Annotated in this window: 40 protein-coding genes (2 of these 40 only partly in view); 20 read left to right on the top strand and 20 right to left on the bottom strand. The window is 58.2% G+C overall.

Features of this window, described 5'->3' with window-relative positions:
* The 4 genes from BLS30_RS04500 to BLS30_RS04485 all read right to left on the bottom strand — a co-directional run.
* Positions 1 to 970, bottom strand: the 5' portion of a protein-coding gene (locus BLS30_RS04500) for a lipase family protein (RefSeq protein WP_090226863.1). It extends 368 nt beyond the left edge of the window; 970 of the gene's 1,338 nt are visible here — the first part of the coding sequence; its start codon is at positions 968 to 970; the stop codon falls past the left edge of the window.
* A gap of 121 nt (positions 971 to 1,091) precedes the next feature.
* Positions 1,092 to 1,619 carry a hypothetical protein gene (locus BLS30_RS04495; protein WP_090226860.1) on the bottom strand — a complete coding sequence of 176 codons (528 nt, stop codon included), beginning with the start codon at positions 1,617 to 1,619 and terminating at the stop codon, positions 1,092 to 1,094.
* A 142-nt stretch (positions 1,620 to 1,761) separates the two neighbouring features.
* Positions 1,762 to 3,012: a chromate efflux transporter gene (gene chrA / locus BLS30_RS04490; protein WP_090226859.1), complete on the bottom strand. Its 1,251-nt coding sequence runs from the start codon at positions 3,010 to 3,012 to the stop codon at positions 1,762 to 1,764.
* 136 nt (positions 3,013 to 3,148) lie between these two features.
* Positions 3,149 to 4,141, bottom strand: coding sequence for an aldo/keto reductase (locus BLS30_RS04485; protein WP_090226856.1), 993 nt, complete (start codon positions 4,139 to 4,141; stop codon positions 3,149 to 3,151).
* A 189-nt stretch (positions 4,142 to 4,330) separates the two neighbouring features.
* Here BLS30_RS04485 and BLS30_RS04480 point away from each other — a divergent pair, with 189 nt between their 5' ends.
* Positions 4,331 to 5,686, top strand: coding sequence for an NAD(P)H-dependent oxidoreductase (locus tag BLS30_RS04480; RefSeq protein WP_090226854.1), 1,356 nt, complete (start codon positions 4,331 to 4,333; stop codon positions 5,684 to 5,686).
* 128 nt (positions 5,687 to 5,814) lie between these two features.
* Positions 5,815 to 6,363, top strand: coding sequence for a formaldehyde-activating enzyme (locus BLS30_RS04475; RefSeq protein WP_046477347.1), 549 nt, complete (start codon positions 5,815 to 5,817; stop codon positions 6,361 to 6,363).
* Between the two features lie 184 nt (positions 6,364 to 6,547).
* Here the strand turns inward: BLS30_RS04475 and BLS30_RS04470 are convergent, their stop codons facing one another.
* Entirely contained in the window at positions 6,548 to 6,937 is a 390-nt protein-coding gene (locus BLS30_RS04470) for a bactofilin family protein (protein WP_046477348.1), read from the bottom strand.
* A 52-nt stretch (positions 6,938 to 6,989) separates the two neighbouring features.
* Positions 6,990 to 7,379 carry a bactofilin family protein gene (locus BLS30_RS04465; RefSeq protein ID WP_170832405.1) on the bottom strand — a complete coding sequence of 130 codons (390 nt, stop codon included), beginning with the start codon at positions 7,377 to 7,379 and terminating at the stop codon, positions 6,990 to 6,992.
* A gap of 308 nt (positions 7,380 to 7,687) precedes the next feature.
* On the opposite strand from BLS30_RS04465, the gene BLS30_RS04460 reads away from it, so the two are divergent.
* From BLS30_RS04460 to BLS30_RS04450, 3 genes are all read left to right on the top strand, one after another.
* Positions 7,688 to 8,062 carry a DUF2946 family protein gene (locus BLS30_RS04460; RefSeq protein WP_090226848.1) on the top strand — a complete coding sequence of 125 codons (375 nt, stop codon included), beginning with the start codon at positions 7,688 to 7,690 and terminating at the stop codon, positions 8,060 to 8,062.
* A 76-nt stretch (positions 8,063 to 8,138) separates the two neighbouring features.
* Positions 8,139 to 10,370 (top strand): TonB-dependent receptor family protein, encoded by a 2,232-nt coding sequence (locus tag BLS30_RS04455; RefSeq protein WP_090226846.1) that lies wholly within the window; start codon positions 8,139 to 8,141, stop codon positions 10,368 to 10,370.
* The gene (locus BLS30_RS04450) at positions 10,364 to 11,395 is read left to right on the top strand and encodes a DUF1775 domain-containing protein (protein ID WP_090226843.1); all 1,032 of its coding nucleotides are present in this window, start codon (positions 10,364 to 10,366) and stop codon (positions 11,393 to 11,395) included. Before BLS30_RS04455 ends, BLS30_RS04450 begins: the two co-directional genes overlap by 7 nt.
* Positions 11,396 to 11,447: 52 nt before the next feature.
* On the opposite strand, the gene BLS30_RS04445 is transcribed toward BLS30_RS04450, so the two are convergent.
* Positions 11,448 to 12,710 (bottom strand): DUF2254 domain-containing protein, encoded by a 1,263-nt coding sequence (locus BLS30_RS04445; RefSeq protein ID WP_170832404.1) that lies wholly within the window; start codon positions 12,708 to 12,710, stop codon positions 11,448 to 11,450.
* Between the two features lie 305 nt (positions 12,711 to 13,015).
* Here BLS30_RS04445 and BLS30_RS04440 point away from each other — a divergent pair, with 305 nt between their 5' ends.
* Positions 13,016 to 13,939 (top strand): DUF2189 domain-containing protein, encoded by a 924-nt coding sequence (locus tag BLS30_RS04440; protein ID WP_076605288.1) that lies wholly within the window; start codon positions 13,016 to 13,018, stop codon positions 13,937 to 13,939.
* A 50-nt stretch (positions 13,940 to 13,989) separates the two neighbouring features.
* On the opposite strand, the gene ubiB is transcribed toward BLS30_RS04440, so the two are convergent.
* The 3 genes from ubiB to ubiE all read right to left on the bottom strand — a co-directional run bounded on the left by ubiB (position 13,990) and on the right by ubiE (position 17,364).
* The gene (gene ubiB, locus BLS30_RS04435; RefSeq protein ID WP_090226840.1) at positions 13,990 to 15,582 is read right to left on the bottom strand and encodes a 2-polyprenylphenol 6-hydroxylase; all 1,593 of its coding nucleotides are present in this window, start codon (positions 15,580 to 15,582) and stop codon (positions 13,990 to 13,992) included.
* 227 nt (positions 15,583 to 15,809) lie between these two features.
* Positions 15,810 to 16,355, bottom strand: coding sequence for a hypothetical protein (locus BLS30_RS04430; RefSeq protein WP_046477352.1), 546 nt, complete (start codon positions 16,353 to 16,355; stop codon positions 15,810 to 15,812).
* 229 nt (positions 16,356 to 16,584) lie between these two features.
* Positions 16,585 to 17,364, bottom strand: a complete 780-nt coding sequence (gene ubiE / locus BLS30_RS04425; RefSeq protein ID WP_046477354.1) for a bifunctional demethylmenaquinone methyltransferase/2-methoxy-6-polyprenyl-1,4-benzoquinol methylase UbiE — start codon at positions 17,362 to 17,364, stop codon at positions 16,585 to 16,587.
* A gap of 125 nt (positions 17,365 to 17,489) precedes the next feature.
* Between ubiE and mutM the strand changes: the two genes are divergently transcribed.
* A complete protein-coding gene (gene mutM, locus BLS30_RS04420; RefSeq protein ID WP_046477355.1) occupies positions 17,490 to 18,380 on the top strand; it encodes a bifunctional DNA-formamidopyrimidine glycosylase/DNA-(apurinic or apyrimidinic site) lyase in 891 nt (296 codons plus the stop codon).
* A 41-nt stretch (positions 18,381 to 18,421) separates the two neighbouring features.
* Positions 18,422 to 19,195, top strand: coding sequence for an enoyl-CoA hydratase (locus BLS30_RS04415; protein WP_046477356.1), 774 nt, complete (start codon positions 18,422 to 18,424; stop codon positions 19,193 to 19,195).
* A gap of 24 nt (positions 19,196 to 19,219) precedes the next feature.
* Here BLS30_RS04415 and BLS30_RS04410 read toward each other — a convergent pair whose 3' ends face one another.
* From BLS30_RS04410 to BLS30_RS04400, 3 genes are all read right to left on the bottom strand, one after another.
* On the bottom strand, positions 19,220 to 19,942 hold the full coding sequence (locus BLS30_RS04410) for a hypothetical protein (RefSeq protein ID WP_052743737.1): 723 nt from the start codon (positions 19,940 to 19,942) through the stop codon (positions 19,220 to 19,222).
* Position 19,943: 1 nt separating this feature from the next.
* A complete protein-coding gene (locus tag BLS30_RS04405) occupies positions 19,944 to 20,564 on the bottom strand; it encodes a hypothetical protein (RefSeq protein WP_090226838.1) in 621 nt (206 codons plus the stop codon).
* A gap of 97 nt (positions 20,565 to 20,661) precedes the next feature.
* Positions 20,662 to 22,044, bottom strand: a complete 1,383-nt coding sequence (locus BLS30_RS04400; protein ID WP_090226835.1) for an MBOAT family O-acyltransferase — start codon at positions 22,042 to 22,044, stop codon at positions 20,662 to 20,664.
* Between the two features lie 313 nt (positions 22,045 to 22,357).
* Between BLS30_RS04400 and rpsT the strand changes: the two genes are divergently transcribed.
* The 6 genes from rpsT (at position 22,358) to gyrB (ending at position 30,781) form a co-directional block, all read left to right on the top strand.
* The gene (gene rpsT, locus BLS30_RS04395) at positions 22,358 to 22,630 is read left to right on the top strand and encodes a 30S ribosomal protein S20 (protein ID WP_046477359.1); all 273 of its coding nucleotides are present in this window, start codon (positions 22,358 to 22,360) and stop codon (positions 22,628 to 22,630) included.
* 678 nt (positions 22,631 to 23,308) lie between these two features.
* Positions 23,309 to 23,752: a rhodanese-like domain-containing protein gene (locus BLS30_RS04390; RefSeq protein WP_090226833.1), complete on the top strand. Its 444-nt coding sequence runs from the start codon at positions 23,309 to 23,311 to the stop codon at positions 23,750 to 23,752.
* A 137-nt stretch (positions 23,753 to 23,889) separates the two neighbouring features.
* Positions 23,890 to 25,434: a chromosomal replication initiator protein DnaA gene (gene dnaA / locus BLS30_RS04385; RefSeq protein ID WP_046477361.1), complete on the top strand. Its 1,545-nt coding sequence runs from the start codon at positions 23,890 to 23,892 to the stop codon at positions 25,432 to 25,434.
* A 368-nt stretch (positions 25,435 to 25,802) separates the two neighbouring features.
* Positions 25,803 to 26,921 (top strand): DNA polymerase III subunit beta, encoded by a 1,119-nt coding sequence (dnaN, locus tag BLS30_RS04380; RefSeq protein ID WP_046477362.1) that lies wholly within the window; start codon positions 25,803 to 25,805, stop codon positions 26,919 to 26,921.
* Positions 26,922 to 27,005: 84 nt separating this feature from the next.
* Complete coding sequence (recF, locus tag BLS30_RS04375; protein ID WP_090226830.1) at positions 27,006 to 28,169, top strand: DNA replication/repair protein RecF; 1,164 nt, start codon at positions 27,006 to 27,008, stop codon at positions 28,167 to 28,169.
* A 167-nt stretch (positions 28,170 to 28,336) separates the two neighbouring features.
* Positions 28,337 to 30,781, top strand: a complete 2,445-nt coding sequence (gene gyrB, locus BLS30_RS04370) for a DNA topoisomerase (ATP-hydrolyzing) subunit B (RefSeq protein WP_046477364.1) — start codon at positions 28,337 to 28,339, stop codon at positions 30,779 to 30,781.
* A gap of 62 nt (positions 30,782 to 30,843) precedes the next feature.
* Here gyrB and BLS30_RS04365 read toward each other — a convergent pair whose 3' ends face one another.
* Positions 30,844 to 31,203, bottom strand: coding sequence for a GFA family protein (locus BLS30_RS04365; protein ID WP_046477365.1), 360 nt, complete (start codon positions 31,201 to 31,203; stop codon positions 30,844 to 30,846).
* Between the two features lie 122 nt (positions 31,204 to 31,325).
* On the opposite strand from BLS30_RS04365, the gene BLS30_RS04360 reads away from it, so the two are divergent.
* Complete coding sequence (locus BLS30_RS04360; RefSeq protein WP_046477366.1) at positions 31,326 to 31,799, top strand: tellurite resistance TerB family protein; 474 nt, start codon at positions 31,326 to 31,328, stop codon at positions 31,797 to 31,799.
* Positions 31,800 to 31,828: 29 nt separating this feature from the next.
* Here BLS30_RS04360 and BLS30_RS04355 read toward each other — a convergent pair whose 3' ends face one another.
* Together BLS30_RS04355 and BLS30_RS04350 are read right to left on the bottom strand one after the other, a co-directional pair.
* Positions 31,829 to 32,308 (bottom strand): GyrI-like domain-containing protein, encoded by a 480-nt coding sequence (locus tag BLS30_RS04355; protein ID WP_090226827.1) that lies wholly within the window; start codon positions 32,306 to 32,308, stop codon positions 31,829 to 31,831.
* Between the two features lie 192 nt (positions 32,309 to 32,500).
* Positions 32,501 to 34,351, bottom strand: coding sequence for a PAS domain S-box protein (locus BLS30_RS04350; RefSeq protein WP_090226825.1), 1,851 nt, complete (start codon positions 34,349 to 34,351; stop codon positions 32,501 to 32,503).
* Positions 34,352 to 34,642: 291 nt separating this feature from the next.
* Here BLS30_RS04350 and mbfA point away from each other — a divergent pair, with 291 nt between their 5' ends.
* On the top strand, positions 34,643 to 35,623 hold the full coding sequence (gene mbfA / locus BLS30_RS04345; RefSeq protein WP_090226823.1) for an iron exporter MbfA: 981 nt from the start codon (positions 34,643 to 34,645) through the stop codon (positions 35,621 to 35,623).
* A 16-nt stretch (positions 35,624 to 35,639) separates the two neighbouring features.
* Here mbfA and BLS30_RS04340 read toward each other — a convergent pair whose 3' ends face one another.
* Positions 35,640 to 36,401 carry a M48 family metallopeptidase gene (locus tag BLS30_RS04340; RefSeq protein ID WP_052743739.1) on the bottom strand — a complete coding sequence of 254 codons (762 nt, stop codon included), beginning with the start codon at positions 36,399 to 36,401 and terminating at the stop codon, positions 35,640 to 35,642.
* A 292-nt stretch (positions 36,402 to 36,693) separates the two neighbouring features.
* Positions 36,694 to 38,289 carry a polyhydroxyalkanoate depolymerase gene (locus BLS30_RS04335; RefSeq protein ID WP_076605289.1) on the bottom strand — a complete coding sequence of 532 codons (1,596 nt, stop codon included), beginning with the start codon at positions 38,287 to 38,289 and terminating at the stop codon, positions 36,694 to 36,696.
* 471 nt (positions 38,290 to 38,760) lie between these two features.
* On the opposite strand from BLS30_RS04335, the gene BLS30_RS04330 reads away from it, so the two are divergent.
* Together BLS30_RS04330 and BLS30_RS04325 are read left to right on the top strand one after the other, a co-directional pair.
* On the top strand, positions 38,761 to 40,131 hold the full coding sequence (locus BLS30_RS04330; protein ID WP_244512360.1) for an ActS/PrrB/RegB family redox-sensitive histidine kinase: 1,371 nt from the start codon (positions 38,761 to 38,763) through the stop codon (positions 40,129 to 40,131).
* A 132-nt stretch (positions 40,132 to 40,263) separates the two neighbouring features.
* Complete coding sequence (locus tag BLS30_RS04325) at positions 40,264 to 40,833, top strand: ActR/PrrA/RegA family redox response regulator transcription factor (RefSeq protein WP_046477370.1); 570 nt, start codon at positions 40,264 to 40,266, stop codon at positions 40,831 to 40,833.
* A 10-nt stretch (positions 40,834 to 40,843) separates the two neighbouring features.
* Here the strand turns inward: BLS30_RS04325 and BLS30_RS04320 are convergent, their stop codons facing one another.
* Positions 40,844 to 41,353 carry an MmcB family DNA repair protein gene (locus BLS30_RS04320; protein WP_046477371.1) on the bottom strand — a complete coding sequence of 170 codons (510 nt, stop codon included), beginning with the start codon at positions 41,351 to 41,353 and terminating at the stop codon, positions 40,844 to 40,846.
* 171 nt (positions 41,354 to 41,524) lie between these two features.
* Here BLS30_RS04320 and BLS30_RS04315 point away from each other — a divergent pair, with 171 nt between their 5' ends.
* Both BLS30_RS04315 and BLS30_RS04310 read left to right on the top strand, forming a co-directional pair.
* Entirely contained in the window at positions 41,525 to 44,002 is a 2,478-nt protein-coding gene (locus tag BLS30_RS04315) for an AAA family ATPase (protein WP_090226820.1), read from the top strand.
* Positions 43,999 to 44,862 (top strand): hypothetical protein, encoded by an 864-nt coding sequence (locus BLS30_RS04310; RefSeq protein ID WP_090226817.1) that lies wholly within the window; start codon positions 43,999 to 44,001, stop codon positions 44,860 to 44,862. The genes BLS30_RS04315 and BLS30_RS04310 overlap by 4 nt, the downstream gene beginning before the upstream one ends.
* Here the strand turns inward: BLS30_RS04310 and ppk2 are convergent.
* Positions 44,855 to 45,227 carry the final stretch of a polyphosphate kinase 2 gene (gene ppk2 / locus BLS30_RS04305; protein ID WP_090227408.1) on the bottom strand. 506 nt of this gene lie beyond the right edge of the window, so the window shows 373 of its 879 coding nt (coding positions 507-879); its start codon lies off the right edge, out of view; the stop codon is at positions 44,855 to 44,857. The genes BLS30_RS04310 and ppk2 overlap by 8 nt on opposite strands.

Here is a 45,227-nt window from a genome sequence, read left to right as displayed (position 1 = left end):
CCAGTCGGGCAACCAGGCGGATGACGAAAACGATCACACTGAAAATTACGGGTACGATGAGCAAGAACGTCAGATCTGCGGCCATCCCGATTCCGAATTCGCCTGCGTTGGCCTTGGTGATGATGGGTTCGAGAAAATAACTCCAAGTGGCACCGAAAAAAATGATGACGGCTGCCACCCCTACGACCGTGGACAAGCGCGAAATAGAGCGAATCGCTGAGGCTACGGTGACGTAGTCGGGAGATATGTCCGCGGCCGCTTCAAGTAGCCGCATCGCTTCGTCACGAGGGCTATGAACGACGAGCCAATTTTGGGGATGGATCGCGTGCGCCGAATGTCGTCGGGTCCATCCGGCGCGGCTGAGTTCAAGAAACCCACGACGCAAACTCCACAGCGAAAAGATGATCAGCCCTCCAAACAAAATGACGGCCTCGACAATCTTGTTCGTGCCGGAGGTGAAAGAGCTCGCAAGAAACCACGCCATGACAGGCGCAACCACAAGACCGAGCAGCACCTGAAAGATGGCGATCAAACCTGCTATAGGCTTGAGTCGTCTTACAAAAAACGGTGTTCCAAAGGTGATGACGCTACTGAGGGGTTGGCGACGTCGGCGCAATGCGAGCGCTTCCATGACGACATTGCCACCGTGGCTGTGGCCAATCACCGCGTGCGGGCGACCCGAGCGTTCAAGGCTTGTGAGAACGCGAGACAATTCCTCTGCGGCGATGAGGCGATCGTGGTCGGAATTCGCGCCGGACCAATGCACTGGGAGAATATGTGCACCGGAAAAGCCCAGCTCCCCGAGCTTCTCCACAAGACGAGTTGTGAAACGCGACCCTTGCTGCCACCAGCGCATACCGTCGTCGCGAACATCGGCATCGTTGGTTCCATGCACCGTTATGACAATGGGGCCATCGGCTGGAAGGTTGTCTAATGCCTCCGAACGCTGACGAAACAATCTCTTAAACATAATCCCCTCCGTCCCCAGCTGGCTAAAGTCTAGCCGACTGAACAGGAATTGGGAGAGGCTTGTCAGCGAGCCCGAACGATCGAACGATAGCGGAGCGGATCAACGAGAAATTTCTTTGATATCAAATGGTTGTCGTGGGCGACAGTTCGTCTTCCTCGTCTTCAGAAGTGTCCGCAACATCGGCATACGCCCGCGGCGTCAGGCTGTCGATATTCCACGCGTCATCCTCATGCCCTGTACGTTCGGTTTTTGAACCTTCCTGCGCGCGGTCCTGCATATCGAGGACACCCTCGAGCTTGGCGTGAACCTTCGCGTTCTCGATGGCTTGTTGATCTTCGGCCATTGTCTCCGGGTCGACCTCATCGATGGGTGACGTATTCAATGCGTCCGCGATAGCAGCTTCAACCGTCTGAGGACCTTGTTCCGCACGCTCCAGTCGCTGTGAGACCTTGCTGCCTTCCATGCCGGCCAGACCGTCGGCCAGTGCATTCTCGATTTTCTCCGCAAGCTTACTGTCGGGTTCGACGACGGCGCGTAACAGATCCAAAACGGAAATCCCGTTTAATCTGAAGCCGATCATGTCTTCGAGTTCCTTTTTCAACTCGCTGTGCGTGTCGAGAAAGTCCTCGTTGAACATGTTTAGGATCATTCGCGCGACTTGCCGGAACGTGGCATCGTCCGGTTGAGGGATTGATAGCTCTCCCCTTGCGGCCACGTCGCGATGGGCGACGCGATCCTAGGGTTTGTAGGGTTAATGGGGCATTAACTTTATCGGTACACCCCATAACGCCTTATGGAATCTGCGCAAAAACGACAGCTCCGAGAGCGGTGCCAACGACCACCATCCAAGCGGGCGCTTTCCATGCCATCAGTAGGACAAAAGCGATGACGGCAAGCGTGAAGTCCTTGAGGTTGAGGATGGCGCTGGTCCAGACGGGATCATAAAGCGCAGCCCCGAGGACGCCGACGACAGCTGCGTTGATCCCGGCCATGGCAGCCCGCGCCGACTTGAAGCGCCGCAAAGTGTCCCAATAGGGAAGCGCACCCATCATGAGCAATAAACCCGGAAGAAACACCGCAGCGAGCGCGATCGCTGCGCCCGACCAGCCGTGAGGCTCCGGACCAGAAACAAACCCGAGGTAAGCCGCGAAGGTGAAGAGAGGGCCGGGAACAGCCTGGGTTGCACCATATCCCGCCATAAAAGCATCCGGTGTGACCCAACCGGCATCAACAACAGAGTCTTGGAGGAGCGGTAATACAACGTGACCACCACCAAACACTAAAGCGCCTGCGCGGTAGAAAGCGTCGAACAGGGCAATCTCCTGCCCACCGATATTGAGATGATGCAGCAGCGGCAGCGCGCCGAGAAGAGCAATAGCCGTAAGCAAGAGGGCCGCGCCGGCACCTCTCGAGAGAGGCATGGCCAAGTGCGTATGGGAAGAGGCTGCGCTCGTAGCTGACGTCGCGTCGGGCAACCGGTTCGCAATCAAAAGGCCAATCAGCCCCCCAAGAACGATTGCGGAGATTTGTCCAAGCGACCCGCCAACAAACGCGATGATCAGAACGGCGAGAACGGCGATTGTAGCGCGTTCTCGGTCAGGACAAAGCGAACGGGTCATGCCCCAAACAGCCTGAGCAACGACCGCGACCGCAACAATCTTCAGCCCGTGCAGCACGCTGGCTGCGAGCGGACTGTCAAAGCCAGCGGTGCCATAAGCGAACGCGATGAGCAGGAAAACCGACGGCAGTGTGAAACCCGCCCACGCGGCAAGTCCCCCAAGAAAGCCGCCCCGCAAGACGCCAATTGCAAAGCCAACCTGACTGGACGCCGGACCCGGCAGAAACTGCGCCAGAGCCACCATGTCGGCGTACTCGGCTTCGCTCATCCAGCGCCGGCGGGCAATGAACTCCTCGCGGAAATATCCCAAATGCGCGATAGGACCTCCGAAAGAGGTCAGTCCAAGCCGGGTGAAAATCAGGAAAATGACCCACACGGATGAGCGTCGTTTGCTGTCTTCAGCTCCCTCGGTCGCTAGCGTCATTATTCTTATGCCTTTTTCGCTAAGCTCGGCGGTTGTCCACCGCTGCAAGAGCGCTTTGATAGCCGATGGTGGATGTCGCTTACAATGTCAGAAGAGTAAAACGCCTGCGTGAAGGTTTGCGGCGCTGAGCGAGTGGCTAATCGTAGCTTTCGACGCCTAACGATTGCTGAGGTGCATAGCGTTCGCCCCAAGGGAAACCTTCCGGGAAAGCGGCTTCGATGTCGCGCAGCTGAGCTTCCGTTAGCCGCAGTTGGCCACCCGCGACCAAGCCCTCGAGATGACGTTCGTAGCGTGTGCCCGGAATGGTAATAACATTATCACCCTGTGCCAGAACCCAGGCGATTGCGAGTTCTGCCGGCGTCCGATCCATAGCGTCCGCTGCAGCCTTAAACTTTGCGATCGCGGCGGCGTTTTTCTCGTAGTTCCCGGGGGCAAATCTGGGGTTCTTGTTGCGGATGTCGCGCGGGCTGAACGAGGAAGGATCCGGCAGATTTCCGGTCAGCATCCCGCGCCCAAGAGGGCTAAAGGCTACGAACGAAATGCCCAGCTCCCGGCAGGTCTCGAGCATCCCGCGTTCGGGCAAACGGGTCCATAAAGAATATTCGCTTTGAACCGCAGCGATGGGGTGAACCTCGTGCGCGCGCCGCAACGTGCTTGGTGAGACTTCGGAAAGACCAATCGCCCCGATCTTTCCCTCCCGTTTAAGCTGTGCCATCGCCTCGATCGCCTCCTCAATCGGACGATTTTCCTCGCGGCGATGCACGTAATAGAGCTCAATGTGATCGCGCCCGAGACGCATCAGCGAATTATCAATAGCTTGGCGCAGATAGGCGGGGCTGTTGTCGATAAATCGTTCGCCCGTCGCGCGCACGTAGCGCACACCGCCTTTGCTGGCCAGCGCAATACGTGGCCGTTCCCGCTTGAGGAACTTGCCGATCATTTCTTCGGATGTGCCCATTCCGTAGATATCGGCTGTGTCGAAGTGATTGATCCCGAGATCGACCGCACGCCCGAACAGACGCATGGTTTCGGTTTCATCAGCAGCGCCGTAGCTGCCACCGATGTTCATGCACCCCAGCCCGACCGCCGAAACGCGCGATCCCAACCTGCCGAGCCGACGTTGCTCCATACTTCTCTCCTTCCGCCCCCACGGCGCACGATCGTTTTTTGAATGTTATTCCCGGTAGGCTAGCCACAGCAAAACGGTTCGCGCAACAAGCAGCATTTGTCCTGTCGTCATCAATCATCAATGATATCTAAGAGATGACGAGGTCCATCGCCCGCGCGTATCGCGCGACAAGAAGGAGGAAGGGGACACATGAACCTTTCGGCAATGTTGCGGGCCCGCGCGGATGAAGGCCGACCCATTCGTGTCGCGCTCATCGGTGCAGGCAAGTTCGGCACGATGTATCTGGCGCAGGCGCGTCTGACTCCGGGCGTGCATATATTGGGAATTGCTGACCTTTCTGTCACACGTGCACGCCAGAGATATGCGGCCGCGGGATATCCCGGAGAGCGCCTTACAACCACAAGTATTGATGACGCCCTAGCCTCTGGCCAGACTTACCTGACCGACAATCCCGACGAACTCATCGAGCATCCCGCCTTTGACGTGATCGTTGAGGCGACGGGAGATCCAGCCGTTGGGATCGCAACAGCGACGAAAGCCGTTACGCAGGGCAAAGATCTCGTCATGGTCAATGTCGAGGCCGACGCCCTCGCAGGACCGCTCTTGGCTGATCGCGCCCGTCGTGCTGGCTTGATTTATTCTCTGGCGTGGGGAGATCAGCCCGCCCTGATCTGCGAACAGGTAGATTGGGCGAGAACCTGCGGGTTCGAAGTCGTCGCCGCCGGCAAAGGCACGCGCTATCTTCCGAGTTATCACAGCCTGACGCCGGATACGGTCTGGGATGTTCTGATCCAATACCTACCGATCGAAGACCGCAGCCATATCAATGCGCAGATGTTCAACTCTTTCCTGGATGGGACGAAGTCGGCCGTAGAGATGACCGCGGTCTGCAACGCTTGCGATTTGCTCCCTCAGTCGGGCGGATTGCGCTTCCCGCCGGCGTCACGGTTTGAGTTGGCCGAAGTTTTGAAGCCCAGGGCGCAAGGCGGCTCACTGGAACGTATCGGCGTGACGGAAGTCACATCCTCTTTGAACCGCGACGGCAGCGACGTCCCGCACCATCTCGCCATGGGCACCTTCGTGGTGATCACGTCAGATAGCGCTTATTCCCGTCAATGCCTGCGCGAATACAACTGTCTCGTTGATAGCAGCGGCGACTTCGCGTCTCTGTACCGACCAACACATATGATCGGCCTCGAACTCGGCATTTCCGTCGCGAACGTCGTTCTTCGCAAAGAGCCCACAGGCACCCCCATCGTATTCAATTCGGACGTGGTCGCCGTCGCAAAACGCGATTTGGCCGCTGGCGAGATTCTCGATGGCGAAGGCGGATTCACGGTCTGGGGACGTCAAACGCCCGCTGACGTGAGCTTGAGCGAAGGGTTTTTCCCTCTTGGCTTAGCCAAGGGCGCGAAGTTGGCGGTTCCGGTCTCCGAAGGCAAAGCCCTCCGTTGGCAGGACGTCGAAGTCGATGAAACCGACGCGGCCGTCCGGACCAGGCGAGAGATGGAACGCGTGTTCGCTCCGAACGCGACGGTATCCTAGCTCCAGCTCCGACGCTGCGGATTTGCCTATCTCCGCTCTCCCGGTCATATAGAGCGCGGCTATTGTTCGGCCGATCGCTGAGGCGACCCCGTGCGCCTCGACCGAAAAATCAATAAGGGAAAATCTACATGAGTGACCGCATTGTCTTGCGCGTGGGCGAAAGCTTGGTCGCAGGCGGCCCTCCTGGCACAGCCGCTGAACCTGAAGTTGCCATTGGCGAAATGGACGGCCCCTTCGGGACGGCGTTCGCGAACCTTCTGGGTGATCAGGTCGTTGGCCACTCCCGCGTTCTGGCGCTTCTCAATACCGATGTCATGGTCCGGCCACCGACGATCTGCGTATCGAAGGTCACCGTCGACAACGAGCGCTATACCAACATCCTGATGGGTACGGTCCAATACGCGACGGCGATGGGCGTGCTCGATAGCGTCCGGTCTGGGGATATCCCGAAAGAAAAGGCCAACGATCTCGGTATTATCGTTTCGGTCTGGCTCAACCCCTCGGTCATAGAGATCGACGATCTCGACCACAAAATCCTGTTCGATATTCATCGCAAGGCGACCGCACAGGCCATTCACAAGGCCATGACGTTCGGTCCCTCGATCGACTGGCTCCTCGAGAACCAGGACAAGATCATCCACAAATACTTCGAGAAGGGTCTCAAGGGAGAGATCTAGAGTGCTCCGGAAAAGTGGGAACCGGTTTTCCAATAAGAAGCACGACTAAACAAAGGGCTGGTGCTTCCGGAAAAGTGAAGCAGTTTTTCGATAAGAACAAACGGCCCGGTCGCAGCATTCAAAAATGCGGCCGGGCTGTTTCTTTTCCCATCGGCAGCCGTGTTCCGACGGCGATCACGAGAGATTAGCGCGGGTCGTCTTCAAAGTCGGCGAGACTTTTCGGGTCTTCATGGCGCCGGGACTTGCCCTCGAAGTACGCATCGTTTTCTAAGATGAGCTGTTGGTGGTAGGCCTCCCCTTCCACCGTGCACCCACCTTTCAACGTGATCGTGTTGGCGTAGATCTGCCCGATCACAGTTCCGAAAATGACGATACTGTCGCAAACGGCGAAGCCCTGCAGTTCTCCATCAGGTTCAACGACGAGCGCACGACAACGCAGCGAGCCGGCAATGCGGCCCGTCAACGTGACGTCTCCTGCGATTTCGACATCCCCGTCGATACTGACGTGACTGCCGAGAGGTGTGACGCTGCCATGCATTTTGTTAGCAACGCCGGAAGAATTGGACTTGAACATAGGGGCTCATGTACGTCGCCAGCTTTGCGCGCACGCGCCCACCGCCGGCCAATCAGATCGTTTGAGTTTCTTGTACGGGGTTTTGCCGATCTTTTGCGGCCTGTTCAAGGTTGAGTAGAAGATTGGTGTGTTCGTCGTAACTGCGCGAACTTCCCTCGAATTCCGCGCCCAACTCCAATTTGAGCCGATGATGGTGAATATCTGCGTCGACCCGTGCGCTCGGCTGCAGGAGGACGTTAACGCCCTGGATCGTGCCCGTCACACGGCCATGCACGACGACCGTGCCGCCATGGATTAGGCCCTTCACCTCGGCATGTTCACCTATGATTACATTGGCCCCCATGACATCACCCTCGACGACGCCGTCTACGGTAAGGTTCCCCTGTGAAATGATACGCAGCTCACCGCCCAGAATGGCGAGATCACTTCCAATCACGGACATGGGCCCGGAAATATTCGAAGCATCAAAACCAGAGCGCTTCGAGGTGTTCATTGTCGGCAACAAAGGTGCAGTCTGAGGTGGTTCCTGCGAATGTGACGATTGATGCGACGCTAACATGGGTTCTCCTCCAAACCCTCCCGACCGGGACGTTAGCGTAAGGCACTTTGGATGTCACGATTGATACGAGCGAGCGGATCGGTCGCAGTTCGGCGGGTCGGCTGGTGTTGCGTCTCCAGCATAAAGAACGGATATATTGGGTAGTCGGATGAGTGGGGCCCGCTTCCGTGACACGTAGGAGACATCGCAAGATGGTATCTGCCGTCGCATTATTTGCGATGGCGCTCCGTCTTGTTGTCGCCTTCCTTTTCGTCCCAACGACCGTCATTTCCGGTGTCCCTGCCGAAGCGGGCTACGAGGTTGTGCTCTGCACCGAGCACGGCCCCATGCAGATCGCCATTAATGAGAATGATGGCCAATCTTCTCACGACGATCAGCGTAAGCCGCGCATTTGCCCGTTCTGTTACGCGGGCGCGGGTATCCCGTTTGCGCTCGCGGCCGAGCTCCCACCGCCACCGCCCAGCGTCGGCTTTGCACCTCGCGAGCCGCGCACCGTAGCCGTCTTCCCCCGCCATCCGCGCATCTATGCGCCGATGGCCCGCGGTCCACCTCAGCAAATTGCCTGAAGACCTGCCAAGTCCTAGAGCTCGGGCGCCCTACCGTGCCCGGACCATTCAGCGATTTCTCTGAGGTATGTAACCCATGCGATGTTCCGTGCACGCAGCCGCGACGGCTGCGGTATTCCTTGGCTTGTCGACGGCCGAGACCAACGCACAATCCACGACGAAACCCGACAATATCGATCTACCGCCCATCGTTGTAGAGCAGGTGGAGCCTAAACCAGCATCCCTGGCTACGAAGCCGGCACAATCAAACCAAGCGGTATCTGCTGCGTCACCAGCGTCAGAGCCTGCGGACATCAGTTTGTCCAATATGCCGCTGGCGCTGACTGTTGGACAGCGCTCCGGCAGTCTGACCGTACCGAACACGGTAGAAGCCACTGCGGAGATTCAGCGGACGCCCGGCGCTGTGGAGGTCGTCTCTGACAAGGCCTACAAGGCCTCGACGCCGTCCGCCACGATCAAGGATGCGCTCGACTACGTGCCCGGCGTGTTCGTGCAACCGAAGTGGGGTGACGACACACGCCTCTCCATCCGCGGTTCTGGCCTCTCACGAAATTTCCACCTGCGCGGCGTGCAGCTGTACATGGATGGAATTCCTATCAACACCGCCGACGGCTACGGTGATTTTCAAGAAATCGACCCGACAGCCTACCGCTATATCGAGGTCTTCAAGGGGGCTAACGCGCTGCGTTTCGGTGCCAACTCGCTCGGCGGCGCAATCAATTTTGTGATGCCGACGGGATATGACGCAGACCGGTTCGGTGCGCGGGTCGATGTCGGCAGCTTCGGTTTCCGCAAATTCGCGACCGGTTCCGGCGGCGTCTATGGGGCAGCCGACTATTTCATCACAGGCACTTGGCAGGAGCAGGACGGCTACCGAGAGCATAGCGACGGAGAGAGTGTCAGGGGCTCCGCCAATGTTGGGTATCGCCTGTCGAGCAACGTTGAAACGCGCTTCTATTTAAATGCCAACGACGTCGAGCAGCGTATTCCGGGCAGTGTCACGCGAACTGCCGCGCTGAGCGATCCGAAGGCAGCCGCAGCCAACAACATCTTGCAGGACTATCAGCGCAACATTGAAACGGTTCGCCTTGCCAATAAGACGTCGGTACGGCTCGACGACAACACCACGGTGGAGTTCGGCGCCTTTTACGTCGATCGCAAACTCGATCATCCGATCTATCAGTGGCTCGACTATGCATATCAGGACGCAGGTGGCTTCGTGCGAGCTGTTGATGCGCGCGAGATTGGTGGTCATGCCAACCGCTTCATTTTTGGTGTGAACATTCACGGCGGCGAGCTGGACAACAAGCAATTCGCGAATATCGGCGGACAAAAGGGCGCCCTGCTGTCGAGTTCGCTGGATGAAAGCTTCAACGTCTCAACCTACGTGGAGAATACCTTCTACGCCCTGCCGGACGTTGGTCTGGTCACGGGGCTGCAATATCTCCATGCCAAGCGCGAGCGTCGCGATCGCTTCTTCTCTGATCCTCCGTCTTGGGGCGTCCCAGACGCAAATCCGGATGACTCAGGTGTGCGAACCTATGATCTTCTCAGCCCCAAGGTCGGAATCCTTTGGGATGTCGATCCTGGCTGGCAATTTTTTGCCAACGTCTCGCGGAGCGCCGAGGCACCATCCTTCGGAGAAAATAGCTTCACGTCAGCCGCGGCCTCAAACATCGAAGCCCAACGCGCGACGACCTTCGAGATCGGGACGCGCGGGAGGCGCGAAAACTACAGGTGGGACTTCGCGATCTACCGCATGAACATCGACAACGAGTTTCAATGTCTTGAGACGGGAAATACCGGATCATGCACCCAGGTCAATCTCGATAAGACGATCCATCAGGGTGTCGAATTGGGCGGCGGTGCAGCGCTACTCAAGAGTGCATTCGTGCACCGTGACAGGTTGTGGCTGAACGCCGCCTACACCTTCAACGACTTCCGCTTCGATGACGATCCCGTCTTCGGAAACAACGAGCTTCCCGGCGCGCCCCGTCACTTCGTGCGTGCCGAACTGCTCTACCAGCACCCCAGCGGGTTCTACGTCGGACCCAACGTCGAATGGGTCCCGGAAGCCTACTATGCCGACAGCGCAAACTCGTTGGAAACGAAGGCTTACGCGCTCTTAGGGGCCAAGATCGGTTTCGACGGTGGCGGCCCGATCTCGGCCTACATCGAAGGCCGCAATCTCACAGACGAAACGTACATCGCCAGCACCAGTATCGCGACGCGTGCTGATGCATCGAGCGCGCTTTTCGAGCCTGGCAACGGTCGCGCCATCTACGCCGGTGTGCAGGTGAAATGGTGATCGGTCAGTTGAGACAACCAAGGAGAATGCAGAAGATGACAATACGAATGACTTTGGCTGCCGCGGGGATGATCATCGCGACGATCGCTCCCGCCACGGTATCCGCCCACGTTGGTCTCGAGCAGAAGCAAGCAACCGTCGGCGCGTCGTATAAGGCGGTATTCAAGGTGCCGCACGGATGCTCCGGCTCCCCCACCCAAAAGGTCATCGTCCAAATTCCCGAGGGAGTGATCGGCGTCAAGCCGATGCCCAAACCGGGTTGGACCCTTACCATCGAGCGCGGTCCCTACGAGAAGTCCTACAAGTTCTACCACGGCAGTATGCTGTCGGAGGGCGTACGCACCGTGACATGGACCGGCGGCCCTCTGGCCGACGAGCACTATGACGAGTTCATCCTTTCATCGTTCGTTGCTGGAGAATTGCCAGCGGATACGGCGATCTATTTCCCGGTGACGCAGGAATGTGAAAAAGGCGAATTGAAATGGGCGGAAATTCCAGCATCAGGCCAGGATCCTCATGATCTCAAGGCACCGGCGCCCGCGCTCAATCTCGTTGCTCACGAAGGCGGTCACGGCAGCCATGCCCATGGCCAAGCCGCCGATGCCTCCGAAATCAAAGTGGGTGATCTGATCATAGAGAAACCGTGGTCGCGCACCACGCCTCCCGGCGCTTCCGTCGGTGTTGGTTATCTTAAAATCCGCAACATGGGCGGCACGCCGGACACCTTATTGGGGGCGAACGCCGCTTCCGCCGAACGTGTGGAGGTCCACGAGTCCAGCGAAAAGGACGGTATCGCTAGAATGCGTAAACTGGCGAATGGCCTGGATCTGCCCGCGAAGGAGGCGGTGGAACTTAAACCTGGGAGCTTTCACCTGATGCTCATGGGATTGAGCGAGCCGATTACCTCTGACAAGAAGCTGCCGATCGAACTGCACTTCAAGAACGCAGGGAAGGTCACGGTCGAATTCGACGTATCTCCTATCGGCGAGGCGAAATCCGGCTCCGGCCACGCCCACCATCATTGATGGAAGCGTCCGGAGCGACATTTGCGACACCGTCGCTCCGGATCGCACGGCTCTAAGCGCCGACCTCGGCGGCCAACTTCTGCAGAAGATCTTTTTCGTAATCCATGTGAAGAGCAGCTTCTGCGCGTGTGAGCGCGTAACGGGAATGACGCTGTGCCGACGACCTGAATGCCTCATCACCCAGGGCAGCGAGCGCGGCGAACGCTTTTTGAAGCCGCACTTGCACCTCGACATTCCCGGCACCGTCCCGTGCGATCGGGGTGAAGACATCGTCGAACATTTCGGCTGTCTGGATTGGCGGGACCCACACACCGGGGCAAGGAGCGTCGGTCTCAGCATCGTCCGCTTCTCCAGGGGCCCATGCGTTCAATACGCGGACGCAACGGCCAATGACATCGATCGCGGTGCCGGGGTCGTTCAAAGCGGGAGATAGGGCCCTTGATGCGATCTCCGAGAGAACACAAAGTCCGAATCTGGGATCCTGGTCAAACGAACGCTCGTCATCGATCGTGAATGCGATGCGGATCGATTCAAGCGCGTCTTCATCGTCGATGCCGACGGAACGAAAGAGCGGACGGACAGGGTCGGCAAAGGCGCCGGGAAGCGCTGTGATGTAGACCTTCCCCTCATGTTTCTGGGCACAGTCGGAAATCGCGCGAATGTCGACATGCTGTATGTATCCGATCCGCTCTGCAAACGTTGGTCTGGCCTCCTTCGGAATCTCGTTCTCGGGATCGCGAAGTGCATGGCCGCCGAGAAAGGGATGCGCAATCCGTAACTTCACGGCGTCGAGAGTTGCGCGCTCGACGCGATCCGTCGTTTCGCCCACGCGACCCAGCCGCGCCAGATAGTCGATCCACCGGAGTAGCGTGATGATGATCAACGCGATGACGCCAATCGTCACGAGGAACAGGATCAGCCGCCCCCGATCGCCGTAGGCGTCGGCGCTCAGGGCGATAATCCCAACGAGGCTATACAGGAAAGAGCCGATGAACGTTCCCAGGGCATTTTGCGTGGTCGGATCATCGATAAGGAGTTTCGTCGCGCGCGGAGTCGCATTACTTGTCGCAGCGGCGTAAGCCGACACCATTGTCGTAAGCGAAAACGTGGTCACAGCGAGCATGCTTGATGCAAGGATCGTCAAGATGCTGTCGATCGACTTGGAACCGAACTCGAAGGCGCCGTCCTCAGGAAGGTAGCTTTCGAAAACAACACCAGCCATGGCTGTTAGGAGCGCCGCGATGCAGAATAGGCTGACACGGACCCAGAGCTTGCGCTTGAGCTGCAGAAGGAGCCATTGCCAGCGGGCGATCATTCAAGAAGTCCTCCTGGGGTGAGTTAAGGGTCTTGAAGCCGACTCTCTGCATCAAGACTATTGAGTGGTGTTAGGCGAACCATTCATTTCGCCCCATGGTTCCCTGAAACAAGTGCACTCAATCGGTTAACCGCATTTTCCGAGCGCTCGAATTCGTGAGCCAAAGGGGACTTGGCTAAACTCAGAGAAAGGGTCAGACTAGGACCAGTAACTTGATCGCGGCTTGTTTTGGCCGCCGCCAATTCGGATGCCAGCGCGCGTGAGAGCCGTGATCCCTTGAACGATGAAGTTCAGGAGGAGAAATTATGGCTCAAAGTCATTCCGGACATTACGACATCATCACAACCGCCGAGCCACGTGGGGCAGCACCGGTCGTCCGCTCCATTTCGCCGTCGGATCTAAGCTATGCGATATCCAAGGGCATAGACGATTTCTGGGCGATGCCCACGCATGTCGTGTTTCTGTGTCTCATCTATCCAATTGTCGGTCTTGTCCTAGGGCGGGCCGTGTTCGCATACGAAATGATACCGCTTCTCTACCCTATTGCGGCCGGCGTCGCGTTCATCGGCCCCTTCGCGGCCATAGGCTTATACGAGCTCAGCCGTCGCCGTGAGATGGGTCGCGATACGTCTTGGCGGCACGTCATGGACTTTGCGCACTCCCCATCGTTCCCAGCAATCGTCGGTCTCGGACTGCTCATGTTGGCACTGGTGGTTGTTTGGATTTCCTTGGCGGGCGCGGTCTTTGTTGCGAGCTTTGGTTACGTCGAGCCCGTTTCATTCTCTGCTTTCCTGCGAGATCTCCTAACGACCAAGGAAGGGCATAACGTCATCATTGTCGGCAATGCGATCGGTCTTGTGTTTGCGGTTCTGGCCCTGATGCTGAGCGTCGTTTCTTTTCCTTTGCTGCTCGACCGCCATGTCGGGTTGCCGACGGCACTCGCGACTTCCATGAAGGCGGTCCTCAAAAATCCATTCACGATGGCGCTGTGGGGATTGATCGTCATCGCAGCACTGATCCTAGGCGCGATCCCATTTTTCATGGGATTGGCGATTGTCGTGCCGGTGCTGGGGCATTCAACCTGGCACTTGTATCGTAGGGTCGTGGAGCCGGATCATAGCCGTCGGCCGGAATATCATCCGCGTCCGAAGTGGCGCCGCTATGCGGCGGAGTTCCCAGCGTCACTCTTTGTGCCTTCATCCGATAGGGATGAAGACACGAAGGTGTAAGTCAAGGATAGAGCTTGGGTAGGTCTGAAACTGATTTTTTCAGTTCGCGATCAGCCCCACAAGTGAAGGGCCGCAATCGCGGCGAGGCTCAGTGCACCGATCCAAAGCGCGGCGCGTCCCGACCAGGACGCACGCGCTTCCTCGCGCGCAAGGCGGCGGATTGTCGTTTCGTCGAGCCGCAATCCATCACGCGTCATTTGATCGAGCGATTTCAGCGTACCCTGCGCGCGGAGCATGAACTGCGGCGCATCCGCTAACACTTTGCCAAGTGTCGAAGCGCCTTCCCCCACGTCCTTGATCTGACCAATGACACCGAGATTGCTCTGCATCCAATCGCGTGCCACAGGTTCGGCTGCCGTCCACATGTTGAGCCCAGGGTCGAGCGACCGCGCAACGCCCTCAACAATCACCATGCTTTTTTGCAGCAGGATGAGTTCCGGTCGGGTCTCCATGTCGAACACTTCCGTGTAGGCAAAGAGCTGACCCAACAAATCGGCCATGGAAATCTCTTCCGCCGTCCGACCGTGAATGGGTTCTCCTATTGCGCGCATGGCTTGGGCGAAAACTTCCACCGAATGATGCTGTGGAACATAACCGGCTTCAAAGTGAATGGCTGCGACGCGGCGATAGTCGCGCGTAATCAGCCCGTGCAGAATCTCGGCGAGGAACCGTCGCTCCATGGCGCCAAGACGTCCCATGATGCCGAAGTCCACCGCAACAACATCGCCGCTCTTGTCGACGAGCAGATTGCCCTGATGCATGTCGGCATGGAAAAAGCCGTCGCGCATGGCGTGGCGCAGGAACGATCGCAGGGTAATAAGACCAAGCGATTTCAGATCATGACCAGCCGCCTTGAGCCGCGCATGGTCCGCGATCGGGATCCCATCGATCCACTCAAGCGTCATGACCCGTTTGGACGTCCGCTTCCAGTCCACGGAAGGAACGCGAAAGCCTTTATCGTCGGTGATATTCTCCGCCATTTCGGAAATGGCGGCCGCTTCCAGCCTCAAGTCCATTTCCAGCTCGGTGGTACGCTTCAGCGTGTCAACGACGGCAACTGGCCGCAAACGACGAGATGGCGGATGAAACCGCTCGATCTGTCGTGCGGCGAAGTAATAGCTGTCGAGGTCAGCCTTGAAGCGGCGCTCCACGCTAGGACGTAGGATCTTAACGGCGACATCGCGCGGCCCCGTCGCGTCGGCAACGGTTGCTTTGTGAACTTGCGCGATAGACGCTGCCGCGACTGGAGGTCCGAACGTACTGAAGTGATCTTCAAGCCTTCCGCCAAGCGCCTCCTCTACGGCACGACGACTTTCGCGCATGGGAAAGGGGGGAAGCTTGTCCTGAAGCTGCGAGAGATCACTCGCCAGTTCCGGTCCGATGACATCGGCACGCGTGGCGAGAAACTGGCCCAGCTTTATATAGGACGGCCCAAGTGATGCGAGCGCTTCCGTGATACGCGCTGATTTCGGCTGCCGTGCACGAAATGGCCATGTCACGGCCCGGATCGGGACCGCCAACGCGCGCGCGATCAGCAAGGGTGCCGGGACCTTCATTCCAGGCGGCACGAACCGCACGCCGTACTGCGCGAGCACGACGCCTGCGCGCGCGAGACGCAGAACGTTCATCAGGGCGCCGGCCATGGGGGATGATGTCTCCTGGGTGAATTGTGACGGTGGAAAGTGTGTAAACTTTCCGCGCAGATTGCTGGTTAGTCCGCCCTGGTCAAGACCCGCGGACAACCACTTGTGAGCATAATGGGTCAACGTTGGCTCGGCCCACGGGGGTTGTCGGCCTTCTAGCACGTCAAAACGCCCTGGTGGTTAACCGCCAGGGCGTTAAGTCAGTTAAAATGTTCAGCTGCCCTGGATCAATCCTCACAGACGACACTGATGGTCAGATTTGCCGAGGGGATGAACTTCTTGCAGCCGAGTTCTGGAGCAGCAGCAACTGTAGAGGTGTTCGTCTCGATGACTGCCGGGGTGGCGGTAACCGTGGAACCCGTCACGACATCGGAGGCATCCGCCTGCGCGACAACCTTCTGAACCGGTAGCGGCGGATCGATAGCAGCAATCTCTTCCGCCTCTTCTTCGGCCTGCTGCTGAGCGATCTTCTGTTCTGCTGCTGCCTTGCGGGCGGCCAAACGACGAGCCTCTGCCTTGCGCTGGGCCGCGATCCGGCGTTGTTCGGCGCGACGTTCCGCAGCAGCCCGCTCGCGAGCCCTGGCGCGTTCATAAGCTGCGGCCCGGCGGCGCTGTTCCGCGTGATGGCGTTGCTGTTGATGCATGCCATGGCTCAGCAACATGCCAACGCCGATGCCGATAGCCAGTCCTTTGCCGCCAGCCTGCGCCTTGGGGGTGAAAGCTGCAGTCGCGACAGCGAGGGAAAGGGTCAGTGCGATGAGTGAGCGCAACATGGTGGTATCTCCTGAGCCGGTGTCTGTCTCTGTTGTCGCGCTGGGCTGGCAAAAGGTTCAAAGGCGCCCTGCGTTCTTGAGACCCAACATGGCGCACACGCGGAAAATCGGCTGTTCCCTGAAGAACAGGCCGCGAGGAATTTTCGCAATATTCCTGGTTAATGCTGGTTCAGCTGGTGACGGGACACCGGAGGAGATAGATCAGGCCTGACAAAAAGCCGATGCAACCTTAGATCCGCCAACCGGAATGCATCGCGGCGATGCCGCCGGACAGATTCCGATATTTCACCTGGGAAAAGCCCGCAGCGCGGATCATATCGGCGAAACGCTCCTGCTTCGGGAATTTGCGGATTGACTCGACGAGGTACTCGTAGGGTTGTGCGTCTCCTGCCGTCAGTTTGCCCAGGCGCGGGATGACCTCGAAGGAATGGAAATCATAGACGCGATCGAGAAGCGGAATGCGGCATTCGGAAAATTCCAGGCACAGGAACCGTCCGCCAGGCTTTAAGACACGATAGGCTTCACGCAGCGCCTGATCGATGTGGGTGACGTTGCGGATGCCGAAAGCGATCGTGTAGGCGTCAAACGCCCGGTCAGGGAAAGGTAACGCCTCCGCATTGCCTTCAACCAGTTCGATGCGCCCGTCCAATCCAGCATCTGCAACGCGGTGACGTCCGACGTCGAGCATCTCCGGCGAGATATCGCATATAACGGCAGTTCCATCGGTGTCCGTCGCACGTGCAAAGCGTAACGCAACGTCTCCGGTCCCGCCGGCGACATCGAGCAGCCGGAAAGCGCGGCCCGATCGCGGCGGGGCCAGCCACCCGATCAAATCGTCTTTCCAGAGTCGGTGCAGACCGCCGGACATGAGGTCGTTCATCAGGTCGTAGCGCTGGGCGACCTTCGCAAACACCTCGTTGACAAGCCCTTGCCGTTCCCCTTCCGCCACGTTGCGAAAGCCAAAGCTGGTTTGGGCATCGCCCGGTTCGCCTGTGCGCTCATCGATCATGGGCCCGCACGTCTCCATCAAATCTCGTCTCTCCACCTGTGATAGCCAACTATTGCGAGCGATGCTACGCCATTGCGCCAAAACGCTTATCACGATGCTTGAGGGCGTTGAATCAGGAGTGCCCGTTGCCGGAATTACCCGAAGTTGAAACCGTAAGACGCGGCCTGGAGCCGGAGTTGGTGGGGAGGCGGCTCGTGCAAGTCGAGCAGCGGCGGCCGGATTTGCGCTTCCCGCTTCCCGATAGGTTCGCCGAACGCCTATCCGGACGCCGTGTTGAGGCGCTACGCCGTCGCGCGAAATATCTGATCGCGGATCTGGAAGGTGATGAAAGCCTCGTCATGCATCTCGGCATGAGCGGCAGGTTTACCATTGTACCTGGTGCAATGGACGGCAATGGCAGCCGTCCCGGCGTTTTTACTCATGAGGTAACCCCAGCCGCGAAACACGATCATGTCGTCTTTCACACCGATCGCGGAACAACCGTGACCTATAACGACGCCCGTCGCTTCGGCTTCATGTTGTTGATCGAGGCGAACGCGTTGGACACGCATGCGCTCTTTGCCGCGATGGGTCCTGAGCCGTTGAGCAACGCGCTGCATGCTGGCCACCTCGCCGCCCGCGCCACGGGCCGCACCACGGATCTCAAGGCCTTCCTGATGGATCAGCGCAACGTTGCGGGTCTTGGCAATATTTACGTGTGCGAGGCGTTGTATCGCGCGAAGTTGTCGCCGTTACGCGTCGCGTCGAGCTTGGCGACCAAGAAGGCCGCTCCAACGGCGCGCGCCGAACGCTTGGTCCCGGCCATCGTGAGTGTTCTCAATGATGCCATAGCTGCGGGCGGGTCCTCACTGCGCGATTACCGGCAAGCTTCTGGAGAACTCGGATATTTCCAGCACACCTTTGCGGTCTATGGCCGCGAAGGCGAGCCTTGTAGCCGGACTGGCTGTGGAGGCACCGTTCGCCGTATCGTCCAGGCTGGGCGCTCGACATTCTATTGCCCATCCTGCCAGCGCTAACGGTGCGACCAACAAGGACCAGAGACGACCGGAGAAAGATCATGGCCTATGAGACGATCCTCTGCGAAACCAAGGGACGCGTGGCGATCATCACGCTGAGCCGGCCTGACGCGCTGAACGCACTGAACACGCAGCTGGTCGGTGAGCTGGCCGAAGCATTGACGGGCTATGATCGCGACGACGCGATCGGCGCGATCGTCATTACCGGATCGGAAAAAGCGTTCGCTGCTGGGGCCGACATCAAAGAGATGGCGCCGAAATCCTTCATGGACGTCTACCGAGAGGACTTCGCAGCCAATTGGGATGTTGCCGCCCGATGCCGCAAGCCCGTCATCGCGGCTGTCGCCGGTTACTGCCTCGGAGGCGGCTGCGAACTTGCGATGCAATGCGATTTCATCCTGGCTGCGGACACAGCCAAGTTCGGACAGCCTGAAATCACGCTGGGCATCATGCCGGGGATTGGTGGCACGCAGCGGCTGACGCGCTTCGTTGGCAAATCGAAAGCCATGGAGATGTGCCTGACTGGCCGCATGATGGATGCTGAGGAAGCGGAGCGCTCCGGTCTTGTCAGTCGGGTCGTGCCTGCGGCGGATCTGTTGACGGAGGCGGAAAAGGTTGCAAGCAAGATCGCATCGCTGTCATTGCCCGCAGTAATGATGACGAAGGAAACCGTCAATCGCGCCTACGAGACGACTCTGTCCGAAGGGATCCTCTTCGAGCGACGCGTGTTCCATTCTATGTTTGCGACGGAAGATCAGAAGGAAGGCATGGAAGCGTTTTCTGAGAAGCGCAAACCGAACTTCAAAAATCGATGAGCTGCAAATGCGAGGCGCTTCTCGTTAATGCGCCCTCGGAGACACCTGGGCAGAACGTTCGGTAAGATGGCGGAGTTTACGGTGTGTGCGTGCCGCAATAAGTGAAACCAGCATGAGCCCGAGACCGCCGCCAACAAAGACGTAGTTCGCGGGCCAGTCCGGCTTGGTGCTGCCGAGCTTCCCCGATGCTATGAGAAAGGTGAGCCCGGCAACAATCGCCCCCGCTTGGATGAGCGCAAGCGTCGCTGCCGCGTCGAGCATACGCGGCCGCACTAAGGGGCTATCGAGGTTCTCCATGCGGTTCACATAAATAAGCAGGCAACAGGCGATGAAGGCCATTGCAGACCCGTATTGCCAGCTATGCCACCACCACAGTTGCGTGAGCGAGTAGGTGGCAAAGATCGCAGCTGCGCCCCAGGCGTAAATCATCGCCATGAGCCGCGCATTTCGCCGCGAAGCAAATATGGTTTCATGAGTTTCGTCGATCGGCAGGCCTTTGGGGAGGCGCCGGTTGACGATAAGCCCGACCAGGACTGCCGCCGCAGGGAACGCGAGCGACGCGATAAGTGCCAGGTCCCGGGCGCTCTCGCCGACAGCCCATACTAACATTGCGATCGAGGCGACCATCACCACGACGAGACCGGGAATAAGCGGCTGCAGTGACATCGTGTTTCCTTCAACAGCAGCCCTGGAGACGGACTGCGCGGCGTTGGCGCGCAGAAGATTGCCGCTCTGCGCCTTGCCCAAGTTAACTCGTGACAGTCTCCTGCTTGCTCTGCTGGCGGGTCATATAGAGCGCATTGGCAGTGATTGCAGCAAGAGCCAAGGCACCGAAAAAGAAGATATTGTTCGCGGCCCAGTCTTGCCATTCGATCTGTTTCTTCACCGTGACGGGGAATTTTCCATCGATGATAAGCCCGAGGGCAGCAATGCCCATTCCTACCAATTGCCCAACGGATAGGTACTGGGCGAGGTTCAACATGGTCTGTTCGCCGCTGTCGCGTTTTTCGTCGCTGGCGATAACCCACGCAAATCCTAGGCAGAGGACGGCTACGCCTGCGAAGGCCAGCGTGAACACAAGCCATTCCTTCCAGCGCAGAATGTCCAGCATAGGAGTGTAAGTGGTGAAAAGCCCGATTGCGCCCCACGTCCAGACCAGCCCCATATAGGTCGCGGTCGATGCGGCAATCCGATGCTTCGTTGCGGCGCGCCGATAAAGGCTCCGGTTGTCGAGGATCGCAGTTGCCGCAACAGACGCCGCCACCAGCGCGCAGGCCAGCGTGTGCATCTCAGGCGCGACGTTGGCTGCGCTCCAAAGAATGGCCGCCAGTCCAATCGTCAGTGCGACGATCCAGATCGCCCATGCCATTTGCTTCCCCCGTCGTCTCGCTCCGCGCATATCGGCCCGGACGAGCCGATAAAGCTATATTTCGCGCCCCGTTCCCTACCTCAGCCGCTTAGGCGCGTCAAAACTGGAAATAGATAAACGTCTGCGGCTGCCCTTTGCCCACTTCAAGGACGACAGCTATCGCGACCAACGCCGTCACCACGGCCAAAATCGGATTTGGCCGCAAGCGCTGCGACACCACGTCATAGCTCGTTGGACCGAACGTGGATAGGGCCGCTGCGAGTGCAAGCAACCCAAGCCCCTCCAACTGACCCGCGCCGCCGCCCGCGCCCGCCATACCCGCTAGCATGGATGCCGCGGTGGAAAAGTCCGGAGCGCGAAACAGAACCCATCCGATGACGACGAAGGCCATCGTTATGGCCCAGGACAACAAAAACGGCAGACGCACGCCGTATTGCCCCCACGCCCGGCAGACGACCAGCCCGACCCCGTGCATGAAACCCCAAGCGATGAACGTCCATCCCGCGCCGTGCCAAAGTCCGCACAGACCCATGGTGAGCATCGTTGCGGCAAGGTAGCTACCTACCCCGTGTTTGCTGCCCCCCAAAGGGATGTAAACGTAGTCACGGAGGTAGCGGGACAGCGTCATATGCCATCGTCGCCAGAAATCGCGCAGATCGACGGCTGCATAGGGTGCACGGAAATTCTCGGGCAATGTCAGACCGAGCATCAGCGCGATTCCGATTGCCATCTCCGAATAGGCAGAGAAATCCAGAAACAGCTGGAATGAAAACGCCAAGGCGCCACTCCACGCTGTCGCCACGTCAGGAATGCCGGAGGAGGCCTGCGTAAAGGCCCGATCAGCGATGGGGGCGAGGCTGTCGGCCAGAAACACCTTCTTCGCGAGGCCGATCGTAAGCAGCGTCGCGCCCTTCGCGAGACGTTCGCCAACGCCGGTTCGCAACGGATCGAGATCAAGCTGCGGAATAATCTCATGATGCCGGACGATGGGCCCCGCGATGAGCCGCGGAAACAAGGATACAAAGACGATAAAGCGCCGTAACGGATAGCGCGGGGCTTGATGCCAGCTTACGTCCGCAAGGTATGAGATAATCTCGAACGTGAAAAAGCTGATGCCGATAGGCAGAAGTATTGTAACCGGCGGCACCTCGATGCCGACGCCGACCAGCACGCTTTCCGCAAAGAATGTCCAGTATTTAAAGAAGCCGAGAACGGCGAGATTGGCTGCGATAGCCAGCCAGATCAGCCAACGCGCCCGCCGGCCGGTGGCAATGAATATAACCGCCACGACCCAGGACAGAATCGTTTGCGCCAACAGAAGGGGCACGAACCGGACGTCCCACCATCCGTAAAATACGAGTGAAAGAGCAATAAGCGCCCATTCGCGTCCCACCACGCTGCCCGCCCGCGCGAGTCCGTACCAGACCGCGAGGACGCAAGGGAGCAACCCGAGGAGAAACTCCTGGCTTTGAAAAAGCATCGGGTGATCCCTGCAGAATGCGGTTTAGAAGGCCATTCTAAATGAAGGTGCCCTAAGCAATTGGCGGGAAAACGTCCGACCCTCAAGGATGGAATAAACTTCGGCGTCTTTGTCGCAGTAAGCCGAATGGGACCGCATGCAACGCCGTTGACCGCGGAATCGCCCCGCTTTATAAGGGCCCCAGCCAACAGCCGCCTGGAGTCCGTTCTCCGGGCGGTTCATCTATTGCGCCCTCTCGTTTTATCGGCGAAACGGAATGCCAATTTAGGCAGTGCCGGCGAGATGTGGCATCGAAAAAAGGAACGTAACTTCAATGGCCAACACCAAATCGGCAAAAAAAGCCGTCCGTAAGATCACCACGCGCACCGCCGTCAACAAGTCGCGCCGCTCGCACATGCGTACCGAGATTCGTCGGGTCGAGGAAGCGATCGCCGCAGGTGATCAGGATAAGGCTTTTGAAGCGCTCGGTGCTGCTGCACCCCTGATTGCGCGCGCCGCACAGAAGGGCATCGTTCATAAAAACACGGGTTCGCGGAAGATCTCCCGTCTTACGCAGCGCGTTAAAGGAATGTCGGCACCAGCGTAAACGGTGACAACTTCGCTCCCGAACTGGCTGTGACATGTTCGCCACAAATCAATTTCGGAGTGGGCTCGTTAGATGGTTTTCTGAGTGTCACTAAGTAACGGAAAATACGCCCCTCCCGACTATTCCATCGCCACTACGGCGGCCACCCGACTCGGGGCTGGCGGTCAGCTCATCAAGTAAAATCTACTCTCCTGCGGCGCTTCGTTTCGAGGCGCCGTTTTTGTATCTGATGGCTGTGAATGAACGGCCGCAGGCCTGTGGATTCAGTAGGCTTTTGCACAGTCGGCCACTGCTGGAAAAGGGGTGTGATCGGCCCGCCGAAACGGCACTCTTGAAATAAAATGTGTACGCAACCATAGAAAAACGATGCTTGCCACCGCTGTGGTTAACGTCCTATTAATATCCCTCACCAGCGCCACCGCGTATCAGTAGGCGTTAGGGCGTCGCCGTTCGGCAGCGCGGTCTTGTTAACAGTCCAGCGTAAAGACGTGTCGTGTATCCAGTGCAGAAGAGTAAGTACTCTGGGCCACGCTGGGTCGTCTAAATTTGGCAAAGCTCACTTTTGCGCCTGAATTAGCTCGGTGCGCAGCGGGGAAATTTTGTCAAATACTTGAGAACTGTTGAGTGTACGCGGTCGGAGAGGGCAAGCGGCACTGAGTACATAGCGTGGAGGGGCAAGTGGGGTCTTGTGATTCCATCCACATAGAGGACGTTTCGGTTGAAGAGGCGTGGGCGCGCCTGTCCTCCGAAGCGGACACCATTCTGATCGATGTGCGGACGCGAGCAGAATGGGCATTTGTGGGGCTACCTGATTTGTCGAATCTCGGCAAGCAGGTCGTGCGGATCGAATGGCAATCCTTTCCGGAGAACCAGGTTGATGCCGCATTTTCCGAACGGCTTTCCGAGTTTTTGAGTTCGGCCGGGATCGGCAAGGATGCGGAGCTTCTCTTCATCTGCCGATCGGGCAGTCGCAGCCGCCATGCGGCTGAAGTAATGGCGGCGCAGGGATACCAGCGCTGCCGCAATGTGGCCGATGGCTTCGAGGGACCTCTCGATGCGCATCGGCACAGGGGAACCCAGGCCGGATGGAAAGCGGCTGGGCTCCCGTGGGTGCAAGGCTAACGCGCACCCTTCCGCAAGATCAGATAAGCAAAACGGGCTTCCGCGAGGGCTGGAAGCAGCGGGAAAGCTTTGTCTGAGACTGCGGAGACTGAGGGCAAAAGTAACTGATTTAACTAAGTAAAGCGGGGACTACGAAAATGCAGACGGTGCGGAAGGACGAGTTCGAGATCATTTCGGCGCGTCATGTGGCTAATCCTCAAGGGGCCACTATGACGTCGGTGAAACCTGCGGCGTCAGCGGTCCGCGGCACTGCGGGGCAAAAGGCGCGGGCTATGCTGCGCGCGCGGTTGGGGGACGAAGTCTATACGAGCTGGTTCAATGCGCTTGAATTCGACTCGTATGACGACGGCACGGTACAGGTCTCAGTACCAGTGAAGTTCCTTCGCAACTGGATTCAATCGCACTACAGCGAAGATTTGCTGGCGTGCTGCCAGGCAGAATTTAAGGGCGCTGAGCGCGTCGAAGTCGTATTGCGTCAGCCGGGCGGCGCCGGTCGGTCGCGCACACCAGCGCAGCAGGATGCGCCTCAAGCGCAAAGCTATGAAGCGCATCCGGTTGCTTCGGCCGCGACGAACCATCATGCAGCGGCACCAGTTTTTGTGCCTCCCACGCAGCCGACACGCGTCGGTGGCTTCGAGGGGTCACCACTTGATCCGCGCTATACGTTCGACACGTTCGTGGTTGGCGCATCCAATCGCATTGCGCATGCGGCAGCAACACGTGTTGCCGAAGCTGTTTCCGGTGTAAGCCCCGGGTTTAACCCATTGTTTATCCATGCACCTGTCGGCCTCGGCAAATCGCACCTGCTTCACGCGACCGCCTGGGAAGTAAAGCGGCGTAAGCCTGACGCTCAAGTCCTGTACTTGACGGCGGAAGGCTTCCGCTACCGCTTCGTCGAAGCGCTGCGCAGTGAAGATCCGCTGGCCTTCAAGGAAAAGTTCCGGCAGGTAGATATTCTGCTCATCGACGACCTCGAATTTATGCATGGCGCTCAGACGGAGCAGGAGTTCGAGCATATTATCAATGCACTGTTGGATGGCGGTAAGCAGGTGGTTGTCGCATCGGCGCGTCCGCCCGCGCACATTGAGCGTCTGAACGAGCGCATGCGTTCGCGGTTGGCACGCGGACTCGTGACCGAACTCGGCTCGCTGGACTATGAACTTCGCCTGAAAGTGCTCGAAATGCGCCTGGCGGAAAAACAGGCGGTCGACCCAACTTTCGTTCTCGCCCCTGAAGTTCTGCGGTTACTCGCCGAGCGGCTCACCGATAATGGCCGCGAGCTGGAAGGTGCGGTCATACGTCTGTTCGCGAATTGGCAGTACATGCGCACGCAGATCACGATGGATATTGCCGAAACGGTGATCCGCGATCTTGTTCAGGGCATCGAGCCACGCCGCATCAAGATTGAAGATATCCTGCGGATCATCTCGCGACACTTTGGTGTTTCGAAGGGCGATTTGCTCTCGCAACGGCGGCATCGCTCCGTTGTGTGGCCGCGCCAGATCGGCATGTACTTGGCAAAGCAGCTGACGCAGCGTTCGCTGCCTGAAATCGGTCGCCGCTTCGGCAACCGCGATCACACCACTGTTTTGCATGCAATCCGCAAAATTGAGGGGCAATTGTCTGACAATCCGCGGCTGCGCGACGAGATTGAGGAGTTGAAGAAACTGCTCAGTCACTAAGACAGGGTGACGCGTCGAGAACGTTTTTGGGCTTGGCGTGAAGAGGGCACAATGCACGTCCGGCCTAAGCGGGGGGAGGGTGGTGCCGAGGCACCACCCTTCTGCTATTTGCTTATTGGAGGCCCCCAAGGGCCCTCTAATGTCCTCTAGAAGGTGAAAATTGGAAAGGGAGTGGGGCCGGCACGGCACAGGCACCACTTGAAAAAACATCGCTTATCAGATCAAAGTGTCGATCCGCGCGAATCCCTTCCGAACAAAGGCAGTAATTTTACGAGCAGGATGCACCACTTCTCGCGGTGATCTCTCAAACGGCCTACGGTCTTTTTCGAGAGGCTGGTTTTGAAACAAAGAAGATTCGAGGATCAGCCATGCGGCTAGTAATCGAGCGGGGCGAGTTGCTTCGCGCCCTGGGCCACGTGACCAGCGTCGTCGAGCGCCGGACGACTATTCCTATTTTGTCCAACGTTCTGCTAAAGGCATCAGACTCGACCATCTCGTTCAAAGCCACCGACCTCGAACGCGAAGTGATCGAGGAGGCACCCGCATCTGTGGAAACACCGGGTACTTTGACGGTGCCGGCTCATATGCTGCACGACATCGTGCGAAAGCTTCCCGATGGCGCGCAGGTCGAATTACAGCGCGAAGCGGAGCGTGAACGCTTGACGTTGACAGCCGGTCACTCACGGTTCGCTCTTCAGTTGTTGCCGGCCGAGGATTTCCCAGACATTGCCGTTGGGCCCCTGCCGCATACGTTTGAGATGTCATCCGCGGACCTGAAACGGCTGATTGAGAAGACCCGGTTCGCCATTTCGACGGAAGAAACGCGGTACTATCTCAACGGCATCTACCTGCACATGGCTACACGCGATGATGGGGCCATGCTACGCGCGGTCGCGACCGATGGTCACCGACTCGCGCAGGTAGATCTGCCACTGCCTTCCGGGGCCGAAGGCATGCCGGGCGTCATCATCCCGAGGAAGACGGTCAATGAATTGCACCGTCTCCTGGAAGCTTCGGCAGGCTCGGTAACCGTAAGCGTGAGCGACACGAAGGTGCGTTTCGAGATCGGCACGGTCACGCTGACCTCAAAGTTGATCGATGGCACGTTCCCGGATTACGCACGCGTCATTCCGCAGGCCAACGATAAAGAGCTAACAGTCTCCAACTCCGATTTCATGAGTGCCGTCGACCGCGTGTCAACGATCGCCAGTGAGCGCGGCCGTGCCGTGAAGCTCAACGTCGATGGCAACAAGCTGGTGCTGTCGGTCAACAATCCAGAAGGCGGTAGCGCCACGGAAGAGATCGGCGTCGACTATGGTGCTAGCGCCCTGGAGATCGGTTTCAATGCGCGCTATTTGCTGGACATCGCTGGCCAGCTAGAGGGCGATCAGGCGCGCTTCATGCTGTCGGACCCGGGCTCGCCAGCCATGGTCCGCGACAGTAGCGACGGCAGCGCGCTTTACGTCGTCATGCCGATGCGCGTCTAGGATCGCCGTTGTTGAAAATCTGCGTTACGTCTGGCCGCACGCTATGCGTGCCGGATGCGTTACTGAAGCGCAGATGAGATAGGCATGGCTCCAAGCTTGTCCCTCGAGCGGCTCTCGCTCACCGATTTTCGCAACTATGCCCACGTCGTGATCGAGACGGGGCCTGGACCGATTGTGCTGTTCGGTTTGAATGGTTCGGGCAAGACCAATATCCTGGAAGCCATTTCCTTGCTCGCGCCGGGCCAAGGCTTGCGGCGCGCGCCCTATCCTGACTTGCTCCGGGCCGGCGCAAATGGTGGCTGGGCTGTCGCAGCGCGAGTGAATTCCCGAAGCGGCCGGGCCGAGATCGGCACTGGTTTCAGCCCGTCAGCCGCTGCGGGCCAGCGTGCGGGTACGGGGCGTGTTGTGCGCATTGACGGTGAGCCCGCGGGAGGCTCGGGCGCTCTAGCTGACTTTGTCGAGATCGTTTGGCTCACACCTGCCATGGACGGACTGTTTACAGGTCCGGCTTCGGAACGCCGTCGCTTTCTGGACCGTCTGGTGTTGTGCTTCGACCCCGGCTTTCGCTCCCTTGCAGGGCGCTTCGAGCGCGCCACCCAGAGCCGCAATCGGCTGTTGGCGGACGGTGTCCGCGACAATGCCAGGCTCGAGGGAGTGGAAATCATCATGGCCGAAGCGGGCACCGCCATCGCGGCTGCACGGATATCGACCGTACGCAGACTGTGCGATGTCATCGCCGCGCGACGTCTACGCGATCCCGACTCGCCCTTTCCCTGGAGTGGCATCGAACTCGAAGGCAGTTTGGAATCGGCACTCGCCTCTGCTCCGGCCGTCGATGTCGAGGATAGCTATGCTCGACGCCTCGCGAGCATGCGTGAACGCGACCGTGCCGCAGGACGTACCCTCGAAGGCCCGCACCGCTCGGATCTCATTGTCTCTCACGGGCCCAAGAACATGCCGGCGCGCCTTAGCTCTACCGGAGAACAGAAAGCCCTGCTGATCGGTTTGGTTATGGCCGAAGCCGAATTGATAGCGATGCGCCATTCGGGCTCCGCACCGCTGCTTCTGCTCGACGAAATCACGGCCCATCTCGACGATAGGCGACGTGACGGATTGTTCTCTGAGATCCTGAGATTGGGGGCTCAGGCGTGGATGACGGGTACTGATCTCAGCGCATTTTCTGCACTATCGGGGCAGGCGACAATGTTGCGAGTCGCGGATGCCGGATTGCATTCGGTACACGCCTGAATCTCTATGGCGACAGCATTACGCAGATGAGCATGCAAGGCATTGAAAAAATTGAATTTTAAACTATCTTAATATTGTGCTGCCCCCCCTCGATTTTCGCAACTTTTGCGCGCCGATGTGCTAGGGTGCCGGCTACAAGATGAAACAATTTCAAGGACTGTCACGGCATGAGCTCGATGCCCGCCGAAAACACCCCTATTGCTGAAGACTACGGCGCCGATTCCATCAAGATGTTGAAGGGGTTGGAGGCTGTTCGCAAGCGTCCGGGAATGTACATCGGTGATACTGATGACGGCTCCGGCTTGCACCACATGATTTACGAGGCTGTCGACAACGCTGTCGACGAGGTGCTCGCTGGGCACGCCTCTATGTGCAACGTTACTTTGAATGCGGATGGATCTGCGACCGTACGGGACGACGGGCGCGGGATTCCAGTCGGCATCAAGGACGACGATGATCACGAGCCGAAGCGCTCTGCCGTCGAGATCGTTTTCACAGAGCTGCATGCGGGCGGCAAGTTCGACCAGAATTCCTACAAGGTGTCCGGCGGTCTCCACGGTGTTGGCGTGTCTGTCGTCAACGCTCTATCGACGTGGCTGAGATGCCGCGTGTGGCGCAACGGTAAAGAACACTTCATCGAGTTCAATGATGGTGTTCCTGTAGCGCCGCTGGAAATCGTGGGTGATGCGAACGGTGAACAGGGGACTGAAGTCTCGTTTTTGCCTTCCCCGAATACGTTCACGAAGGTCGAGTTTGACTTCAACACGCTTGAGCATCGCCTGCGCGAGCTGGCCTTCCTCAACTCCGGTGCCAAGATTGTTCTGGAAGACCGGCGCCATGCGGATGTTCGCCGCGTTGAGCTGATGTACGAAGGCGGGACCAGCGCGTTCGTCAAATATCTGGATCGCAGCAAGACGGCGCTCCTACCCGAGCCCATCATGATCCGGGCGGAGCGCGACGGTGTTACGGTGGACGCCGCGCTGTGGTGGAACGAGAGCTACCACGAGAACGTACTCTGCTTCACGAACAACATTCCGCAACGTGATGGCGGCACCCACCTTGCGGGCTTCCGCGGCGCACTGACACGCGTCGTCAACCGCTATGCCGAAGAAAGCGGAATCGCGAAGAAAGAGCGCGTCTCCATGACCGGCGACGACGCGCGCGAAGGGTTGACCTGCATCTTGTCCGTCAAGGTGCCCGATCCAAAGTTCTCAAGCCAAACGAAGGATAAGCTGGTTTCCTCCGAAGTGCGTCCGATCGTCGAAAGCGCCGTGTCGGAAGAACTCGCTACATGGTTTGAAGAGCATCCCAAGGAAGCTCGGAGTATCGTTTCGAAAGTCGCCGAGGCTGCAGCGGCACGTGAAGCCGCCCGAAAAGCGCGCGAACTGACTCGCCGGAAAGGCGCTTTGGACATGGCGAATTTGCCGGGCAAGCTCGCCGAATGTCAGGATCGCAACGCGGCAAACACCGAGATGTTCATCGTTGAGGGTGACTCGGCTGGTGGTTCCGCAAAACAAGCGCGGAATCGCGAATATCAGGCCGTGCTGCCAATCCGAGGTAAGATCCTCAACGTTGAGCGCGCGCGCTTTGACAAGATGCTGTCATCACAAGAAATCGGTACGCTGATCACAGCAATGGGGACCGGCATCGGCCGCGAGGAGTTCAACCTCGACAAGCTGCGCTATCACAAGATCATCATCATGACGGACGCCGACGTCGATGGCGCGCACATCCGCACGCTCTTGTTGACGTTCTTCTATCGTCAAATGCCAGAGCTTATTGAGAGAGGGCATCTCTACATTGCCCAGCCCCCCCTTTACAAAGTGATGCGCGGCAAGTCGGAGACATATCTGAAGGATCATCGCGGTCTTGAAGATTACCTGATCAACAATGGTCTCGAAGAAACGGTACTCATCGACGGTTCCAGCAATGAACGGGCTGGAGCAGACCTGCGCGCCATTGTCGAAGAGGCGCGTCGGACCGCAAAATGCCTAGATGATCTGCATTCACGCTATGCCCGATTCGTGGTCGAGCAAGCGACGATTGCTGGTGCCTTCGATCCTGCTTTGCTGGACGACCCTGCCCGAGCCGCTGAGATCGCAAACGAGCTGGCGCGCCGTCTCGATACGCTGGCCGACGAGACGGAAAAGGGCTGGGAAGGCAGTTTCACCGATGACGGATATCTAGTGACGCGGGAAGTTCGCGGCGTGACCGAGGCGCACGCCCTCGACATGGGGCTGCTACGCTCGCTCGACGCTCGGAGGCTGAACGAACACTATGCGCAATTGCGCGAAGTCTATTCCGCACCGGCCAAACTGCGTCGCAAGTCCGGTACGATCGACATTTTCGGACCACGCGATCTGCTTGAAGCGGTCTTTGAAAGCGGGCGCAAGGGCATCTCGATGCAGCGGTACAAAGGTCTTGGCGAAATGAACGCCGACCAGCTCGCGGAGACGACGCTGGATCGCGAAACACGCACACTGCTTCAGGTGAAGATCGGCGAATTGGATGAGGCCGACGAGATCTTCTCGAAGCTGATGGGGGATGTGGTCGAACCGCGTCGCGCGTTTATTCAGGAAAACGCGCTACTGGTCGGCAATCTCGACGTTTAAAGCTTCTGACACACGTATCCAAAAGCGGGGCTCCTTTGACGGGGCCTCGCTTTTTGCACGCGTCAGTAGCTTTTCCCGTCGACCTTCTGCGGCGAGAGCGTGGCGATATCGATGTCGTCGATGCAACGCAGATTGATCGCGGCTGTTTCTGTACCGTCTGGGCCGGTTCCCATGCCGAAGGGTTGAACACCGCACACCGAGCAGAAGCGATGCGCGATCGCACGTTTGTTGAAACGGTATTCGGTGAGCTTGTCTGCGCCCGAGAGTAGATGGAATTTTTCAGCCGGAGTGAACGTCAGGATGAATCCCTTTCTCTGGCAGTGGGAGCAATTGCATTCCATTGCCTGATTGGGATCGGCTTCGGCTTCAAAGCGTACCACACCACAGTGGCAGCCACCGGTCAGTGTTTTCAATTCCGTCATTCCAGCTCCTCCGCGTCTCTAATTTTGGCGGCTCGTCGTTTGAACCGGGCTTGCTTCATACCTGGTTCGAACTTACCTGAGCTATGCCGCTGCGTTCTTACTGCGCCATGAATCGAGGTACAATGATTGCCAGTATCGAAAACTTCTTGAACGGCTTGATCGGGAATCAGACCGTAGAACAGCTCGACGAAAGAGAACTCAACGTCGCCTGCGCGGCCCTTCTCGTGCACTGTGCCAAGGTGGATGGCGAACAATGCAGGATTGAAGACAAAAAAATACGCGAGATTCTGTCCAACAGCTTCGATCTTTCCGGCTCGGACGTGGACGCCGTCATCGAAACGGCAACGGCGCAGCAGGAGAACGCAGTCGATTTGCATAGATTCACACGCGTGATCCACAAGAGCATGGACCGCGAGGGACGTCTGCGCGTAGTGCGGTTACTCTGGGAGATGGCCAACGCCGACGGCACGATCGGACCTGAGGAGCGTAATCTCGTTTCCGTTATGGCGCAGCTTCTCGATGTTGAGGGTCATGACGCCGTCGCCTTACGGCAGGATGTTCTCGCGCAATCAAAACTCCGCAAAGCCAACGAGTAGGCTCATGCCGTGGCGGCCTGTGCTCCTGCTTATGTAGCCTTGATTTCTGGGATGAGAGGCAGCACGACCTGTGTGCGCCAACCTTTTGGGTCATCGTCATCACTGGGATCGCTGAAATAGATTTCCCAAGGCCCTCCGGCCACCTCACGCTGGTTGGTTGAGACCCATTCAGCAAGCCCGGCGTGCGCCTTACCCAATTCTTCATAATGCCCAATGTGCCAGGTCATCACAGCCGGGCCACCTGGCAAAGGTTTGCTCAGGACCTGGCCGTTGCCCTCAAGCGTGGTCGTCAGCGGGAGCCCGACTTCAACCTCGAGTTCAGGCCCTGCCACGTCCAGATAGCGCGCAAAAGGCGCGCCGGCCATCTCGCCGTTTTGAGATTCTGTGACGTCGAGAACCTGCGGGAGCAATTCAAGAAATTTGCGGCCAAGGTCCTCCGGTCGCGCCCTGAAGCGAACGGAAAGAGCTGGTTGGGCCTCAAGGGTAACGACTTCTATGACGTAACTCATAAAGCACTCCGCTCCGATACGGACCGTAGCCACGGACCACTAGAGCTCTCGCGGCAACTTCGAATGAATGCGGCGCATGCTCATTGAGTACCAATGTTGGGCAAAATATGGAATATCTCTGCAGCGAAGCACTCTTTCGAGAAAAGCTCGCACGGGAACGGAAAATCAAACCACGGATGATTGGCGGCCCGTTCATCCCGCGCGCCGGATAGTACCCTCTGTGATGACGAAATCGGTCGGAATTGAAATCGACCAAATAATACCGGTTTCCGCGAATTCATAGCTGACATCAGCTTCAAGTGCTCGTCCAACAACGCGTGCGACGACCACGTGACCAAAGCCAGTGCGCTGCGGTCGCTTGACCGGAGGTCCCCCATGCTCGCGCCATGTGAACTTCAAACGCCGCTGGTCTTTGTCATCCTCGAAGTACCAGCCGATGTGGACGCGGCCCGTTGGAACGGACATCGCGCCATACTTGACCGCATTGGTCGCGAGTTCATGTAGTGCCAGAGCGATATGTTGAATGGCATGGGCATTGAGATATGCGTTCGGCGCGTCAACTTGCACGACTTTAACGAAACCACCTCCGAAAGGTTTCAGGACCGCGTCGATCAGTTCGCGCAAAGAGGCACCGGCCCAATCCTCTGCGACAAGTAAGTCATGTGACGCCGACATAGCGTGAAGGCGCTGCACCAACTCGTCTTGATAGGCCTCGACATCCGTGCACATCCGCGCCGTCTGCCGAACCATGGAGACAATCACAGCAAGGAGATTCTTTGTTCGGTGAGAGAGCTCCCGGGTCACAAGCCGCATACGTGCGTCTGCGCGCTTACGCTCTGTGATATCCTGGAGAACCGCCGAATAACCGAAGATGCGACCGTCTGGCCGCTGAATAGGCGCGGCACTCACCGCGACGTCAACCGAGGTCCCATCCTTATGACGGCGAACACTGTCGCGGTGTACGCTCTTTCCCTGCTTAAGCTGGAGATAGAGGTTGCGAAATTCAGACTCGCTGCCGTTGGGGTACAGGATGGCCTCTGAGCGTCCGATGATCTCCTCGGCCCCATAACCGAGAAGCCGTTCCGCGCCAGGATTCCAGGAGAGGATAGCCCCCTCAGGTGAGAGTGACATGATGGCATCGGCAGATGTCGAGACGATCGTCGCAAGCTGCGCATTGGTGGCCGCGGCTTCGCGCTCCTTGGTGATGTCGGTGTTGGTGCCGAACCACTGTATAATTCTGCCATCATCATCATGGATCGGCATAGCGCGCGACAGGAACCACCGGTATTGGCCATCGCGACCGCGCAGTTGAAAGGTGTCCTCCCACGCTTCTCCAGATGCGAAGCAATGAGAAACTGTCTTAACGACGTGATCGACATCATCGGGATGCAGGAGTTTATGCCAACCGCAGCCTTCCACCTCATCCGGCCCTGTCCCAGTGTATTCATACCACCGTTTGTTGAACCAGAAGACGTTACCGGTTTCGTCCGCCGTCCATGCGAACTGGGCGATATTGTCTGCAAGCATTCGTAGCCGTGCGTCACTCTCTTCATGTGCGCGTTGAGCCCGAACGCGCGGTGACGTGTCGACAACGACGGCAAGAACGCCGGCCGGTTTTCCAGTTTCGTCGGCGATAGGACTGAAGTCGAGGTCGAACCAGAAATCTCTAGGAGAGTGGTGGGTCTCAATCACGAAATGCTTGTCGTGAAAAGATAGACTTGCTCCGCTCAAAACCTCGTCGAGAATGTAGCGATGGAAGTCAGCTATTTCCGGGAAGTTCTCGAGGACTGTTTTGCCGAGCACTTCAGGGTGTCGATGTCTGGCGATTGCGGCATAGCCATCATTGTAGATCATCGTGCCATCTTCACCCCATAGGATCACCATAGGCACGGGAGATGGAAGGATGAGATCCACGGCAGCCTTGAGACTGGCAGGCCAGCCGTGTCTGGCGCCCACACGCGTCTTCGACCAATCCAGACCGTCAATAACGGTTCTCAGATTGCCGGGCTTCTGTACCGCCGGGAGGGAGGATGGATGAAGCATTACGCGAAACACCCCTCTTACGGATCGGCTTCATTCTTTTGCAAGTGAACACGAAACGCCACGCAAAAAGAATGTGTGCGTTGAAGACACTAACGGAGAAACTGAAGAACCGCTACTAATCTCCGCCCTCACGCTTCCTCACGTCGCGGGAGACGCATTTTGCGCCGACAAAAAGGAAATGAGGCCGAAAGATCGCCTCCAGACTGAATAGGCAGAATATTGAGCCTTGCCCCACGTACCCAATGCCGGCATTATTAGAACGGTTCTAAAATAAGGATGGGGCGAGGACGAATGTTTTCAAGATTCACCGTTGGTCGGCGGCACTTTTCGGATCTTTCCGAGAAGGAGATTCTCGCCCTGGCCATCTCGTCTGAGGAAGACGATGCGCAGATTTACCGGACTTATGCGGAACGGCTGCACGCGGATTTTCCGGATACAACTGCAATTTTTGAGGGCATGGCGGCTGAGGAAGACGTCCACCGCAAGCGTTTGATCGAACGCTTCAAGGCCCGCTTCGGGGACACGATTCCACTCGTCCGCCGCGAGCATGTCGCTGGCTACTACGCGCGCCGTCCTGTGTGGCTTGTCGAGAATCTTGGGATTGATCGCATCCGGCAGGAAGTGAGCAACATGGAGATCGATGCGCACAATTTCTACTTGGCTGCGCTCAGGCACGTAAAGGATGCGGATACACGTAAGCTGCTTGGGGATCTGGCGGCAGCGGAGGCGAGCCATGAAAAACTCGCTTGCCGCCTTGAGCACAAATATCTGGACGAAGAAGCGCGCGCAAAGGAGGACAACGAAGCGCATCGCCAGTTCGTCTTGACCTGGGTTCAGCCTGGCTTGGCCGGCCTGATGGATGGTTCCGTATCAACGCTCGCACCTATTTTTGCCACGGCGTTTGCCACACACGATACCTGGACGACATTCATTGTGGGGCTAGCGGCCTCGGTCGGTGCCGGTATCTCTATGGGCTTCACCGAAGCCGCTTCAGATGATGGAGAGATCTCGGGCCGGGGCTCGCCCGTAAAAAGGGGCATCGCCTCGGGCGTCATGACTGCCGTCGGCGGATTGGGCCATGCCTTGCCATATCTGATCCCGCATTTCTGGACGGCGACTGGCATCGCAGCTGTCGTTGTGTTCGTCGAGCTGTGGGCAATCGCGTGGATTCAGAACCGCTATATGGAGACACCGTTTTTGCGTGCCGCGTTCCAGGTGGTGCTCGGCGGCGCTTTGGTGTTCTCGGCCGGAATTCTAATCGGCAGTGCCTAGCGAAGCGGTAGAAGACTTAGGTTCTAAGGTCGTCGGGTTCGGCACCATATCGGTGAAGATCCATGCCGTAGACCTGTAGCCAATTCTTTGCTTCATCCATGCGCGGCATAGACTGCGCGACAAGCTTCCAAAAGCGAGGGCCGTGATTCATCTCGCGCAGGTGGGCAACTTCATGAGCTGCAACGTAATCAAGGACGAACGGCGGCGCCATGATGAGACGCCAGGAAAACGAAAGCGAGCCCGTTGAAGAGCAGGAGCCCCATCGGCTCTTCTGATCGCGAACAGCGATGCGTTTTGGCTTCAGCCCCAGACGTTTGGCGTGAATGATGACGCTCTTGTCGAGGTCGCGCCGGGCTTCGTCGAAGAGCCATTGCCGGAAGCGCTTCGGTGCTTGCTCTAAGGGACCGGAGACGTGGAGTTCGCGATAGTCCGGTCCCTCCACTGGGGTCACCAACCCGGTGCCCGTACGACGCCCGCAGAAAACGACCCGATGCGGAATGCCACGCAACGGCATCAGCGCACGGTTCACCAACGGCACGGGTTCGGGGATGCTGCCCAAACGTTCCCGAACCCAATCGATATGCCGTTCGACAAATGAATTCGCCTCGTTGATTTCGCATTGCGACGGCAGCGTTACGATAACCGCGCGCTGTGTTCGACTCACCCGCAGCGTCAGGCGACGTGCTTGCGGATGGCGTCGTACTTCAACACGTGCGCCAAGATTTTCGAACTGAGCGTCATCAAGCGACAGCGATGCGGAATCATGTCTCCGCCGCATGGGCAAACCCCCGATGAGACTAATGGATGGACGGCAGTCTTGTGGGCACGACACTTGGGCCAGGATATGTTTGACCCTTGTTCTCCCCCACGAACGCTACGCGCCGAGCAAGCGAGTCGTATCAGCTTCAATCCGCAATAGACCAGCAGGAAAAGTCGATCGGCAAAACGCAACTGAAACGGTGTTGCAAGTGCGCCTCAAGGCATGTGCCTTGCGCGCCACGAGTTTGTGCCTGCGCAATGTGATCTAAAGTGTGAGCGTGTTCCGGTAGCAAATTGAATTATAGGAAGATTCAAGAGAGGCGACCTGTGCGATGATGTTGGGCGGCTGAATCGGAGATGTGTGTATCCAAGTCCTCATGGTTCTCTATTGCAGTCTTCCCGGGAGGACCAAACCAGCCGTCGATCATGAGGCGCCCAAGCAGCCCCCACAAACGAAGCGGCTCGAGATACGCGTTGCTTATCTCGGAGGGCTCGGAATCGTCGGCATACTCGGGCCGGAAGCTCCGGCGTAAGCGGTTAGCCATAGGATCCGGAGCGAGATCGTTCGCCGGCGCGAACGTGAATGCTACGGACGAAATCTCCAGCGAATTGTGGCGCTGCGCTTTCGCAGCAGCTTTGCGCCAATCGACAGGCATTGTGGTGATGTGTCGCGAACGTGGATCATGACAACGCACGAACTGCGCGATTCGCGGCGCAACATCCGAGCGGAAACGTGAACCGTTGAAGATACCGTAGTGCCCAACCTCAGGCACTTCCAAATGAAACTTCCGGTCACTACCGAGCGACGGCGTGAGATTGTGCGCGGCGCGGCATTGTCCAAGACCGGTAATGTCGTCTTTCTCGCCCTCGATCGTCATCAGGCCAACTGAGCGAATCTTGTTCGTGTCGATGGGGCGGCCACGATGGCGCATCTGGCCCTTGGCCAGCGAGTGCCGCACGAAGACGGCATCGATTGTCTGCAAATAGAATTCCGCGGTGAGGTCCATCACCGCGAGATACTCGTCATAGAACGCCCGGTGCTTTGCCGCTGAGTTGCCATCCCCGGTTACGAGATGATGGAACAAATCGTTGTGCGCGCTAACGTGCCGGTCGAGGTTCATCGTCATGAACCCGGTGAGCTGGAGAAAACCAGGATAGACAGCGCGCCCAAAGCCGGCGCTCGGCCAAGGTACGGTTTCGATGACGTTGCTACGGAACCAGTCCGTGCCGCGTTCCTGAGCGAGTTGGTTCACCGCTGTCGGACTGATACGCGTATCGATGGGGCCACCGGCAAGGATGAGCGAGCGTGGAGCGCAAGGATCATCCTCAGCTTCCATAATGGCCGTGGCGGCGAGAGCCGGAACGCTCGGTTGGCAGATGGCGAGAAGATGCGCATCACCATTCAGGTGGTGCAGCATCTCAATCAAGTAGTCGATGTAGTCATCGAGATCGAAGCGCCCGGCACTTACAGGAACGTCGCGCGCATTCGTCCAGTCGGTGATGAAGACCTCGTGATTCGGGAGCAGCTCTTCGATGGTGCCCCGCAGAAGGGTCGCGTAGTGCCCCGACATGGGCGCGACCACGAGAATACGCGGATCGCGCGCGCAAACTTCGGATGGTAAATCGCGCGCAAAATGCAAAAGGCGACAGAAGGGCTTCTGCCAGACCACCTGTTCGTGAACGGCAATCTCTCGTTCACCGATTCGGGTGGTGGGGATGTCAAACGCAGGCTTGTGATAGCGCCGCGTTGTGCGTTCAAACACCTCGCAAGCCGCAGCAGCGTGCCGCCCAACGGCTGTATGCGAGAGCGGGTTGAACGGATTGTTGAAAAACATTCGATAGGAATCTGCTGCAGCCCTTGCGGGCTTCACAGCTGCGTGGCCCAGCTCGTACCAATGATAGAGCACGTGCTGTTTCTCCCTTGCATGCGTTCATTGACGCGACGCAACAGTTCATACGGTGGACAAAAATGATTTGGTCAGTGGACTGTGCGTCATCCTGTCGTTTTGACGCCACGTTCCCATCTTGCAGCGTGAAGTGATTCGCTTCTCTCCGGAAGCGTTATCGCGATGTCAGCAAAGCTCTCGGTCGTGAGATAGTCGACGGCATGTTTGCCGAAAGCCGAACGTCCCATCCGCAATAAAGCGCGAATGCAATCTGGCTAGGATCCAGTTTGGTGGCAACCTTGGCTGCTGTCTGTCTCCCGAGAGACACTTTGATATTTGAAAGAAGGTTCGCCGTTGAGCCCATTTCTTCTAGGTTGCTGGCGTGAGATGCGGCGACGCGGTATAGCCAAATTAGGATGAGCGAGGGCTTGCCGCGCAACCGCTCCCCCGATTCCCAATTTGGTCAGCAAGGAAAAGCTAGGAGTAGCTCGGGTGCTGAGAGAAGCCCAGCCGCGTGAACTCTTTAAACTCGCACAAATTTCCGATGGTCAGGTCCGTTTGGCCACGATCGTTCGGCTGCGTTGGATTGCGGTCGTCGGCCAGCTCTTAGCGATCCTGGTCGTTGCTTTCGGGCTGAAGTTTCCGGTGCCGCTCGCGCATTGTCTGACATTGATCGCTCTGTCGGCATGGCTCAATGTTTTCTTGTCTATCCGGCTTCCCGGCAGCCATCGACTTTCCCCTCCGGTCGCTGCGGCGCTGCTGACCTATGACATCCTGCAGCTCAGCGCTCTCCTGTATTTCACAGGTGGAATTGGCAATCCTTTCGTGGTCTTGATCGTGGCCCCTGTAACCGTTTCGGCGGCCACGCTACCGACTCGCTTCACGATTTTTCTGGGGCTGATTGCGCTGCTCGCAACCTATTGGCTGACCTACGATTACTGGCCGCTGCCCTGGTATCAAAACCTCAAGTTCGAACTTCCGGTGCTCTACAAGTTTGGCATCTTCACTGCCATGGGGGCCGGGATGACGTTCATCGCGCTCTATGTGCGCCGCCTGGCGAAGGAAGGGCGTGAGATGTCGGCAGCTCTTGCCGCGACCGAATTGGTGCTCGCGAGTGAGCAAAAACTGCATGCCCTCGATGGGCTTGCGGCTGCCGCGGCCCATGAGTTGGGAACACCTCTATCCACGATCGTGCTTGTGACGAAGGAACTCGAACGCGAGTTCGGGCCTGATCACCCTCACGCTGAGGACATTGCACTGCTGCGCTCGCAGGCGGCGCGTTGCCGTGAGATTCTGCAGACATTGACGCGTAAACCCAGCGCCTCCGACCCCATGCACGAAACCCAGTCGGTCCGCGAATTGGTCGACGAGGCGGCCTCGCCCTATCTCGAATTCGGCAAGCAGCTACGTATTATTGCGAGCCCGATGGAGGCAGTTGAAGACGACGCCGTTGCCAAACAGCCCGTTGGGGCACGACAACCCGGCGTTCTTTATGGTGTACGCAATATTATTGAAAATGCTGTCGATTTTGCTGCTTCGCGGGTTGATGTCACGGCCAGTTGGGATGCCGACCACGTCGTCCTTGAAATTTCTGACGACGGACCCGGCTTCCCGCCCGAACTCTTGAACGCGCTGGGCGACCCCTATCTCACGACAAAGAGCCAAAACGCCGCCCGCCGGAGTAGCAAAACCTATGGATTGGGATTGGGCTTTTTCATTGCCAAAACGCTGCTCGAACGCTCTGGTGCGACTGTGGAGTGCGGAAATCGCACGGCTGACAAGGGAACTGGAGCTATTGTTAGGATAACATGGCCGAGGTCGTTTTTTGTAGCCCCAGCAACTTGGGCGCAATCAAGCTCTTGAAATTACGTGACGATAGCTGTTTATCTGCATTGAAACCATGAACAAGAATGGCGGACACCATATTTGTAGGCCGGGATTTGGTCGCGCACGAAACTGCGTTATAGTACCGCTGATGAGAAGGACTGAAAGCCAGTGACCGTGAACGAGGATCTGTCGTTTCGCCAGGACGAACTGCCGGAGGACGTGTCGTTGGTCATCGTTGATGATGACAAGGCGTTCTTACAGCGTCTGGCCCGCGCCATGGAAGGCCGCGGTTTCAATGTCCGGACGGGGCATTCCGTTTCGGAAGGTATCGATCTGATCCGCCAATCGAGCCCAGCGTTCGCTGTCGTTGATATGCGGCTCGATGACGGTAACGGGCTTGATGTCATTGCTGAGTTAGCGCGTCTACGCCCTGATGCACGCGCCATCGTGTTGACCGGTTATGGAAACATCGCGACGGCCGTTACGGCCGTGAAGCTTGGTGCTGTAGATTATCTGGCGAAGCCCGCTGATGCTGATGAAGTAACAGACGCGTTGCTCGCCCCCGCCAACACCCAGGCGCCGCCACCAGAAAATCCAATGTCAGCAGACCGCGTGCGCTGGGAGCATATCCAGCGGGTTTATGAGCTTTGCAATCGCAATGTCTCGGAAACGGCACGCCGACTGAACATGCACCGCCGTACGCTCCAGCGTATTCTCGCGAAACGCGCGCCCAAGTAAGGCTGGAAAGTTAGCTGCGGGCTGCGTCTGCGCGCGATACGAGATCGGGATCTGCCAGAACGGATAGTCGTTCAGCTGCGGTTCGCGCGAACCGCAGCATCATCGCTTTGCGCCTGGCGCCGGACAGCGTTTGCGTGAGACTTTCGCGGACGATCTCGCCGCCGAACCGGTCGGCGATGATCAGACCGGCTTCCTCCGGCAGCACATCCACAGGAAAATCGCGTCCCACGGCGAACCATAAGCGGTCGCAATAATCCCAGTAGCTTTGCCACTTCTGGTCGGTCCGAAAATCATTGAGGCAGGATTTGATCTCGACGATCCAGATCTGCCCCTTGTCGGAAACGCCCACGACATCGGCCCTACGACCATTCGCAAGTGGCAATTCAGTAACCGCGGAGAGTCCGCTTGCACGCAAAGCGCGAATGGTCCCACGCTGGATATCAGCCGCCGCAGGCGATTGACGCCCATCACACGGTGGTTCGCTTTTTGGCGAAAATGGGTGTCTCGCCGCAATTGTCATTTAGACGCCATCCCCAAGTGCAAACGGACTTCATCAATTTGCGCAGCTCCGCTTTGGGCTGCGCCTATTCAAAACGCGTGAGGCGCGGCTGCGTCGTGTCCCAGAAGACCACGGGAACACGCTGCCGCTAGGACGAAAGCTGCGGGACGTACGAGGGCTGGAACAAAACGCATGTTCTTTAAACGCGAGAGAAAAGACAAGCTTAAGGTCGTAGAGGCCGCGACACCGCCGCCGGCGCCCCCCCCCGCCCCGCAGGAAAGATCTGAGCAACGTTCACAAATCGCGTCCGTCCACCGCTTACCCGCGATCCGGCCCGCCACCGCGTCAGCAGCGGATCTGCGCCGAACGACCAATCCGCAAACGTTAGGTTTCAAGACAACATCTGAGTTGGAACCCCCAGTGGGGCTGCTGGGGCAGGACCAGGCACTTCAGGCTATCGCCATCGGGGCCAGCATCAAAACGCGAGGCCACAATATTGTTGTCACCGGCGCCGAGAGCCTTGCGGACGTTGCCGCAATCCGGGCCCAGATTCAAACCATAGCTGCCAAGCGCCCGCCGCCGTCTGATTGGGTCTATGTTGCGAATTTCGCTGACGGGCAGGCGCCAACAGCACTGCAATTGCCTGCTGGCCTTGGCTCCGTGCTCGCAACCTCAGTAAATGACGCCATGAGCGAAATGGGCAGCGCCATTCTTTCAGCATTGCGTGGCGACAGCTATCAGGCCCGCTGGCGTGCCATCGATGCAGAATTTCAGGCGAGACACCAGGCAGGTCTTGAAGCCCTGGCACGAACCGCCGACTCACACAGCATCGCTCTTTTGCGCACGCCCATGGGTTACGCCGTCGCCCCGGCGCATGATGGCAGTGTGGTGCTGCAGGAAACCTTCTCCAATATGCCACCGACGATGCAGGCGGATGTGCGCGCCCACATCACGGCGCTCGAAGCGGACCTCGCAGAGCTTCTGGAAAAAGCACCGCAAATAGATCGTCAACGCCGCGCGCGTTTGACGAAGCTCAATCGGGAGGTGATAGCCAGTATTGTTCGGGCTGCGCTTTCCGAACCGCGTGAGCTATTTGCTGAGCATCCGGAGGTTTTGGAGTTTTTTTCTGGAGTCGAAGCGGATGTCGTCGCCAATGCGAACCACTTTTTGCCGACGATCGATCTCACGGATATTCTCGACGCGGATCTGTCGAACTCAATCGATGAAGCCCGCTTCGACCGCTACCGCGTAAATGTTTTCGTAAGTTGGGCGTCTGACGCGAATGCCGCGCCCGTAGTCCAGGAGCCGGCGCCGAACGCCACGAGCTTGTTTGGCAGCGAAATAGCGAGCGGGACTTTAGCCCCGCATATGCGCCTCGTACCCGGTGCGTTGCACTATGCGAACGGCGGGTTTCTGTTGCTCGACGCGCGCGCCTTGACGGCATCAGGCCAAGCCTGGCCGGGGCTGTTGGCCGCGTTACAGGCAGGGGCGGTTTGTTCGGCTCTGGCGGGCGATGGCTCCTCTTCCTCAACATTAGCGCCCGCGATCCCGCTCGACGTCAAAGTTGTGCTGCTGAGCGATGCCGAGCATCTCGCACAGATCCTGTCCGTCGATCCGCGCTTTGCGGAGCTATTCAACGTGCGCGTGGCGTTCGCGGACGTTGTCGAGCGGACCCCCGAAACGGAGCGTGCAATGGCCCGCACGATAGCCGGGCTGATTGGACGCGAGGCCGTTGAACCACTGGAACCCGGCGCAGTCGCGGAATTGATTGAGTTGTCCTCGCGCAACGCGCGCGATGCGGGTCTATTGTCGTTGTGCGTGCGCGATTTCGCCAGCATTCTACACCACGCGAACGCGCGAAGAGCGGCCGCGTCACGCAAGCTTATCAGTCGTGACGATATTGTTGAGGCCCGTGCGGCTCAGGGCTCCTCCAGCGGGAGCGCGAGGAAGACAGCCTCATTTCCTGAGCCAGCAGCCATTGGAAGCGTCGTGGGGCTTAAGTCCGATGGCGCGGGGCCGCGGCTCCAGCGCGTTTCAGCCCGGGTCCTTCCCGCTTTCGCACGAGCAGACACGCTCGACGTCAAAGTCCTCACCGGTGTATCGGGCACGCGCGAGGCTGGCAAAGTGATCGCATACCTGGCGTCCGAGTTCGGCCACCGGCATCGCATCGCGCTTTCCGCTCTCATTGATGGTGAGAGTGCCAGCTGCGAGGAAGAGAGTTGTGCGGAATTGGTTGCCGTTCTCGCGGCAATTGGCGAATGGACCCTGTCGTCGTCGATAGCCATAGCTGGAACCTTCGACCCATCTGGACACGTCCGACCGACGGGCGACGTGAGCACCGCAATCGAGGAGTTCTTTGACGTCTGCCGCGCAGCCGGTTTCAACAGTGATGCGGGTGTGGTGATCCCTAAAGCCAATCTCTCCGGCCTGATGTTGCGTAAGGACATCGTCGATGCTGTCGAAGCCGGTACGTTTGCTGTTTGGCCTGCTGCGACCGTCACTGAATGCGTTGCAACCATAACGGGACTTTCGGCAGGATATCGCGAAACCGACGGTGGGTTCGCTGAGGGGGACGCCTACCGGCACATCGACGATCAGCTTCAGCAGCTCAATCAACGCACTAAATCACAATTTGCCGTACCGCCGGTTGAGACGGAGCCCCGGCCATGATCGTGCACGTCGCCGAGGCGGGGGAAGCGCGAGGTCGCGTCGTCCTTCACTGTGGCTACAGCCCGGCGGCAAACGATGCCGCCCTTAAGGTAGCCTTACACATCGCCAAGGCTTACCGCTCCGAACTTGAAGGCTTGCTCGTCGAAAACCGGCAGATTTTAGCGCTCGCCGGTCACACATTCGCGCATGAGATTGCCCTGGCCGATGGGGCTGTCCATGGGCTGGATGCTGGCGATCTGCAGCGTCAACATCGCGCTCTCTACGAGGCAGAGCGCCGCCACATAACCAAGGCAGCGACTGTTGCGGGCGTTGAGGCGCGGGTTCAGACAGTACGCGATGACGACATTGCAGCACTCGTTCGCTGTTGTGCCGTCTTAGGTCCGTGGAATGTGGTTGTTCTGTCGGAACCTATGGATGGCTCTGGCAGCGAAAAGATCGGTCGCATCCTCGACGCCGTCCAGGATGCGACGGGCGTTGTGACCGTGCCCCGCAGAGCGCGCCTTTCAAAGGGCCCCATCGTTGTCACCGTCGAAGACGAAGACCGGATGTCTACAATGCTGCGGACGGCCGAACGCCTCGCGGCTATCACGGGGGCTGAGATCAAGCTCCTGCTGACCACCGCTGGAGACGATGAGCTTCATTGGCTAGAGGCCCAGGCGCGGTTGCTGGTTGCCGACAATAAACGCTGCAGCATTATGTTGAATGATACGACGAGCGCTCCGGCTTCTTCCATCGCGGGACGCGTAGGTGCCATGTCCGCGAGTTTCCTCATCGCGAAGCACGGCGGGTCGGTCCTGCCTTACGAAGATTGCAGATCGCTCACGTCCGTCCTGCGCTGTCCCGTTTTCTGCATCAGGTAGTTTTCGTTTTCAGCGCATCTTTTGAGCTGCCATGCAGGAAGCTGGTGTCGCTTCCCACGATGAGCGGATCAACGGTCCCGATCGCCTTGGCGTCCTTATCCTCGTAGTCATGCCGCGAGAGGATATAGCGGATTACCTCTAGCCGCGCGCGGCGCTGATCGTTGGATCGGACAACGGTCCATGGTGCCATGTTGATATGGGTAAAGCGAAACATCTCGTCTTTCGCTTCTGTATATTCGTCCCAGAGATTGACCGCGGCCTTGTCCATATCGCTCAACTTCCATTGTTTGAGCGGATTATGCCGCCGTTCATGGAAACGCTTCAGCTGCATTTCCCGCCCGATCGTTAAAAAAATCTTGTGAAGA

Origin of the sequence: Filomicrobium insigne, from assembly GCF_900104305.1 — a bacterium.
Taxonomy (GTDB): Bacteria; Pseudomonadota; Alphaproteobacteria; order Rhizobiales; family Hyphomicrobiaceae; genus Filomicrobium; species Filomicrobium insigne.
Note: the sequence above shows the minus strand (reverse complement) of the source record. Positions and strands in the feature narration are given on the sequence as shown.

Coding starts and splice junctions, on each gene's coding strand:
- BLS30_RS04495 (WP_090226860.1), bottom strand. CDS start 1,619: ATGATCCTAAACATGTTCAACGAGGACTTTCTCGACACGCACAGCGAG.
- chrA (WP_090226859.1), bottom strand. CDS start 3,012: ATGACGCTAGCGACCGAGGGAGCTGAAGACAGCAAACGACGCTCATCC.
- BLS30_RS04485 (WP_090226856.1), bottom strand. CDS start 4,141: ATGGAGCAACGTCGGCTCGGCAGGTTGGGATCGCGCGTTTCGGCGGTC.
- BLS30_RS04480 (WP_090226854.1), top strand. CDS start 4,331: ATGAACCTTTCGGCAATGTTGCGGGCCCGCGCGGATGAAGGCCGACCC.
- BLS30_RS04475 (WP_046477347.1), top strand. CDS start 5,815: ATGAGTGACCGCATTGTCTTGCGCGTGGGCGAAAGCTTGGTCGCAGGC.
- BLS30_RS04470 (WP_046477348.1), bottom strand. CDS start 6,937: ATGTTCAAGTCCAATTCTTCCGGCGTTGCTAACAAAATGCATGGCAGC.
- BLS30_RS04465 (WP_170832405.1), bottom strand. CDS start 7,379: ATGTCCGTGATTGGAAGTGATCTCGCCATTCTGGGCGGTGAGCTGCGT.
- BLS30_RS04460 (WP_090226848.1), top strand. CDS start 7,688: ATGGTATCTGCCGTCGCATTATTTGCGATGGCGCTCCGTCTTGTTGTC.
- BLS30_RS04455 (WP_090226846.1), top strand. CDS start 8,139: ATGCGATGTTCCGTGCACGCAGCCGCGACGGCTGCGGTATTCCTTGGC.
- BLS30_RS04450 (WP_090226843.1), top strand. CDS start 10,364: ATGGTGATCGGTCAGTTGAGACAACCAAGGAGAATGCAGAAGATGACA.
- BLS30_RS04445 (WP_170832404.1), bottom strand. CDS start 12,710: ATGATCGCCCGCTGGCAATGGCTCCTTCTGCAGCTCAAGCGCAAGCTC.
- BLS30_RS04440 (WP_076605288.1), top strand. CDS start 13,016: ATGGCTCAAAGTCATTCCGGACATTACGACATCATCACAACCGCCGAG.
- ubiB (WP_090226840.1), bottom strand. CDS start 15,582: ATGGCCGGCGCCCTGATGAACGTTCTGCGTCTCGCGCGCGCAGGCGTC.
- BLS30_RS04430 (WP_046477352.1), bottom strand. CDS start 16,355: ATGTTGCGCTCACTCATCGCACTGACCCTTTCCCTCGCTGTCGCGACT.
- ubiE (WP_046477354.1), bottom strand. CDS start 17,364: ATGATCGATGAGCGCACAGGCGAACCGGGCGATGCCCAAACCAGCTTT.
- BLS30_RS04415 (WP_046477356.1), top strand. CDS start 18,422: ATGGCCTATGAGACGATCCTCTGCGAAACCAAGGGACGCGTGGCGATC.
- BLS30_RS04405 (WP_090226838.1), bottom strand. CDS start 20,564: ATGGCATGGGCGATCTGGATCGTCGCACTGACGATTGGACTGGCGGCC.
- BLS30_RS04400 (WP_090226835.1), bottom strand. CDS start 22,044: ATGCTTTTTCAAAGCCAGGAGTTTCTCCTCGGGTTGCTCCCTTGCGTC.
- rpsT (WP_046477359.1), top strand. CDS start 22,358: ATGGCCAACACCAAATCGGCAAAAAAAGCCGTCCGTAAGATCACCACG.
- dnaA (WP_046477361.1), top strand. CDS start 23,890: ATGCAGACGGTGCGGAAGGACGAGTTCGAGATCATTTCGGCGCGTCAT.
- dnaN (WP_046477362.1), top strand. CDS start 25,803: ATGCGGCTAGTAATCGAGCGGGGCGAGTTGCTTCGCGCCCTGGGCCAC.
- recF (WP_090226830.1), top strand. CDS start 27,006: ATGGCTCCAAGCTTGTCCCTCGAGCGGCTCTCGCTCACCGATTTTCGC.
- gyrB (WP_046477364.1), top strand. CDS start 28,337: ATGAGCTCGATGCCCGCCGAAAACACCCCTATTGCTGAAGACTACGGC.
- BLS30_RS04365 (WP_046477365.1), bottom strand. CDS start 31,203: ATGACGGAATTGAAAACACTGACCGGTGGCTGCCACTGTGGTGTGGTA.
- BLS30_RS04360 (WP_046477366.1), top strand. CDS start 31,326: ATGATTGCCAGTATCGAAAACTTCTTGAACGGCTTGATCGGGAATCAG.
- BLS30_RS04355 (WP_090226827.1), bottom strand. CDS start 32,308: ATGAGTTACGTCATAGAAGTCGTTACCCTTGAGGCCCAACCAGCTCTT.
- BLS30_RS04350 (WP_090226825.1), bottom strand. CDS start 34,351: ATGCTTCATCCATCCTCCCTCCCGGCGGTACAGAAGCCCGGCAATCTG.
- mbfA (WP_090226823.1), top strand. CDS start 34,643: ATGTTTTCAAGATTCACCGTTGGTCGGCGGCACTTTTCGGATCTTTCC.
- BLS30_RS04340 (WP_052743739.1), bottom strand. CDS start 36,401: ATGCGGCGGAGACATGATTCCGCATCGCTGTCGCTTGATGACGCTCAG.
- BLS30_RS04320 (WP_046477371.1), bottom strand. CDS start 41,353: ATGACAATTGCGGCGAGACACCCATTTTCGCCAAAAAGCGAACCACCG.
- BLS30_RS04315 (WP_090226820.1), top strand. CDS start 41,525: ATGTTCTTTAAACGCGAGAGAAAAGACAAGCTTAAGGTCGTAGAGGCC.
- BLS30_RS04310 (WP_090226817.1), top strand. CDS start 43,999: ATGATCGTGCACGTCGCCGAGGCGGGGGAAGCGCGAGGTCGCGTCGTC.